Here is a 55,623-nt window from a genome sequence, read left to right on the forward strand (position 1 = left end):
TTGGTTGGAATGGTGGCCGGCTTCATACCGGAATGGTGGCCGGTGTTTGATCGGAATGGCGGCCGGCTTCACGTCGGAATCCGCAGCCATACCGAACATGCAAGGCGGTCACGCGCCGGGCTGCTGGTCGATGTGTTGGCGATGCCGACGACATGACCCGAGAGGCTGCAGCATGTTCCTGCGATCCGGCAGCGTTGCGCCGGCGATCTAGCGATGGTGGCCATGGTAGTTCTCCTTCGGTTGCATCGGGGCCATTCCCGTTTCATGTCGCCTTTGTAGACGACCGCCCGCTTTGTGCGGTCAACCCCCGTTGGGGGTACACTCGGCGAATATTCAGGAAAATTCGATTTCTGTTTTTGTCCGCGGACAGGCGAAGGGCCTGCCCGCTGTTTTCGGCAAATAGAATTTTCCAGAATTTTCGCCGAGATGACCGCAGCAGGACGGCCCTCTCCTTTGGCGCCATCGGGAATGGCCCCGATGCAACCGAAGGAGAACTACCATGGCCACCACGATCGCAAACCTCACCACCAAGTCCGACGGCTCGATGGAAGGCGTCTTTGCCACGCTCCGGGTCAATGCCCCGATCACCCTGATCCCGAACACCAACAAGTCGCGCGAGGACGCCCCCGACTACCGGATCGTCAACAAGCGCACGGGCTTCGAGATCGGAGCCGGCTGGCACCGCATCTCCCAGCGTTCGGGAGAGGAGTACCTCTCGGTCAAGCTGGAAGCCCCCGAGATCGGCGTCATCTTCGGCAATCTCGCTCCCGCCCCGGGTGGCGAGGAAAACAAGAAGGTCATCCTCTGGAACAACCCCCAGTGAGGCATCGGTGGCCGGCCCCGCAAGGGGCCGGCTCCCCACCGGCAAAAGGAGGTTGCAATGAGCCGCTACACCATCGCTGTCACTGGCACCGTCCCCGGACAGGTCCGCTCGGATCCAGACGCTGTCATCGGCTACGACCCACCGCTTCGGACCTACTTCCTGCAAGCGTTCCCCCACGAAGAAACCGACGAGCCCGCGCTCTGGCTTGGCACCCACGATCGCGCGTTCGAAGCGCTTGACGATCTTCGCCATGCAGCCATCTCACACGGCTACGACTTCATGCCGTTGTCGCCCAAACTGGCGGCAAAGCTGGTCGGCGACAAAGCGGCAGCCAGTGCGCTTCCGGACCGGGACGACTTCCTTGGTCAACTGCTGAAATACCTCAACCAATCCAAGTAGGCAAACATCTCAGGGCCCGCGACGAAGTATCGTCGCGGGCCCTTTTTTTCGCACATAGCAAAGAGCCACGAACATCACCTGTCGCAACAGGCGATAGCGGCTCCATACCGTCGGTCATTCCTTCGGCAGTTTGTGCTTATGAATGCGGATATAATCCTGCACAGCCTTTCGCAGCAGTTCGGTCATGCTGTGGCCGTTGCTGATCGCCAGCAGCTTGAAATGGCGCTGCTCCGCAGCCGTCAGGTAATACCCGCAGCGGATCATCTCCTCCTCGCGAATCTTCTTGCCGGCTATCGGATCCTTTTTCTGACCCTGCCGCAGCAGCTTGCGAAAGTCAGGGCTTGCACCCGATGCCGGCTCGGGCGTCTGCGACATCGCCGATCCGACATTCGGCTCCAGCTTCTGCGCCTCGATCTTCGGCGATGAAATGAACATGCTCGGCAGTGCCGGCGGCTGCGTGGAAATCGCCTTCATCATGCGGGCTTTCTTGTCGTGACCGGGTTTCGGTGCGGTTTCTTCACTCATGCCGCGTTCCTTGTGGCTTCGATGAAGGTTTGCAGAAGGTCGTCGAAGACCCCTTCGCTCTCCGCAATCGCCTTCGCATCAGGCACCCCATGGCTGTAAAGGGTCTGCCCGGTCTGAAGATCGCGGTAGGCAACACGATTGTGCAGGACGTGTTCTGCAATCGGCGTGCCGTTGGTCTGGATGATGGCGCGCAGTTCGGTCAGGGCTCGCGCCCTGCCATCGATGATGGTCTGCTTGGTCAGCACGAATATCGCAGGCAGCGGTTTACCCCGGCTCTCGACCGCCAGCGGGATGTAGTGGTCGGTGATCTGGATGGCGGCGGTGACATCGTCGAGGGCAAAATAGATCGGCACGACAACAATATCGGCCGCGAAGAGCCCGGCCATGAGGTTGTCATTTGTGGTGCCTTCCGTATCGATCAAGACGACGGAGCGCTCACCGTTGTGAGTGGCTGCGGCGTCAAGGATTTCCTGCGGAGTCATCGCGCTCACCAGTTGCAGCCTGTCAGGACGATTGCCAGCCTCACCCAGCATCTGGAACCAGCGGTTCATGTTCTGCCGCCGGTCGCCGTCGACAAGAGTGACCGAATAGCCCCGATGCAGCGCGACGGATGCGAGGGCGCGCAGCATCGTTGATTTGCCAGTGCCGCCCTTGGAGATCGCAGCGGAGATGATCATGGGGCGCCTCCTTCCGGCGTGGGCTCCTTGTGGCCATGTAAACATGGAAACAAGTCATCATGGACACATGCACCAATATTACAGTCCAAACATGGGTGGCATAGTCAACGGGGCAGACCGGTTTGGCAACCCAGGCGCGCATCGATAAGGGCTCGCTCAGGGTGCAGTCACTAACGCGGCGGTTGCCATCTTCATGCTGCCGGGCTGACCGGAGTGCGGACCGCCCTGATGTTTCCATGTTAACATGGAAACAAGTCTTCAACGCCACATCACAACAAATCACGATGGAGACATTGCGACGCTGCAGTCGGGCTATGCCGTCGACAACTGCGCTGGTGAGAAGACGCGCCCCCAAACATTTCTGCTTCTGCTTCTTATTGGCAGGATAGCCTATTTTGTGATACACACAAAATAGGCGGCGCGGCCCTGGCGGGCCTTAGCGCCCGCAAGCGGGCTTGAGAGATGGATGCAGACGCCCAGAAAGCCGCGGTGAAGAGTGCGTCACGACGCTATGGCGAGGTGACGCACATCCGGTTTTCGGCTGACGAGCTGGCCAGCCTCAAAGCCATTGCGGAGCGGGACGGCGTGGCCGTCAGCGAAGTCGTGCGGCGTCTTGTGCGGGCAGAGGCCGGGCATCTGCCTATCGCGTCAGAGGCGTTGCGGCCGGCGATCGTGGAGATGACTGATCAGCTGCGGCGCGTCGGCGTCAATTTCAATCAGGCCGTGCGCGCCATGAATGACGGCCGTGTTGCCCATGATGAGGATCTTGAGCAGGCGCTGATCGCCGTGGGTAACCTCGTGCGGCAGTTCCGCGAGGAACTTAAGGCGATGACCGTCGGGCCCCGCAAGGCGAGGGAGGCCAGGCCATGAGCGGTCGTCTTGCTGGCTACGCGGCCGAAATCGATCGCTATCTGCGGGGCGAGTCCGGCGGGAAGCATGAGGACCTGGACGAGGACAAATCTCTGACGGGCGCCCGACGCGAGGCCGGTGAATTCCAGGCGATGACGAGTTATGAGCGGACCGGTGGCGGCGGACGCCTCGGGCAAGGACAAGCCGGCTCGTCGGCAGGTGGCGGCAGGAACGCCCCTCGTTCTTCGCCGGGAGGATTGGGGGCGGCGGGGAGTTCCATGTCCAGCAGGGCACCGAAGTCCGCCGCGGCTATGAGCTCGCCCAAGGCTACTAGCGCGCCGATCATGGTCTATGGCGTCACGCTCGCCGGTTTCCGGCCGGAAGAGGAGGAGGAAGACTGGAAGCGGCGCGGCGGCGGCGGCGGCCGTGGTGCTGGTCGCTCTGGCGGTACAGGACGAGCGGCGCGGGCGGGCTATCAGGCGCGCGCCGTGGCGGCACGGGCAGGCTATGCGGCGGGTGCGCAGCCTGCCGTGTTTAAGGTCATGCCCAATCCTCCGTCGACCAGGGAAGCCGCCGCCCGGCTGCTCAATTACATCGGTAAGCGCGACGACGAAAAAGGCGAGAAACACGACATCGAGATTTTCGACGAGGATGGGCAGGTGCTTGCGACAGGTGCCGCACGAAAGGCGTTCCTGGAGACGTTTTGCGAAACGTTCGAACCGCCCTTGGAAAATACCAATTTTATCGAAGCTCGTTTCGACCTCGCCGGCGAGGTCACCGATGCCGCCTTGAGCGAGGCGCTGAACAAGGCCTTTGGTGCAAAACCGTTCATCTATGCGCAGGACGGACAGACGGTGCAGGTCTACGCACACACCGACGAGCGGGCAGCACCGCTTGCGAAAGTCCTGGCCGGCGGTCGGGAAAATTCGCGCAGCAAGGCGCCCGACAAGATCGAGGCGCGCTTGTCCGAAGCAATGGGCGCGGCGGGGCTGGTAGCCAAGGCAGAGGTAACGGCGGCCGTGAGCCGTGAACCTAAAGCGAAATATTTCCTGCAGAAGTTCATCCGCACCAACAGCCACGTCCGCCACGCAAATGGCGAGCCCGTGCCTGGGGTGAAGAGTTCCACCAAGGCTGCGGCTGCGGTGTACGAACAATGGCGCCCGCAGTTTTCGGGGCGTGAACGCCGCAATGCCTATCACCTGCTTTTCTCGGCAAGAGCCGGCACCGATGCCAACGCCGTCATGGCCGCGGCGCGCGGCGTGCTCGAGGAGCGAGCGCCAGGATACAAGTTCGTCCTGGCGCATCACAACGACACCAAGCACGTCCATATCCATGCAATGGTGCAGGCACGTTCAGCCGACGGCGAGCGCCTGAAATTCTACAAGCCGGATCTCGCAGCCTGGCGCGAGACCTTTGCGGAAAAAGCACGCGAGAACGGCATTGCGATGGTGGCGACGCGGCGCATGGACCATGCGATGACGCGTCCGTTCACGAAGGAGCATGCCGGGGCTTATAGCCGCGCCCAGAGCGATCCGCGCTATCAGGTCAGCGCCAGGACGATCGAGCGGGTGGAGGCCAAGCGGCAACGCCGTTTGGATGGACAATCCCTTGTCGTGAACGGCGATGCAATCGCTGCCGCATGGCAAAAGACTGTGACGACGATGCGGACCGCGGGCGTGGTCGGTCAGGCTCTCACGGCAGCGGAGTCGATCGGCAACAATTTTCTGCGGTTCCGTCGCGATCGGACAGGGGAGCCTGGTCCTGCCGCGGGTCGCGGAGCGGATCAATCGGGGCAGAAGTCTTTCCTGTCCCATCCCGGTATGAGAGAATTGAATGCACTGATAGGAGATTTGAACATGGCGCAAACCCCCTTGGAAATGCGGCGTCAGATGGCCCGCGTCAATCAGGCTCTCGACAACATGCGCGAGATGCTGCCGCCGGCGCATCAAGGACAGTTCGAACAATATCGTGAAGAGGTGAACGACAAGATGCACGACCGTCTGGCGCGGCTGCAATTCGAGCGGCAACAGCAGCGTCGTGGTGGTGGGGGTGGCGAGCCGATCCACGAGCGCGAGGCGCGAGCACGAGACCTTCCAACTCGGGACAATCCCCGCGAGCCGGAGCAGCCGCGCACAGGCACCGGGCAGGAGAAGGTGAGAGCCAAGCAGAAGGACGCCAACAAGCAGAAGGCTCAGCAGGCTGAAGAACAGGACCGCAAGACCCAGCGCTCAAATGATAACGATTACGAGCGCTGAGCACAGATCGCTTGCCGGCCGTTAAGGCGCGGGAGAGTGCAGGGACAATGTCGCCGAGACTCGTGCGTGCCTCGGTTTGCGGGCATGATATCGAAATCTGCTACCTGCCCCATCGCGGGTGTCAGATCTTGGTCCCGTTTCCGGCTCAAGGTCACCCGTTGGGAATCCAGCACCTGTGCTTTGTCGGGACAAGATAGTTGCTATTGGGGTTTGGCCGCCGCAGCCGCGAGCATCGCCTGTCCCACTTCAACAGCGCCTTGAGCAGTCAGTGTCTCCCCGGCGTTCTGGATATCGCGCAGCTCTTTGTTCTGACTGAGCTTGAATTTTCCAACCAGGCTGGTGATCTCGATCTCCAGGGCGACGATCGCCTTGGCCATCGTGTCAATGAAATCCTTCGGCGCGTCGCCCATCTTCCACGGGGCCGGCTGGTTGGCCTCGTGCATGTGAGTGAGCTTCGCGACGTTGCGGCGCACATAGCGCTCGTCGTCCCGAACAGTAATGCGACCATGGGCGTGGGCAACGAGATAGTTCCAGGTCGGCACCTGCTTATGGAATTCGTGTTTGCTGGGATACCAGTTCGGCGAGATGTAAGCGTCGGCCGCTCGGAAGACGACGAGGACTTCATCACCATTGGCAACCTCCGTCCAGACCGGGTTTTTACGGGCGACATGGCAATTGAGGACGCCCTTGTCGCCCTTTGAGCGGTCGAGCTCGAAGGGGATATGATTGGCGTCGAGGGAGCCGTTGCTGTGGTTGATCAGGATACCAAACGGGTGTTTTTCGATAAGATCAAAGAGGGCGTTCTGATCGGGCACGGCGAAATGCGGAGGAACGTACAAAGGGGGATCTCCTGCTTTAGGGCTGTTGTCAGTGGTCAGCGAGGTCTTGCGAGACAGCCAGGGGCGACTTCGCTGCCGGCGAAGAGGGTGCGGGGGCCCGCTGTCCGCCGCGTTCAAGAACCGCCATCGAGAAGTGGGCGGGCACGTCAGATGCCGCGGCATAGGAGTGAGGTTGATCTGTAACGAGGCGCGCGCTCTCGCCTGCATTTAGAATGATCTCGTGGCTGCCCACCGTGACCTTGAGCGAGCCCTGGGTAACCGAGACCAGTTCGCGCGTATCGGGACTGTGCGCATCCGCGGCAAACACATCACCCGGCATGAGGACCCAGCTCCAAAGTTCGAACATCGTGCGTCCCGAGGTCGATGTGTGAAGCTGTGCCCGGCTGCCTTTGGCGCTCGTCCAAAGCGTCCTAGACACGCTCCGTTCGATCGGGTGGTCGGGGGCCGTGGAAGGCGCCTCGTTTAGCAAATCGGCGACAGATAGTGAAAACGCTGCCGCCAAACGGCAAAGGATGCCGATACTCGGGTTTGCCTTACCCTGCTCAAGTGCGACAACCGTCCCTTTGGACAGGCCAGTCAGTTTGGCCAGTCGATCAAGGGTCAGGTTTTGGTCGCGCCTAAGATCCCGGATCCGGATCGCAATCGCCTGGCCAAGCTCCTGCTCGGTCTCTAAAGGTCCCGGGATGTCGGTCATTATATTGACTTGGCCTCTCGCATCGGCTACGGTCACTATAATGACCGGCGCAAAATTGCAACCGCGCCTTAAACAGGAATTGGCCAGTGCGCTTTGAAACGAAGGCAATCCACAGCGGTCGAGCTGTCGATCCATCCACGGGCGCGGTTTCAATACCGCTTCATACCAGCACGACCTTCGAGCGCGGTGCCGACGGTTCGTTTCCGTTTGGGTTCGAGTATACGCGTGATGCAAACCCGACACGTAATGCATTCGAGTCGGCGATGGCCGCGCTCGAGGGAGGATACGAAGGCATCGCCTTTGCGTCGGGTATGGCTGCAATCGCTGCGGTCTTTGAGAGCCATCCCTCGACGGGACGGATCGTGCTTCCTGATGATATGTATTTTGGCATCCGCTCGCTGATGGACGAAACCGATATCGGCCCTCGCTTCGACTTCGCCGCGGTCGATATGCGGGATCTGGATGCGGTGCGCGATGCGGTCACCTCAAAGCGGACTGGCCTCGTTTGGGTCGAGACGCCGTCTAACCCGATGATCCGCGTTGTCGACATTTCGGCCATCTGCAAAATCGCGCACGAGGCAGGTGCCTTGGCGGTGGTGGACAACACGTGGGCCACGCCCGTGCTTCAGCGCCCGCTTGAACTTGGGGCGGACGCGGTCATGCACTCGGCAACAAAGTACATTGGCGGCCACTCGGATCTGATGGCGGGCGTCGTTGTCGTGCCGCATTCATCGCCTCTCGGACGGCCGCTACGGATGGTCCAGAAACACAAGGGCAGCGTCGCGGCACCCTTCGACTGTTGGTTGGCACTGCGAGGGCTGCAGACCTTGCCGATCCGCATGCGCGCTCATTGCGAAGGCGCCGAGAAGGTTGTGGAGGCCCTGGCGTCCCATCCCCGCGTCGAGAAAGTGCTCTTTCCAGGCCTGCAAGATGATCCGGGACACGAGCTGGCTACGCGGCAGATGAGCGGTTACGGAGCGATGCTTTCCTTTGTCGTCGAAGGTGGAACCAATGCCGCGATGGCGGTGGCTGCCCGCCTCAACCTTGTTGTCCGTGCGACAAGCCTTGGAGGGACGCACTCCCTGATCGAGCATCGCGCATCCGTCGAGGGTGCGAAGTCCAAAGCGCCAGGCGGATTGCTGCGAATGTCCGTGGGGCTCGAGCACCCTCAGGACATCATTGACGACCTGATGCAGGCTCTCAGTGCGACGTCTGGGGGCGTAGTCCCCAAAATGAATCAGGCGTGAGAGACCGGCGAAAGATCCAAGATGCTCAACCATCTGAATCACCTGCTAATTGTCTATATGGCCTACGTCGTTGCAGCGGGGAGCCCGGGTCCCAGCACAATGCGGATCATGGGAACGGCAATGCAGCAAGGGCGCCAAGCAGCCCTTGCTTTGTCAGCCGGCGTCGTCACCGGATCGATTTTTTGGGGCATCATGGCGGCGACAGGCATCTCCGCGCTTTTGGCAAGCTACGCCCAGGCGCTCGTCATTCTAAAGATTCTCGGAGGCTGTTATCTGCTCTATTTAGCTTTCAAGGCAGGAAGGGGTGCTCTGACACCGGACCAGCATGATGCCACGCCTAGTACAGCACGCCGGCCGATCTCAGGGCTCGGTCTCTACAGGCGCGGTTTGCTGATGCACCTCAGCAATCCGAAATCGATTCTCGCCTGGATTGCACTGGTGACGCTAGGCCTTGGGCCGGACGCCTCGCCTACGGATGTCATCGTCATCCTTGCAGGATGTGCGGTGCTCAGCGTTACAATATTTTGCGGGGTATGCCGTCGTGTTTTCCACGCAGCCCATGGTCAGGATGTACCGTCGGGCGCGGCGAGGCATTGAAGTTGTTTTAGCCGCCGCCTTTGGTTTTGCAGGGCTGCGGCTCCTGCTTTGGCGAACCTGAAAGAATCTCCTGAACAACTGCCTCGCGACGAGGAGCGGGAGCGAGGGGTCAAGTCCCGGGGGCGGAGGTATCTCTGGCACCGCTTTACGTGGCGGCTGGCGCATCAAAAATGCGGCTGTCGCGGTTGGGCTGGAGGCTTGTTGTTAGCGATCGCCGTAGATCGGCTCGGCTAATCGACTAGATCAGGCAAAGCATCTTCGACGATGCTCAGATTTCGATCGAAAGTCTCGGTGTCGGATGCGTTGGCGCGCAGGGACCGCACCTTGTTCAGGATCGCCGCAACCGCCGCTTCTTTGTCGGGCGCTATGCGTGTTGTCACGGCTTTGGCGGCCAAAGCGGAAAAATCTATAACGGCATAAGCTGGTATGGCTGCAGCATCGGTTGCTTTCAGCCGTTCTCTTACGCTTGCGCGTCGGCCCGGCGGCGGAGTTATTCGGCCTGCTTTTGCGGCAAATGTCGCGCCGCGCCGCAGGCGGGTCTGCAAGAGGCCTGAGCGGTACGCGGGTGCTGTCGGCACAATCGTCGGGAGCGCAGGAGATGGCACCGCCGCAGAAGAGTCCAATGCAGAGTTTTTCGCGCGCGAAACGTCGGTCGAGGCGGGCAGGGGGCATGAACGCGCGTTTGACTAGCTGGCCGTCGGCGAAATAGAAATTGCGCGTGCCGAGAATCGGCAGTTCGCCGCGCGGCAATATGATGACCTTGTTCTTGTCGAGCGTGCGGATTTCATCCGGCCGCATGAGGGGCCGCCGCACTTCCTTGCGGTGGACCGAGCGCGTGTAATAAGTGTCGAACAACGTCGCCTTGGTGCGCGTGACGTCCTTTTGCACGTCCGACGTTTCGCCGAGCTGCTCGGAAACGTAGCGAAGATCGTCAGCGTCCTGCGCGCCGAAAAAGATCTGCACGCGAGCCGCGTTGATAAGCGTCTTGCGCCCTTCCTGGCGATAAATCTCGTCTACAGCCTTCAGCGACTGCACGAAAAACCACATCGAAACACCGTTGCCGCCGAGCACGCTCGCCATTTCGGTGACGTTCTCCAGCTTGCCGAGGTTCTGGAACTCGTCGAGCAGCACAAGTACCGGATGCTCGCCCGGCTGCGGCAGGCTTTCCGACATGAAGTTCATCATCTGCGTGATCAGGACGTTGAACAACGGTCCAAGCGAAGTGATCTGCTCGCGCCGCACGTCCAGATAAAGGGAAATCCGGTCCCGCTTGAGCCTGCGAATATCGAACGTGCTGCGCGAGGTGGCTCGCATCAGGCGCTCGTTGAGGAAGGGGGCCATGCCGGTGCGCACGCCGGCGTAGATTCCGGAGAACTGCCGCTCGGACATCTCGAAATAGGGCAGCAGGGTTTGCAATGTGAAATGCGAACATTCGCGGCGGCGTTCCTCGCGCAGCGAGCCGATGAATTCCAGGAGCGGCTGCTCGGCACCGTTCATGATCTCGAGGATTGTGGCAAAGGTCTTTTTCTGGTTTGGGATCGTCGGCGATTCCATGACGAAGGATGCTATGCCGGTAAAAAGGAGACGGGCGTCGTTCACCCAATAAGGGTCGGCATTTGAGGGCGGTCGCGGAAACAGCGCCGCAGCGATGTTGCGAAGGTCGATGTCGCGCTGCGCCGAATCCAGCGAGATGAAGTCCATCGGATTGTAGCATGCGGTATTGCCGTCCTGATCAGCCGGCGCAAAACGCACCACGCGGCTGATGGTTGAACGGTAACCGGCAGTCGCCGCATAGGTCTCGCCCCGCAGGTCGAGAACCACGAGCGAATGCGGCCAGGTCAAGGCGTTCGGGATGATGAGAGACGTGCCTTTACCGGAGCGCGGCGGTCCTATGACGAAACCGCCGACATCATCGCCATCAATCCACAATTTCTTGCCGCCGATCAGCTTGCGCTGGGTCAAGCGGATCTTGCCGGAGCGCTGATCGCGGCCGGGCGACAGAATTTCGGCCAGCCTGCCGCCGGCTCGACCGACGAAGACGCCGCCAACTTTCGTCAGGCCGGTTTTTGATACGTCGCTCATCGTCATGAAGCGAGAGTCGTTGCGCTTTTTCGGGCGCATGAGAAACAGGCCGACCAGCGGCGCAAGAAACCCTAATGCCCCTGCGGCGACGGCGTATTGTACCCGGCTAACATTCCCCGCTATCGTATCTGCCCAGGCCAGACGAACGACGGGCAAGGGATTGGCGTTCAACTGGTCGAACAGGACCCGGGAGCCAGTCCTGAACCAATCTGTCGCGGCATAGACGACGGTGAAGACCAGGGCGCCCAGGGCCATCGCCATGAGCACCATGAAAATTGCAGTTGCGACTTTCTGCATGGATGGGCCCCCGCTAGATTGTCTCCGCCTTGGTGAATTTGATCTCACTGATGCCGCGTCGTCCGCCTTCGGTGCGGACCATCTGGACGACCACCGGAATGACCTCCCGCAGGTAGTCGAGGATTTCGCTTCGTGAGAGGCCCGAGCTGCCCTGCATGACCATCAGCGCCAGCCGCTCATAGGCGGACCGGGCGGAATTGGCATGAACGGTGGTGAGCGAACCAGGATGGCCGGTGTTGATCGCCTGGAGAAACGCGAAGGTTTCAGAGCCGCGTAACTCGCCCAACAGCAGACGGTCGGGTCGCATTCGAAGCGAAGCCTCGAGCAGCTGTTGCGCGGAAACCTTGGCAAGGCCCTGGTCGCCCTTCGAGGCTATCAGGGTGATGTTGTTGGGAGCCGGCAGCCTCAGTTCGCGGGTGTCTTCGATGGTGATGATCCGTTCATGAGCCGGGATCTCCTTCAAGAGTGCATTCAAGAACGTCGTCTTGCCGGTCGACGTACCGCCTGAAACGACGATCGAGACGCGGTTGCGCACTGCATACTGCAGGAACTCCATCGGCGATGTGTCGTGCAGCATTTCGACAAGTCGCTTTTCCTCGGTTGACAGCGCCAGTCCACTGCCCATCGCCGTGTTCTCGAATGCGCCGAGATCCTTGTAGGCATCAAGGCTCATATCCATGATGACCTGCTTGCGGATCGAAATCGCCCCGCCCTCGGGAGCCGCGGGCGGCAAGACGCATTGGATGCGCTCACCCGAGGGTAGAGCAGCCGACAGGACCGGCTTCTCTTCGTTGATGACCTGATTTGTCGCCGAGGCGACGCCGGTCGAGATATGCCTAATCCAGCCGGGCGTGACCTCGCGCTTGACGACGTGCTCCATTGCTTTTGCGCCGAGGCGTTCGATGAACAATTCACCCGGCCTGTTGATTGCAATCTCGGAAACGGAATCTTCGTTCAAATAGGACCATATTGGCTCCAGATGAGCCCGCAGGACCGGGGCTCTCGCCCAAGGGTCGGGGAGGGGATGGACGGCATTCATTTCACCGGGCTCCCATAGCCGCGATAAAAATGATCCTTTGGCGTCGCGTAGAGAGGCGTCGGATCGATCGCCGTCTTCGGCGGCCCACCGGCCTTTAGGCGCACTACTTCCTCCTGAATGGGATCGGCGTACAAATCCGAGAAATCGAGATCTCGCCGCACCAGCACGACAATGGATGTACCCTGGTCGACGTAGACTGTCGGGCCAATGTTCTGCGTGTCGCGAAACGCCTCTTGCGCGAGTTGCTGCAGGGCGGTCGATGACTTGTCGAAGGCGATGCCGCGGGCGTCGCGCTGCGAGCCATTGCCGCCATAGGTCACGGTCGTGGTCTCACCGGTCACGGGATCGATCGTCGACACCTGGCGCTGTTGGCCATCTTGCCCGCTATCGCCAAGCGAGGACAGATATTCAGAGACGCCGCCGACGACCGAAAGCATGATGGCGTTGCCGTAGCGTTCAACCCAGTGCGTATCGACACGGCCGCCCATGCCGCCGCGGCCGAGCGCGTCGGCGCCGGGCGATTTGATATCGACGGAAATGCCGTCCGGGCGGATGACCCTGCTCCAGACGATCAAAACACGCTTTTGACCGCGCGCAAGCCCCGAGCGGTATTCTCCGGCCAGGCGCGAGCCCTTCGGAATGAGGATCCGCCTGCCGTCGAGCGAGAAGACATCCTCACGCACGACCGCGCGCACGGCGCCGGGAAGGTCCGTGTTGATCGCGGTTTCCAAATAGCCGCCAATGATCGTTCCTTCAGGGATCAACGCGTCGGTTCGTCGGAAGGCCCTGGCTTTGACGATGCCGGAAGAGCTTGCGTCAGACTGCGCCAGAAATGCCTTGTTGGGATCGCTGTCCGCGCCGGGCACCGGTACGATCTGACCGTCCGGCGCGATTTCGACTTGCGTCGCCTGGGCGCCGGCATCTGTCGAGCCGGTTTGATCATTCGTCACCATCTGATTCGACCGCAGGCGTTCCCACACCGCTTTTTCATGCTCGGCGGCCTCTGCCTTACGGCGAGCCTGGTCCTCAGCCGCTGCCTTGCGGCGGGCTTCTTCCGCCTCGGCCTTGCGGCGAGCTTCCTCGGCCGCCATTTGCGCCTCCAGCGCGCGCCGCTGCGCATCGAGATCCGCGCCCTCCTGCACGGTCTGATCAACATTATCGGCTTGTTGCGTGCCGTTCTGGTCGGCGGCCGGTGGCGGCACCACGATCTGGTCGATCGTGCCGTCGGCAGGTTGCGGCGGTTCGTTCAACGCCGGCGGGCGGAACTCGGGCGGGTTGAAGTTTTCCTCGCCATTGCTGCGAACATCGCGCGATACCGGCTCTTGAGGCCAGTTCAGCCATATCAGCGCGCCAACCAGCACCACGCCGAGGCCCACCAGGGCGATCCTGGTACCGACGCCCGCACCGCGGCGCGCGACCGTCGGGCTGCCGTCCAACTGGTTATAGTCGATCTGGGTCATCATCGCCTCCGCTGGATCCGAACAGGGTGGAACCGCCTGTCAGTTTCGTTGGACCGTAGACCCGCTCGACCGGATCGATTTCGTTGGGTCGCGTCCGGTTGTAGAGGCAAAGCGTCTTGCCATCGGCGCGCAAGGTGAATTGCCGCGCGACCTTGTCGATGACGGTGTATTTGCCCTGCGTGCGAACGTTGACCAGCGACTCATGGCGCTTGTCGTCGACAACGAAAATCGCCGGAATGTCACCCTTGAACTCCAGAAACACCTTGGTCCCGTCGTCGAATACGGTGCGCGGCTTCAGGCTGTCGTCGCCCTTGTAGGCATAGTCGTAGTTGAGGTCGGCATAGTTCAGGTCCTTCAAATCCGGATCGGCGGCGCTCTCTTTGGCCTGTGAGAGCAGGCGCGCGTTGATATCCTCGTCCGGGTATTTGAACCGGACCTGGAAGGATGCCCGGTCACGGCTATTGTCGGTTGCCTGCAGCAGCAAGGAATAGACGCGCCGGTTGGTAACCACGTTGACGTTGGTCCACGCATCGCGCTCCAGCGGCTTGACGAACAGAAATCGCGATCCGCGTTTGGGGATGATCGACCAGCCTTTCGTGTCGCCAGCGGAAACGGTTTCGATGACTTCTGTCGGACTGAGTTCGACCATCGTGGAAATCCCAAGAGCGGCGCGCACCGACGTCACGTCGTCGTTGTTGAAGGTGACATATCGGATGCGGCTGTCGCGTGCGGCCGCGCCGTGGATCGCACCGAGCAGAAGGGCGGCCGAAAGGACGAGGCCCGCGCGCCGTCTCATTGCAGGCTCCCCGCGGCCGGCGCGGATTCCTGGTCGCGGCGGTAGTCCGTAACCTGAAATCCCAACGGGTTGTCGAAACGCCATTCGTTCTTGAGCGGCGTTGAGGTGTAGCGGAACTTTATCACCGCCACCCAATTGTCGGCGGTGGACGAATTGTCCCGCCGCGTCGTCGTGGCAAAGCGCACCGAGGCTGTGTTGCGATTGAGCAGTGAAACGGACTTGATCTCGACCGAGACAGTGACATTGCGGCCAAAAATCTTGTCCAGCGATTGTGGATTTGCAGGCGTATAAAGCCACGTCAAATGCTTGGACGCCGCGTCGGTGGAGTAGAGCTGCGCCAGGTCGTAATTCTGTTTCAGCTCACGCGAATCGTAAGTTTCGCGGGCTCTGATGTATCGCACCAGATTGGCCGCCGTGACGGCCTCGTTCTGCGACAAATCTCCAGGCTTCAGCGCGCGCATGATCTCGAGGTAGCCCGTCGATTTGTCGACCTCGACAACATATGGTTCGAACTGCCGGAGCGGCAGTATCAGCACGAGCGCCAGCAGCGACAGCACCGCAACCAGTCCCGAAATGCCGCTGACGATCCAGGCCAATGTACGCGATCGGCGCATTGACCTGTGCGTGTCGTCTTCCCAGGTCGCGCCCGCTTTGTAATAGCGCTTGTCGACGAGCTCGCCGCTTTCAGTGACTTCTTCCAATGGAGTTGACACTTTACTCCTGCCTCGTTGCGCGACGCATCCTGATCCAGGGCCGCGATCGGTGATCGGTGAGTGTTCTAGGCCAGAGGCCTGGAGTTATCGCGCGCACCTTGCTGGATGGCGGACCGGGTTGCGGCATCCGCCCTGGCTGCTCGCGAAGATCGAAAACTGTTTGTCGCGAGCTGCCGGGCGCCCCGAGCGGCGCGGCCCGCCGCCCATCGTGCACCGGAGTAGCGCACGGCATTCCTGCCGAAGGTCCCATAGGAGTAACGAGCTCCCACGGCGCTGAGATACCCGCCGCCGTTCAGGATCGAAGCAATCGAGGGTATCTGCATGAGAACGTAGATCCCGATGATCGTCACCAGCACCAGTGGCAGCACCAACGACATCTTGCTGTCCATGGTTGCTCCACCGGACGTGGCGGTGTTCAGCGCCGCATTGACGAGCGAGAAGTAGAAGCCGAGAAATCCGTAGATCAGGATTTGCTGGATCATCAGGAAGGTGGTGAGCGAAAGGAAGCCTTCGCTCATGCGCGAGGACCAGCGGTAAAGCCAAAGAATGATCCATATCGGCGCCAAGGCCAGCGTGATGAACAACATTACCTTGGCGGCGATGAACGCGGCAATGGCAAGCGCTGCGAAGATGATGGCAGACAGCAGGACGAGCAGCGACAAGAGCGCACCAAAAATGTCATAGAAGGAACCGCTGTAGACCTGATTGGCGACGTCCTGGGCCCCTTGGTAGAGATTGTCGATCAGCGCTGGAATTGCCGCCTGGTCGCTAAGTTGATTGCCGGTGGCCCGCGACACGGCGCCGACGATCACCTTACCGACCTCGTCTGGAATGCTTTGCACGAGCTGATAGATAGTCGCGGAAAATGTGCCCCATCCGGTCAGCAGCAGATAGATGATGACGGCGCGACCGAGGCGATAGGCCGCTTCGATTGGCGAAATCGACTCTCGTCCGCTCAGGATCAAATAGCCCCACCACACGATATAAAGGGTCAGCATCAGGGTGAAGACGTTGCCCATCGCATTGCCCAACTGCATATAGACGGTGCGAACGAAGTCCTCGCCGATGTTGTCAATGCCACCGAGGATGCTTGCGGCAAGACCGTTCATGGATCCTCGTCAATGATGCTGGCGAAAGGCGTTGAATTGACCGGCTTCAGCGCGCCGCAGTCGTCGGCGTGGGCATACGCCAAAGGCCCGCACGGCGCTTTCAGTTCACGTTTTGCGCAACCGAAAAGCCCTGCGCTGAGCCCAACCACAAGGCATATGCGGACCACACGCCTCGACAAGTGCTAACCTCCGCTCTTGCCAAAGTCCGCGAACGGATTGACGTTGCGTGGCGTCATCATCTTCTGCACCTGGCTCTGGCGAAGAAGATCTCCCTTCAGCTTCTCATTCAGGGCCGCGACCGCACCGTTCTGGACGCCGATCAATTCGTTGACCGCGCGCGCGTTTTCCAGCTGCATTCGTGTGTTCTGGTCCACCGAACCCTTGACGTCCTGCGACTGCCCGATCTGCCCGCTCGCGGACTGCAGAGACTGTTGGCGCTGGGTAACGCCCTGCGAGGCCTGCGAGGTCAATGCGCTTAGCAGCGAGGCCACGTTGACGCTGCCGCCATAGGCTGTGTTGACGGCGCTTGTCTCCTTGTCGGCAATCTGCTGGAGCTGCTTCACCAGCTGCAGCCCGTTGATGACGGCGCCGGCGATTTTCTGAATTTCGGGCGACAGGCCACCAAACGAAAGCGCACCGCCATTCAGGATCGATCCGAACGACGGCGCCTGGGCAATCGACATGTTGCCGCCGAGGCCCATTTGTCCGATGCCAAGCGAACCGTCACGGCTGCCGCTGAGAGCCTGCAGGATCTCCTCGCTCTTTTTCAGGATATCCTTGTTGGAGTCCATGATGGAGTTGGTGTTGTCCGCGTTTTTACGGGCGACATCGAGATTGGCGCCATCAATGACGGCAATCTGTGCAAGGGCCGTGCTTGCCCAAAGCGCCAGACTGGCGGCAATCGCGAATTTCTTCATGTCAGCCTCCTATTGCTGTAGAGAATTGATCACGCTGGCAGCGCCGGCAGGATCACTGGTGATGATCATCGAGCGACTGTCGGCCGAGCTTGCCCCCGCGTTCTCCAGTGCGCATGGTAGCCACCGGCCGCGATCGATCCCCAACCGCTCCAATTCCGCGGGATCACAAGAGAACGGGTTTGGAGAGCCACTCTTCGGCTGTTGCACCAGCTTGGACGACTGCGATGCCTGAACGTTCTGCAACGATAGAAGTTGGGCCAGCAAGGCCGTAAAATCCCCCGCCTGGGCGAGGTACTGGTTGGTGACATCGGCATTGATCCCACGAGCGGACGAGTTCAGCTCCCAAGCGTCCTTGTATTCGGTCACTTGGCCAACACTGCCCGCCAGCGCGTCGATTGCAGCATTGTTGGCGCCCATCTGCGATGAGCTTGCATCGAGGCCGCCAGCCGCCTTCCTCACCGTGCCCATGGCCGCGTCTTGGGCCGTGGCGCCTGCGCCGTCGGCCGTTACGATCGAGAATGGCGGCGGCGCGGCGGCCGGAGCCTTGCCGCTCGACACATAGTCGTTGAAGTAGCTGTTCCAGCGGCCGACACCGCCGGCCCACTGGTTTTGCTCCCCAGCGTTCGATCCGTTGTAAAAGGAGGCGAGACAGCTGTAATTCGTCGCCCCGCATTGCTTGACGCCCATTCCGAGGTATTTGACACCGCCTTCGACATTCTGCTCGTTCACGTCGCGGTCCAGTCCCAGGGACTTGCCGGTGCCCTTGGTCAGCTGCATGACGCCTTTGACGCCGGTGTGGCTCCCGGCGCATGTGTCGAAGCGCGATTCCTGATAGGCGACGGAAAGCGCCAGGCCTTCGGGCACGCCGTACTTTTGCGCATAATAGCGGATTAGCTTTACGTTGCCGGCGTCGCGCTGCAACGCGTCCGCCGGCGACCGGCGAAACATCTGTGAGCGGTATTTGTTCGAATAGGTGCAGATGACGCTTTTCTTCCTGTCGGTTTCGTCCTTCTTGGCCTCATCCGACTTCGTGCTGTGCTGCTCGTCCTCTTGCCGCTTGTCGAGGTTCGGCCCGTCGATCACCGCGATCTGAGCGATAGCCACGCTCATGCTTTCCGCCGTCGCGAGAGCCACGGCCAGACAAGCGCTGCTAAGCCGCTTCGTCATGCTCGTTCTCCCATCCGCAGAAGTATGGCAGCCACATCTCCGGCTCGTCGCCGAAGGTTTCCCGGAGCCGTGCGCATTCCTTGCTGTTGGCTTCGCTCGAGGACAAGACCTTGATGAGATCGGGCATCGCCGACAAATCGAGTTTGGCGACGATCGAGTCGCTGTCGTGCTTGACGAGGAAGGTGCGTGTTTCCTTGGCGGTTCGGCGCACGAACTCGAATTCCTTCGCCGTCAACGAGAAGCGCTCGATGTAGGAGTCCTTGCTCGCCTTCGGGTTGGGGAAGAAAATGTTGGTCTTCGTTTGCTCGATCAGCGACGACGAGATTGAGGAATTGACGACGTCTTCCGCCGTCTGCGTGCCGAAGCCGACCACGCCGTTCCGGCGACGAATGGTCTTCAGCGTCTCATTGATGAAGGCAGCGAAAACCTCGTCATCCAACAGCTTCCAGCCTTCATCGAGGAAGAGCATGATCGGCGAGCCGTCGATGACGTCCTCAAGACGATGAAAGATATAGAGCAACGCCGCCGAGCGCAGCTTTCGGTCGCCTAGGATCTTCGTCATGTCGAACCCGACAACGGGCTTCGAGAAATCGATGAGATCGACGGGATTGTTGAAAAGCCAGCCCTTGTCCTTCGGATCGAGCCAGGGCTGTATCCGCGCGGCCAGATCGTTCATGCCGGGCATGAGCGAGCCGCGCAGCACTTCCGGCAGCAGGTCGAAGGTCCGCTGTTCGCGCGGGATCTTGTAGATCATGTCGACGGCGGCGTTGATCACGCGCATCTCCGCCACATCAAGCGCGCCGCCTTCCGGCGTTAGAATGTAGATGAGCAAATCTTGCAGGAAGGACCGGTTTTCTGCCGTGTCCTCGATCTGCAATGGCGCGAACCCGGTCGGCTGAGAAGGCTCCATCACCTCATATCGACCGCCGAGCGCCCGAACGAAAATTTCAGCGCCGCGCATATAATCGAAATACACACATCGCGGCCTTGGCATGATGCGCATGGCCTGCGCCATCAGGAACGACAGCACCACGGTCTTTCCCGAGCCCGTCGGTCCGAACACCGTGAAGTGTCCGACATCGTGAACGTGGAAATTGAAATAGTACGCCGTCTGGCTGGTCGTTTCGAGCAAAGCGATTGGCCGTTTCCAATGCAGCCGTTCACGTTGGCCGGACGGGAAATTGTGTCCTGAAAAAAGGCCCGCGAAATTTAGCGACGAGATCAACGCACGTCGCGCGATGTAGCTGAAATTTCCCGGCAACTGCGCCCAAAAGGCCAGTTCCGTGTTCAGTGTCTCGCGAACTGGCACGATCGACATGCGCGAAAGCTCAGCCGTGATGTCGGATAGCGCACGGTTGAGCCCGCTCATGTCCGGTGCCAAGGCCATGACGCTCATGTGATGTTGTCCGAAGACGACTTCGCCGCCGGCCAGCTTGTCGGCCCCGTCGTGGACGGACTCCTCGACCGTCGTGCCCGCCTCGTCTGAGCCCTCAACCTGGTTCGCGATGGTGTTGATCCTGCGCATCGCGGTTACACGGTCTTCGATCGCAAAACTCTGGGTCAGAACAAACTCATGTGGCAGGCGCAAGAGACCATCCAATGAGCCCGGAGCGGTGAACGGTGGGTATTCCTTGATCGACACCATGGCGCCGAGCTTGCCAGCGTCCGGTCCGCGAAGTTCCAGCGCGGACTTGCCAAAAAACAGCTGCCGCGTCGCCAGCACATCGCCAAGGCTCATGCGCGGCAAAGGCATTTCCAGGTCGACGCCGCCGGCGAGGATCTTGGCCAAAAATTCCGCGGGCTCGGAAAAGAAGCTGTCGCGGCGTTTCACGACGCCGAGAAGCCGCGCACCATAAGCCGTGAAATCCTTGACGACGCCGTCGAGAACGTCACGCAATTCGGCCATCGCCTCTTCGCGGGTCTCTTCGCCCGCCGTACTTATGCGAAACGCATTGAGCGCCTTGTCCACCCAGCCGACGCGGCCGACCATCGGTCGGCGTATGACCGCCAGATACGCCTCGTTGACGAAAAGGTTTTTCGCCGCAAGCTCATCCATGTAGCGGGCGTCGAGCTCGGCCACGAAAGGATTGTCAAAGTCGCCTTCGATCTCAGGTATCACGTGGCGGCGGATGATCGTCGTGTAGACCGCAAAGCGAGAGGTCGAGTGATTGCGGAACGTCGTGTTGCGGTTGAACATGCGGCTGTTCAACTCGGCCTGGTCCATCGTCTGGAACGGCAGGCCACTGAGCTGGATGACGCCGACAAGAAAGCCGCTCTTCGTTACGATCAGATTGTCATCGACATGGCGAAGGTAGGGGATGTGCATCGCCGCTGGCTTCTCGCGGCGGCGCTCACGGCCAAATTTCAGGTCGGCATCAAGGCTCATGGCGAATAGCTCCTCGCGCCCCAAAAAGTAAGGTTCGCCACCGCTCCGCGTTTGGAAACGCGCCGTTCAAAAATATGAAACATGTAGGGGTCGCGCTGGCACAGATATGCGCTAACCAGATGCACCACGCCGAACACGCCAAGGCCGAGCATGAAGCTGCTCGTGGCGATAAAACCGATCACCGCCAAGATGCCATTCAGTGCAAAAACTTCATAGCGCACGCCCCATTTCATCGGGGGGCGTGTCAGTGGCAGGCTGACCGGCTCGACATACACTTCCTCGTCGTCCATGTTTCAGCTGCCTCCCGCAGTCGCGCGAACCGCATCCACCAGCTGGGCAGCGCCGAAGATCAGAGCGATGCCAATGATGATGGAAAAAGCCATCATCCACGCCAGTCGGCCCGTCATGGCGAGGAAGCCAAGAAAACAGACCGCGATGATGGCGAATGAGCGCGCTATGTTGCCCTGCAGAACTCCGACGAACCACTCCAGCACGTTTTCGACAGGTGCCGCGGACTGGGCATACGCAGTGGCTGGCGCGAGAGCTATTCCGACCGCCGAGGCCAAGGCCAGTTTCAGGGCAAATTTGCCCGCTTTCCTGTATTCCACCCTTGGCTCCTTTCAGTTGCCGAAATCCATGACATGACCATCCTGCCAAGCGTCCTCGCTTGCTGGCGAAGCGGCCGCGAGCGTCTCGGTTTTGGCCAGGGCGGACTTCTTCACCACGCCGCCGAACTTCCAGCGGTTCAGTATTTTCACGATGTATTCCGCCGTCTCCGGATTCACCGGAATGCCCTGCGCCTTGTAGACGCTGTTGGGCCCGGCGTTGTATGCCGCCAGCATCAGCAGCGGATCCTGGAACTCGTCATAAAGTGACTTCAGATAGCGGAGGCCAGCGCGGACATTTGCCGCTGTATCGCAACGATCGCTGACCCCTAGATCGGCCGCCGTGCCCGGCATCAGCTGCATGATTCCCAGGGCTCCGGCCTTCGAGGGACCCTGACTGGCGCCGAGATCGCTTTCGGCCCATGCAACTGCCTCGGCCAGATTGGCGTCGAAGCCTTCCTCTTGCGCGATTGAACGCACAAGTCGGGACACGTCAGCCCGATTTCCGGTCTTGCACGCCCCCGGCCTATTCGCCTCGGCTGCGGCAATGGCTTGCGCCGGCGTTGCAAAGGCGACTGCCACGCGGTCTGATGCCAGGTCCCGGCCGTGCGCTTGCAACGGCATCGTGGCGCCAAACAGGGTGAGCAGAAGAGCGAATCGAGTGTTCATACTGTCGCCAAAATTTAACACTTTACTATGGCTACACGCAGCCCTAGTAAAGTGTCAACACGATATGCGCCGCAGGGACGAATTTCGATGAAACAGACGGCCCTTTGCATGGTTTTGCTGCTTCAGGGCACCGCGGCTTTTGCTGCCGGCGCCGACGCTCCGAGCGCCTTTGCGCGGCCGTCGGAGCACTACCTGCTCCAGTTTGCGAAGCCGGGCGAGAAGGTGTTCGTCTATGAACGCTACGATGCAAAAGGCGCGCTCTTTCAGCGCGATGCGGCCGCTCTCATCGGGCCAGTTAAAGTGCCGTCGGCGACCGAGCGCGTCGTCAACGGAGTGACATACCGGCTGCGCGGCCTTGCGGCCTGCCCCAAACCGAAGATTGCGTACAAGACGCAGCAATGGGACTGCACGAAGGCCGCGCAGGACTATGAAGAGGCGATCTACAACGATCGTGCATCTGTCGTGCTTTGCAAAACACTTGTGCTGCAAAGCAAGAAGGGTGAACCCGACGCCGTGTCGTGTTTCTCACTCGTGGGTGCGGGCAATGCAAACGACCCGTACAACGTCGCCTACGACGATGACGAAATGGTTTTTTTCGACATGGCGGCAATCGGACGTAACAAGGACGGCAAGTCGCTGCGCCCCGATCTCGAGCATTCCGCCGACCTCGGTGGACAGTTCCAGGAATGAAGCAGGCGAGCTTCGCAGTGCTGGCCGCATTTGGTTTGTGCGCTTCGGCCCAGGCCCAGGAGGCATCCGAGTCTGCCGTGCCAACGCCCTTCGCGGTATCGAAATCGGCTCAACTGCTGACCGGAGATACCTGGCGTGACGGAGATCACCTTTTCCGCCTCTATGGCGTCCAGTCATGTCTTCGAGGCACGTCAGCTGAAGAGCCAAACGGTAACAAAATCGATTGCGGGAACACCTCGCTGGCGCACCTGGCTGCCCTGTTCGATAGCGCCGCGGTTACATGCCAGCCAATCGGCTATGCCCTCGACAAGGCGGTTTTTGTCGTGTGCGGTGCGCAGCTCAATGGCGAAACGATCGACGTTGGCACAGCGCTCATAGCAACCGGATACGCGTTTGCCGCGACGACAGCAAAGGGCAAAGCCGTCGATCAGAACTACCTCGTCGCGGAAATCAACGCTAAGATGAAACGTGCGGGTTTGTGGGGCACGACGTTTCAGCATCCTGTGCAACTGCTGTTAAACAAGCGGTCGGAGAGACAGCATGAAACACGATGATGAAGCGCACAGATATTACTATCCCGTCGAAGGACGCGGCGACGGCGCCATTGGCGGAGCGGCTGCGTTCATCGCGATCATTTTGGTGCCGGCGGCCATCTACGCGGCCTGGAATACCGTGGCCTCATGGATTTCGACGATCTTTTCTTAGGGCTGCAGTTTCGTGAAGGAACCGAGCAACGCGCGCCAATCGTCGACATCAATCTCGCACCAGCCATGAGCCGTCAGCCGTTGGAAGTAAGCAGCCTTCATTTTCATTTCCGCGATAGTGGCTACTGGAGCAATGGCAGCACGCCTTCGCACAGCGGCCTCCTCCGCCATGACCGCGTCCAGCCTCTCACCCAGCACGATCGCGTCCGGCCCTTCGGCCCCCATCCATCGCTTGCCGATACATTCAAGCGCGGCAACGCTCTGACGATGTTCCGCAATCAGTTTTGCGACGTCTTCAGCCGCTTCCATCTGTCCATTGCTGCAGACCTGTTGAATAGGCATCGTCCTCGCCCTGGCGTACATCGGTCACATACTGGTAGCTCGGGAGGTGAGGAAAAATAGGGATGACATCATCCCTTTTTTGAAGCGACCAATTCTGAGAGACAGGGGCGGTGGGCGCCTGCGTAGAGGGATTGGCTTCCAATGTTTCGTGCCCTGGTGGTCGAAGACCAGACACTTATGCGTCTGGCACTGATGAACGAAGTGCAAGCAAGCTTCGAAGAATGCATTGTCCTGGGAGCGGAGACGCTGAACATCGCGGCTGCCGAGCTTCAAAACAATCATTTCGATCTTGTCGTGATCGATCCTGGCTTGCCCGGTTTTGATCCCACCTCACAGGGCGACCGCGTCGCTGTCGTCGACAAGATCATCGAGGCTTCACCCAGTGCGATCCATGTTGTCGTCACCGGTTCTGACAACCTTTGCGAGGCGGATGGCTTCCGGCAAATCGGCGCTGCCGCCTATCTCGGCAAGACCGGGCTTGCGCCCGGCGTGTTCAGGGACGTGCTGGACGATATTTCCACCAAGGGATTCTCGTTGCGCCTGTCGCGGGTTGTCATGACCAAACCCGATTATCGCTTTTCTGTTCTTACACCGCGCGAACAAGAGGCCATCGACATGATGGCGCATCGCGAACCCGGCGTGAAACGCAAGGAGATCTTTTCGCTCATGGCCGACCGGCTGGCCATTGATGCCGGCTCGGCCGAGAAATACTACAAGCAGGCTCGCGCCAAGCTCATGCGGCAAGGCCATCCGCTCCCACGAGGTCTGTGAGACAATTGCGCCCATGATCGTCCATGGAATCAAGGTTCCTGTCGCACCACAGGATGTTTCGCCGGTTATCTGGAGAGCGCTTCAAAGCCAGAGCTATGAGGCGAAGGAAGCGAAGGGGATCTTCAGGGCAGTCAAGGCGCGCGATCGCGTACTGGAGCTAGGGTCCGGTATCGGCATCATCACCGCACTGATCGCGAAAATCCCCGGCGTTCAGGTGTGGGCTTTTGAAGCGAATCCCGCAACAGCGGAACTAGCGAAGCGCGTGATAGCGGCCAACGATCTCGACAATGTCACATATTCGCAGGGTATCCTCACAGCAGGCCCGCCGCGGTCCTTCACCTTCTACGTTCGCCGCGACCTTTGGATGTCTTCCACGGACAAAGACCAAGGACCATATGAGCGCGAACTTTCGATCGTCTCGGCCGACGTCGATCGTTTCATCGCCGATCATCGAATAAACGCCCTCGTCATGGACATTGAAGGAGCTGAGAAAGAACTTCTGCAGGATGCCGAGCTGCCCGGCGTCGAACGCATCTTTCTTGAGCTGCACGACCACCTCTATGGCCTTGACGGCATCCGCAACATCACCCTTGCCCTAGCAGAAAAGGGATTTGCCTACGATCCGCGGGGCTCCCGAGGACCTTGCGTCCTCTTCGCTAAGAACGATGGCCCCCGCGAATACGAGGATGTGGAAGATGTTGCGTAGTGCTCTCGCCGTCATGTTTGCCGTAGCCCTTCCGCTCGCCAGCGCCGCCGAGGAAATTCCGCTCGATCCCAACGAAGTGTCGGTTCAAGACGCCAGCGGCAAGACTGTCGCCGTTTTTTCAGTAAAGCAGCTGCGGGCAGACTTTCCACAACAGACCTATGACACGCGTACGCCTTGGACGAGCGACAACGAGAAAATCGAATATCGTGGGCCGCTGCTTGCAAATGTGCTTGCCAAGGCCGGAGTCACCGCCGTGCAGGAGGTCAAAGTTGTCGCCTATGACAACTTCGTTTCCGACATTCATATGGACGAAATCCGGTCTTATAATCCGATCCTGGCGGTCGAGCGTCGTTGCAACGAGAACGACAAGGCCAGTTCACTCTGCCCACCGGGCCAGGATTTCCGCCCGATCAGCATGGTAGAGAAAGGCCCCATCTTCATCGTCTGGCCCTTCGACCAGCTGCCCGCCTCCTACGTTCCCGCAAGAAACTCGATCTGGGTGTTTTTCCCAGTCGTCCTGCGCGCCACGCAATGAAGTTCTTCAACGGCCGTTTGCTCACTGTTCTGCCCTATCTCGGTATGGCTGCAGCGCTTGGGCTGAGTGCGTGGACATTCATCCAATCGAACCGCTATCGTCAGGAGACGGATGCCATCCTCAATCAGACTTTCGAGATTCAGTGGCGCGCGGCACAGATTCGCGAGCGCCTTATACGGGTCTATGGGTATCTTCGCATTGCCGACGAGACGGGCAAGCTTGATGCCGACATCGATCGACAAATGGCGCTTGTGAGCGTCAACGTCGCGCAGTTGGAAAACCTGCCCTATCTGAATCGCTTTTTTCCCGACCATGACGCCGAACTCCTGGGCCGGATTCGCCTGACCCTCGAACAGAAAATTGCACCTCTAGTTTCAGCTCGCAAAAACTACACCCAAGCCATTGCCGACATGGCCAAGCTGGAACAGTCAATTTACGAGATTTCCAGCTCTACTGTTGATCACAGCGCCACCTTGCAGCAGACCGCCAGCATCGACATCGCCGCCTCGCGCAACTGGTTCATCTTCGCCATCGCACTTGGCCTGGGTGCTATTTTCTATCTCGTGATCCATCAACGCTATGCCTTGGCCAGCCGCCGCGATCAGCATATGCGCTCGTTCGCGTCGCTCTTTGCGCATACCACCCGATCGCGTGTTTCAGCCTTGAGACTGTTTCTTGAGCGTGCACAGCCAGACAAGCAGTGGAGCAGCGAAATGCTTGAGGCTGCGCGCAGTGCCGCGACCGAATTGGAATCAATCACTAACAGTGTGCTTCAGATCGCCTATGCGCCACAAGATTCCAGCACCGCGCCGCTCGGCCCATTGCTCGAGGATCTCGCGCAAGATCGCGGCAGTTTGGTGCAAGTCTCGGTCGACTCCAAAGCGCGTTTGCAACTTGTTCCGGCGACGCCGTCACGGTTGGTGGTCAATGAGTTGATAGAAAACGCTCTGGCCGCCCTATCCGGCGCCAGAAACGCACAAGTTCTCATCTCCGCGACAGTCAAGCGACACCCGTTCCTCCCACGCACTTATCTCGTGCTTGAAGTGGCCGACGAGGGCTCAGGCATGCCGCCCGCGATCGCTGCAAAAGCAACCACGCCCTTCTTTTCAACGCGAGCCGGGAACCACACTGGCCTTGGTCTGACCGCATGTTCCCAGATGGTCTCGACGCTGAACGGAAAGCTCATCATCAAAAGCGCTCATGGTATCGGCACAACCGTACAGGTCAGAATTCCCCTGGCTTCCGCCGCAGCCACTTTTTGGCAATCGTTCCGCAGGTACGGGCGAACAAAGGAACACTCGTGGGGCGGCTAGGGATCAGCTCTGCTCTATTTTGACGTGAATTGCGCGGTCTGCGCGAGCATCGCCAGAGCCTGCCGGTCATTCCGTAGTCTCCGCTAGAAGGATGATGACGCTGGATCAGCTCTCGAATGGGTGCCTACCCCTCCAGCTGATCAGAAACAGGTAGGTCTGCTGTTGGTGGGATCTTTTCGGAAAAGAGGAAGGTCGCTGGATCCAGTTTTAACGCCTTGGCGATCGCGGCAATCGTGTCCACGCTGATATTGCCGCTCGCGCGCTCCAGTTTCGTGAATGTCGCCTCCGCCACACCGATGAGTTCGGCCATCTCATAGCGGTGCAAAGTACGTCGTTGTCGCTCAGAATCGATGATGTGCGCCAGCCGCTTGCGGATCGTATTGTCGTCCAACCGATGCGCCCATTCCGGAACTTTCTTACCACCGGCCAGCAGTCCTGCAAAGGACACTTGCAAGCCGTTTGCCATGATCTGCAGCGTCGTCAATGTGACATTATTTTTCTGACGCACAGTCTGAATGTAGGTTCGATAGGCCAGCTTTTCGCCCTCGGGGGTCCGAAACAGTTCGGCCATGTGCATATGGGATAGGCCGCGTCTGGCTCTCTCCCGCTCAAGCGTCAGTGCAATGTTGGCGCGCAACGGGTTGTTGACCACGCCTCCGTCGTCTCGTTTCATAAATCGATGTAGTCGCACAAACCTGCCTTTTCGACCTGTCCTTTTTCGCGCGGATCATCCATAGTAAACTGTCAAATCTGCAGCGACGAAAAGGCTATGACCATACTCAAATTCCTACTGGGGGGTGCCGTCGCCATCGCGGGCGCCGCAGCTCTTCCATCCCAATCAAAAGCGTCGGAATGGGGCTGTCAGGTCCTCCTATGTCTTTCCGGCGATTGGCAAGGCACCCCCTCGTGCCACCCGCCAATTTACAAGTTGATTGCGGCGATGGAAGCCCCGGGTTTTAATTGGCCGACCTGTCCGCAAGCCAACTCCAGCGCGGCGAGATTTGAGAAGTATGAGGATTGTCCGTCTGGCTGGCAAGCAGTTGGCAGCTCCGAATCCGATCGGCCGGGCTTAGGTCAAGAACGGAACATCTGCCGCATCGCGGCCGATAGGCTCACGCTGCCGGTCACGTTCACGAATAGTCGCCTCGGCCAGAATCATGACAACGGATCTGGACAGGCCCAAATCGAAATCAACGGTAAGGTGGTGACGGCAAAAATCCAGACCGCGGGGAATGATCGAAGGCATGCCCTTGATAATGGCCCCACCTACTACAACATCTCTCGGCCGATGCGCGGAAAGCCGTGGTTCATCGAGTATGACGACGCGAACGGCATTCGCCAGAAAAGCTGGTTCGATCTCAACATGCCATAAGCCAGGCGATCCCGCAGGACGAGGCACTATGAGGGTCACAATTTAGGGAGGTTTGTAGTGTTCAAGGCGCTTCTCCTGTCCACTTTGATTTTGAACACAGGCGCAGTGTTGACGGCGGCTGGTCAGAGCGACAAGCCGCGATCAAGCGAGGACAATCCTATGTGGCCCGCTTCACTGAAATGGGACTGCAAGACCGCTGCCAAAATCGTGTGTGAGCGTGATGGCAGTTGTTCAGTGGCTGAGGACCACACTGGATTTGTGCTGAACTACGGCAGCAATGAAGCTGAGTTCCCGGCCAGCAATGTCAGGATCAAACGCCACTATCAACAGACCGTGCAGGCAAGCCCTTTGCAGCAGGAAGTTAAAGTCGAACTGGCCGACAATCGCGTTCTATGGCTGACGGCCGTGGATGCCAGCCGCACGTATTCGGAAGCGTGGGTCGGCGCACTGAGCGAGTTGAAGGGTGGCGCGGTACTGATGGAATCCGAGGGAGTCTATTGCATGCCGCACAAGTGAGTGCGCGTAGAGGGCCAGGCGAGCGAAGGCTGATGGTCTGCCGGGGGGGGGCGCCGACCCCCTGCGTTTCAGAAGAGTTCAAGGGGTTCCCGTCCAATTTCATCGGACGATGACGTGGTCTTAAGTAGCATCGATCTGTCAAGCCGAGACGTCGAGTAGGCGTTACTGCTGCAACTCTAATCGATTGTCTTTCAATGACCGCCGATAAGACCCGCGTATAGCGTCATGAATACTTTGTCGCTATCAAGAAATATTAACTTTTACTGATGAAAGTCGCATAAGATATCTTATGGAACTTCGATTTCGTTAAACTGAAGCACTACACAAATCTGAACGACGTGCCGTGATGTGGTGCGTGATGGCCCGCGGCCGGGCGCAATCCCGAAGCTGTACGCGAAAATCTCGTGGCGCCAACGATGCTGTCTATGGAATCGCGTCAAATCACCAGTACATACATCGGCTATTTGAGGTTCGCCTCAAGCTTTTCATCCCCAAAAGAATTGCCTCCCAGGTGCGGCTCGATATCCGAAGCTTGGCGATCCTATCCCACATCCGAGATACCTCCTCAGAACATGATCGATAATAGTGTTGCAGACGCGCCACCGCAATTGCTTGCCGCGATCACCTCCGAGAGCGCATCCGAGGATGCTCATTCCGACGACGTACATCGATAGGGCGTAGCGAGGATCGACCCGCCTCCGCCAATCGGACCGAGCGTACACCCGATCAGTGATCCTGAAACCGATCGCGGGCAGGAACTGCTGGAGAGAGCCATCCAATTCGTCAACTAACCCCAGACCGATGCTGGCAGCGCGTCGAGCGGTATCCTCAGATAACGCCGGCCATTTTCCTCGACCTGAGGCAGTTCCCCTCCGCGGATATTGACCTGCAGGGCATGCAATATGAGTTTTGGCATTGGCAATGTCCTGTCTCGGGCCTCTCGAAGCCTGATGAACGTACTCCGAGAATGACCGGCGACATGCGGGTTTTTCGCTTTCTGCTCCGCTACCGAACTCTCCCACAGAGCCTGGCGCCCTCCCGGCCTGTAGTCATGCCCGGTGAAGAGGCGCGTCCGGTCGGGTAGGCTCAAAACGTCCTGGATCGACTTCCATAGGTCAGCTGCGCTGCCACCTGGAAAATCTGCACGGGCGGAGCCGCTATCGGGCATGAAAAGTGTGTCGTGAATGAACGCTGCATCGCCGATGACATAGCTTATCGACGCCAAGGTGTGTCCTGGCGAGTGCATGACGCGCGCTTCCAGCTCGCCGATGTTGAAGGTCTCGCCGTCGCAAAACAGCCGATCTCATTGTGAGCCGTCACACGGGAGATCCGAGAAGTTATAGATCCGTTGCCAGATCCGCTGCACTTGCTTCACGCGCTCGCCGATCGCTGTCGGCACGCCGGTTTTCGCCTTGAGATAGCGCGCGGCCGAAAAGTGATCCGCATGCGGATGGGTGTCCAGGATCCACTCGAGCTTCAAATTGCGGCTGTTGATGTAGTCGAGGATCGCGTCCGCGTTTGTCGTTGCTGTCGAGCCAGACTTTTCGTCGAAATCGAGTACGGGGTCGATTATGGCGCATCTTCGTGAACTCGGGCATGCAACGACATATTGGATGCTGCCCGTCCGTGCATCACAGAACCCGGCGACTTCAGGCTGCTGCATGGGCAATGCCCTCGACTGCGGCTCGCGGGAAGAAGATCGCCCGGCCAGGATCGAGGTCGTAGTCATGCTCGAAGTCCGTTGCGTCGGACGCAATCTGCGCCACGGCATCGAGTATGAACTGCACCTTCTCGTCCGGCAGCAGAACGCTGAAATTCAGCCGGGTGAATCCCGGCTTTTTCATTTCGTCGCCGGAGAGAATGGCTTGCCTGATTTCCTCGGACTGTTCGTCGTCGATCGACAGCAGTCTGTGGACATACGGGCCGGCGCAGGCGCAGCCACCGCGCGCCTGGATCCCGAACCGGTCGCTTAGCATGCGCGTGATCAACTGCTGGTGGACGTAGCCGTCCTTTCCGTTTTTGACCCGGAAGGAAAAGATCGGAAGCCGCTCAGGATCCGATAGACCGAGGAGCTCCAGCCGCGGCAGGGCTTTCCATGCGCGAAAAGCACGACGCGCCAGCTCGCGATTGCGCGCTGTCATCGCGTCGAGTCCGATCGCATCTTTGACGATGAAGGCCAGCGCGGCTCGTATGTCGCCGATCACGTTCGGCGTGCCGGCTTCCTCGCGGGATTCCAGGCTGTCGCTGTAATCGTGTGTCTTCGGGGAGACAAACTTCACCGTCCCGCCACCTGGCCACGACGGCGTTTTCGTCGAAGGTCCGTCGCGTCGAACGATCAAGATGCCGGAGGCGCCGGGACCCCCGAGGAACTTGTGGGGCGAAACAACTATCGCGTCGATCTGGGCATCAGGGGCGGGCGACATGGAAATCGGCAGGTAAGGACCCGCCCCGGCATAGTCCCAGATCATCTTTGCGCCAGCGGCCTTCACGATCGCGGTGATGGCCGCGACATCGCTGGTGATGCCCGTGACGTTCGAGGCCGCGGACATCGAGCATATCGTCAGATCTGACGACCCCCCGCCAACCGCGTCCTTGAGCTGAGACAGGTCCGGCCCGCCAGACGGATGCTCAGCGATTTCCACGATTTCTGCCCCGCTCTCGCGCCAGGGCAGAATGTTGGAATGATGCTCATAGGGACCGATAATGATCCGAGCGCGCTTGCCCGCTGCCACGGCTTCAGCGACGCCGAATAGCTTGACGAGGCGGTTGATCCCCGACGTAGCGCCGGAGCCGGTGAAGATCACAGCATGCCGTTCGGTGGCCCCGCAGAATTGACCGATCAGGGCGCGCGCTTCCCGCCGCATGCGGGTCATGAAGCCTCCGCAATACGAGGCTTCCGTGTGGCTGTTGGCGTAGTACGGCAGGACCTCCTCAAGCACAAAGCGCTCGATCTGGCGGAGTGCGCGGCCTGACGCGACATAGTCGGCGTACACCAAGTCCTTTTGCCCGTATGGACCCACGATTTTCGCCGCCGATCCCACAAGCCCATCCCGGAGGTCGGCGGTCACGTCAGCCTTTTTCTTTAGCCCCTGGCGGAACTTCGACAGAGGGGTCTCGGTCTGCCTCGTGGTTGGGCGAGCTGCTTGCACGGTCATTCTCCCCGGCTCGGATATTGACTTAGATTGTAACCTGCTCCACGCTCGAAAAATTCACCTATTTCCTGCAATTTTTTGCTAGTGACGTGTCAAATGATCGAAGATCGGACGAAAATTGATGCATTTGATATGAAGATTTTGACAGCCATGCAGATCGATGCAAGCCTTTCGCAGCGAGATTTGGCGGAGAGGGTCGGCTTGTCCCAGAATGCGTGCTGGCGGCGGATCCAGCGCCTGCAGTCGCTAGGTCTTATCCGCGGGTCGCACAGCAATATCGATCTGCGAGCGCTGGGGCTCGACCTGACGGTTTTCGTAATGGTTCGCACCCGCCACCATTCCAAGGAGTGGAGTGAGGCGTTCCGTGCCCATGTCGAACGGTTGCCGGAGGTGATCGATTTCTATCGGATCGGAGGGGACTGGGACTATCTGATCAAGGTTGTGACACAAGGCATGTCCGGCTACGATGCGTTCTACCAGAAACTGATCACGAACTTCGACCTGGCTACGGTGACAGGCTTCTTCTCCATGGAAGCGATCATCAACAATCGTCCAGTGGATCTGACCAATCTGCGATAATCCGGCGCGCAATTGGACGCGCCGCTGGCCGTCGAGCAAGCCTTCGGCCGCAGGCCCCGCCAAGGTGTCTATTACAAGCCCACAGATCTGGCTGCGAGCTGGCCCCGCACGTCGGCTGTTTGCAGGCTCTCAACAGAGCCTTGAGTTCCTCCGCCTTGATGCGCGGGTTCCGACGACGCTTCGCTCAGGTCCGTACCCTAAGGGCTTGCTCCAGCCTGTCGGCAATCTGGGTGACGATATAGGCAATCACCATGTAGATCACGACGGCAATCACGAAGGCTTCGAGGTAGTAGTAGTTCAGCGCGGCGGTCAGCTGGGACTGGGCGAAGATATCGACAACCTCGATGGCGAATCCGAGAGAAAGCGCCTTCATGATGACCATCATCGAGGTTGTCAGGTCGGGAATTGCCGTGAGAGCCACCTGGGGAAACAGAATCCGCCGGAACAATTGGCCGTTCGTATAGCCAAGGGAATGGGCGGCGTCTGACTGACCGGTGTCAAAGGCGTTCAGGGCTCCTTTGATAATTTCCGATTGGAACGCAGCGATACAGCCTGTCACCGCAATAATAAGGATAACCGAGTTGGGTGTTTCGTGGGCGTTGAAGTTGATCCCGAGCAACGAGAGCAGGAACTGGAATGCCGGGGGCAGACCGAAATAGGCGAGGAAAATCACGATGACCATCGGAACGCCCTTGAAGACGATCTTGTAAGCCATGATGAGCTCTCGCAGCACCGGGACTCGTCTATATTCGACGAGTGCAAAAATGCTGCCGACGATCGTGGACAGGACGAAAATCGTGAACGCCATGGCAAGCGTTACGGGTACGGCGCCCAGAATTTCCTGGGTGTCCTGGAGCAAAATTTCGGTATCGAACATGGTTTAATACCCTTTAGGTCAGACGCTGGCGATGGCCGCGTTCTTGATCTGAGCTGTTGTCGTGGCCTCAGGCGCCTGCATCGGCGAGCGAAGCTCGAACAAGTGCACGATGAACCAGGCAATCAGGCACATCAGCGCATAGATGACGGCCAGGACGAGGTATGTTTCGAACTGGTACTGGTTATAGTCGCGCTCCATGATCAAATGCGCGGTCGCCATCACGTCGGCCGCCCCAATGTACATGACCAGCGCAACGTTATGGATCAGGTAGATGATGGAATTTCCATAGCCGGGCAATGCGAAGTGCACCGCTTGCGGGCCCACGATGCGGGTGATCTTCTGGCGAAAGGTATATCCGAGACTGTCGGCTGCATCATGCTGGCCGCGATCGACGGCCAGGTATGCGGGCCGCAGGACTTCCGACAGATAGCCGCCATGGTAAAAGCTCAGTCCGACCATCGCAGCGATCGTCGGCGAGAAGAAATCTGCGGAGCCGAACAGCGCCACCAATAGGGGGAGCCCGTAGAACGCGACGAACAACTGGAGGACGACGGGAACGCTGCGGGCATAGGACACGTAGAGGTCGGTGAGGTGGCTGACCACTGGTATCCTGCGAATCCGCAATGTTGTCGCAACGAGCGCCAAGCAAAAGCCGACCAACATGGCGGTAAACGTGATAGCGAGCGTCAGCGGCAATGCCGAGAGCAACTCGGGAATCATAGCAGAAACATCCACTTTGAAACGCTCCTTCTTGCAATTCAGCCTTGCCGCTGACGATATCTACTCAGATCGCATCACTTCATATACTTGACGATGCCTTCGCCAAACCACTTCTGCGATAGCTTTTCGATCGTGCCGTCGTCTTTCAACTCCTTGAGAACTTTGTTCACGTCATCGACCAGAACCTTGTTTTCATCTGACCTGTGAATAAGCATATAGGTATTGTTGCTGAAGACTGGTTCGGACGCCACGATGTCGAGCTTCTTTTCATCGATGACGGTCTGCTCACCAAGATTTGAAGGCAGGACCAGCGCGTCGAACTTGCCGTTCTGAACCTCATCCAAACGGTTTGGATACGGGATTCCGGCGCTCGACGCCGTCACGTCAAGCTTGTATTGCGGATTTTCTTTTTGCCAGTTCATGATGAACTTATAGGTTCCGCCGCCAGCCGTGGTCGGAACGATCCTCTTGCCGACCAGATCTTTCATTTCTTTGATGCCGCTGCCCTTTTTGCTGTAGATCTTCATCAGGCTCGCGCCCATGGGGTTTTCCGGAATGAAGAACTGCTTGGCGCGCTCGGGTGACTTGTAGTAACCACCGACCGCGATGTCGTATTTGCCTGTGGCCAGGCCGGTTTCCTGCGCGATATCAGAGACACCTTCCATTTCGAACTTGTATTGCGGCAGCTTTGCGTTGATCGCCCTCAGCAGATCGGGTTCATACCCTTGCGGCTCGACGCCGAGCGCGCCCCAAGCCAATGGCTTGGATTCGGCAGAGGTCGCGATCTTGATTGTCCGAACGGTCTGACCATAACTGATCCCTGCTGTCGCAAGGGCAATTGCGATGCCGCCGGCGACGGTCAGGGCATAACGACGCGAAAAACTGGATTTGATTACAGACATTTCTTGGGTTCCCTTCTTGTTGGATTATTGAAAAGCGAGTTCAGACTGCAGGAATTGAGCAAGTCGTGGGCTGGAAGGCGCATCGAAGATCTCAGCCGGACTGCCGTCGGCGGCAACCACGCCACGATCCATGAAGACGATCCGGTTCGAGATGTTCTTTGCGAATTGCATCTCGTGGGTCACAAGCAGCGAGGTGATGCCGGACGACGTAACGTCCTTGATCACCTTCAGGACTTCACCGACCAGTTCGGGGTCCAGCGATGATGTCGGTTCGTCGAAGAGCATCACGTCCGGCCGAACCGCCAGCGCACGTGCGATGCCTGTACGCTGGAGCTGGCCACCTGAGAGCTGGGACGGATAGCTGTCCCGCTTCGCTGAGAGGCCGACCCTTTCGAGCTCTCGCAGCGCGATTTCACGCGCCTCGTCCGTGGACTTGCGCTGCACGACGACCAGCGGATCCATGACGTTCTGGAGGACGGTCATGTTCTTGAAGACGTTGAATTGCTGAAAGACCATCGCTGTCCGGAGCCGGATCGCCTGGATGGCTGCCTTGTCGGCGCGCTGATAGTCCATCAGAATCTGGTCGAACGCGATGGTTCCAGATGCAGGCTTAACCAGGTAGTTGATGCATTTCAGCAGGGTGGTCTTGCCGGTGCCGCTTGGGCCGATGATTGACACAACGTCACCTCGCTTTACCGAGAGATTGACGCCGTTCAGGACCTGCGTGCTTCCGTAGGACAGCTTTATATCTTTGAGTTCAAGCATTCTGATTGGTGCCCTTCAGAGTGTGGGACGGAGTGTCTTGATCGCATGCGAAATCATCACCCGCTCTCCGCATGGCCGAGAACGTGCATGAGCCGGTTTGCCCAGCCGAAGATCGATATGGCGTGGATCAGGTCGATGATCTCGCGGTCATCCATGCCGACTGATCGAAGCCGGGCGATATCGTCTGCCGTCGCTTCCGGCGGTGCCGCCGACAGGCGGCGGGCAAAGCTGTAGATTGCCGCATCGCGGGGCCCGAGCGCTTCAGGTTTGTCGACATAAAGTGCGGTGACCACTTGGTCGCTCTTGGTCAGCTCTGCATGCCTGCGGGCGTGGACAACGGCACAGAATTTGCAGCCATTGACGATCGAGGCGCCCAACGCGCCAAGTTCGCGATCGGAACGGGCGAGCCCGCCTTCGACATACATGATCGCGTTGAACAGGACGGTGCGGGCAAGATAGCTCTCTGGGTCGTGGGCAAGGGTGCGCACATATTCCGAAACCTTCTTGGCCGATGGCGTGACCTTCATCGCTTCAAGCTGTTCCGGCGTGGCCTCGGACAGCTCGACCGGCGCGATGTACGGACGCCAATTCAATGGCTTCAGACGAACCGAGGAGATCATGTCGACCTCATCAGGCGCAAGCCGGTCGCCACTCGTGTCTGGAAGTTGATAAAAGCGATCAGCTCGGAGAGCGCGACGATCTGAGGATTGTTCAATCCGGCCTTCTCCAGGAGAGCGATATGGCTCGCTTCCGCCTTTTTCGGCGTCAGGGTGATCAGGTCAACATGACGGACGATGGTCGCCAGCGGTTCATTCAAATCCGTTTCCCCCTGGGCCAAGGCCAGAAGCTGCTCAGTCGGACCAAGCTGAGCCAGCTGCACATCATATTCGGCCACCAGGACCGGATCGGCGTTCAGGGCGGCCATGCGACGGGCCAGAGCAACTCGCAAAATCGGCGCCAATCCTTGGTCGTGGGCCGGGTGCAGTACGGAGATCCGACATTCCTCCGCCCCTTGCACGAATTCAGGCCGAAACCGACGCGCTCTGAAGAGCTCATCGTCCGGCGAAAGACCGGCGGCCTTGTCCATTGCGTCGATCACCACGCGGCCTCCTTCTGCAGCAAGGGTGTTGAATCGACCCATTCGTCGCCCAGAAGTTCGGGTGTGTCGTAGGCGATCAGATTGGCGAAGTGGGTTTCGACATCCTCGGCAAACAGCGATGCGGCAATGCCGCGGACGAGACGGTCGGCCCCGGCGCTGACGGCCGGGATGTCGCCGGAGACCTTGCCGTGGGTCAGCATGGCGGCGTCGTTGAAGCAGTGGATATGCGCCAGCATCGGGCAGGAGCCTGGGACGCGTTCGCGAAACTCGAAGGCCGGACCGAGATCCGGCGCGTCCGACATGCCTGCACGAGCCGGCCCCATATCCGGCCTATATCGGCCATCCGACCAGGTGCGGATATGTGGGGCGATCGCCGCAAATTCCGGGCGGCCGTTGAAGTCGTTTGAAAAGCCGGTCGCCGCGATCAGGAAGTCGTAGCGCATCGGCCCCTGCGTGGTTTCCACCAGCAGGGTCCCTGCCTCCTCCTTCACCGCAACTATGCCGCAGTCGAGAAGGAACCGAGCATTGGGGTGGCGAGACACGCGGAGTGTCGATGAACGCGGCGGCGGTGTCTGGGTCGAGGCCGTATAATCGAAGAATTTCCATTTCCAGGCGTCGGGCAACTGATGCATGCCGAGTACAACACCCGGACTGCCAATGCCGGTCAGCTTGTTGATGCGCGGCATTTCCTTGCGCCGGATCAACATGTCAACAGAGCCGGCTCCCGCCTCGAGTGCCGTTGCGGCATTGTCCATGGACGAGGCACCAGCGCCGATCACCGCCACACGCTTGCCTTTCAGCGCGTCGAAATCGATGTCGTCGGCAGAATGGGCCCAATAGGCGCGATCGATGCCGCTGAGGAAATCGGGCACGGCAAAACCGCCCAACCCGGACCGACCAGTGGCCAGAACGAGACGACGGGTGAGAACCCGGCCGGTTTCCGCGCCTTCGATATCGATCGCAATCAGATCTCCAACGGCTGCCAGTCCGGTCATGCGCACGCTGTTGCGCACCGGCAGGCCAAGAACCTTGCGGTACCAGACCAGGTAGTCCATCCACTGGCCCTTGGGGATTTTGTCCAGCGACCGCCAGGCCTCAATGCCCCATTGCGCCGTGAACCAGGCGCGGAACGTCAATTGCGGCAGGCCAAGCGATGGACCGTGCAGGGTTTTCGGCGACCGGAGCGTTTGCATGCGGGCAAACGTTACCCATGGTCCTTCGAGCCCGGCCGGAGCCGCATCATAGGCCACGACATTGGTTATCCCGGTCAGTAACAGCTTTGCCGTGGCAGCAAGTCCGCACATGCCGGCGCCGATCACCACGACATCGCGGACCGGCACGTCATCGTGCGAACGTGCGGGAACCCATGGCTTGGCGGGCAGTTCGAGAAAGTCGAGATCCTGCGCGAGCTGTGCTTCGAGCGCAGCAAGACCTGTCGGCGTTGGCGCGGCGGGGGTATGCTTCATATTCCTGTTCCGTGATTTGTGCCGGATGCAGGATCGTTCACCAATTGGCCAGCGAGGGTCGGATCCAGTTTTTTGAAGCCGACGATCGACCGTTCAGCCACCGCCTCGACCGCATCCATCAACGCCTGCGCGACTGGACGAAGGGGGCGTTTCTCGGCAGCCACAACGCCCCAATAGAAAAGAACGGTCACGTCGATCGGGCGAATGACGACCCCAGGCAGGGCCACGCCATAGGCGGTGAGGGGATCGATGACTGCCGCAGCGCCAGTCTGGCGCACGATCTGCAACGCGCCGTACGCGGTATTGGTCCGGATCACTGGCCCGGTATCGATGCCCCTGGCCGCCAATGCCTTGGAGACATGCAACTGGAAACGTAGGGGGTTGAGCAGTGTGGCGACGCGGCGACCGGCAAAGGCGGAAAGCGGTATCACGTCAAGTTCAGCCAGCGGATCGTCCTCCCGCACGGCCGCAACATCAGGCGCCGAATAGAGCCGCAGGACATCCAGACCGGGCGTATCGAGCGGCAGGCTCGAAAACCCGATCTCGGCACGTCCGCTGCGCACCTCCTGGGCGACGATCGAGGGGAGAAACTGCCCCAGATGCGTCTCGTCTGGAAGCTCGACACCTTTGAGTTCGGCCATGGCCGTCGGGATCAAGCCAGTACCGATCGCGGAGGTGGTAACAATCTGCAGGATTCGCCCTCGGCCGGCGGCAATCATCTTGGCCCGCGCGGCTAGCTCGGTGAAGGACATCAGCAAGCGCCGCGCCTCCTCCTCGAAGGCTACACCCTCCTCGGACAACTGCACCCGCCGACCAAGACGGTGCAGCAATTCGAAGCCGAGCTCTGCCTCGAGATCCTGAATGGTGCGTGTCACTGCAGGTTGGGAACGACCGAGCATGTCAGCCGCCTTGGTAATGCTGCCGCTGGCAGCAACCGCAAGGAAGCTCTGAAGGTCGCGGGTTTCCATGTTCTCTCTACATGCGCAATCCGTATGATTGACATACGTCTCATTCATTTTTGATATATGTCAAGCGGAAACGAATATTCGCTGAGACATGTTGCAATCGCGGGCTCAGGCCGGAATCCCATCGCCAGAAGCCGACGATGGCAGATGCGGCTCCGATTTGTGGAACCTCCTAGTGAGAAATGGAGGCTGCAATGCCCGCAACAGGAGGGAATTTATGCGCGTAAGCATTCTTGGCGCCGGAGCGATTGCTTACGGCCTTGCCGCCTATCTGGCCGAAGCGGGACATGACCCTATGCTTTGGTCGCCTTCCGGAGAACGCACCAAGGCGCTGGCCGCCGGTGGATTGCTGAAGGCTACCGGAGCTATCAAGGCAACGACTAAGGTGCGCATCGCCAAGGATTGCGAAGACGCCATTGCCGATGCCGACGTCGTCATAATCGCGTTGCCGGCTTACGGGCACAAGATGGTGATGGACGCTGCCACTCCTTATCTAAGGGACGGAACGCCGGTTATCATCAGCTCGCACAGTTCCTTTGGGGCACTGTATCTCTCCAAGCGGCTTGCGGACCGGAAGGTTAGCCTGCCGATCGTCGTCTGGGGTACCACGCTCGTGACCGGGCAACAGCGCGGGCCAGCCGAAATCGATGTTGCAACCGTTCGCCAGAAACTGGATGTCGCGACGCTGCCTTTCAGTGCTCAGGACCAAGGGTTCGAGCTTTGCACGAGCTTGTTCGGCGATCGTTTCGTCAAGCGCGACGGCATGCTTGCTATCGCGCTCAGCAACCTCAATCCGCAGAACCATCTCGGGATCGCTCTTCTTAATCTCACACGCATGGAGAAGGGAGAACAGTGGAGCCAGGCCGGAAACGTCACCCCGGCTGTCGGCCGCTTTATCGAGGCTCTGGACGCGGAACGATTGGCGATCGCCGCCCGTTTTGGAATTGCCGTGCGCACAGTTGAAGAGCATTTTTCATTGTCGTTTCACGTCCCCATGGCCACCGTTTCGGAAATGAACCAGGAGATGGATCGCCAAGGCCGCGGCGGCTTCGGCCCGTCAACCATCGAAAGCCGCTATATTCTCGAGGACGTTCCGTTCGGGCTGCTGCCGACCGTTTTGTTGGGGAAGATCAGCGGAAATTCAGCGATTCTCCATGAATCTGGAATTGCCATATTCTCGGCGGCTTACGGTCGCGATCTTAAGGGAGATAATGATATTCTTCCCGCGCTGGGCTTCGAGGGAATGGCAAAAGCGGACCTCGAAAACCTTTGCCGTAAGGGATTTTAACAAGTTTCCACAGTGGACTGGGACATAGGCCAAGTGCCCGAAAAACCACCGGGGCTGGTTGCCGGCGAGCACGACATGCAGGTTCCTCGGCGAGCGCCGGGAGATGTCTCCAGGAACTCAGCACGTGATCAAATGGTCCCGCCCGGCGGTGTGAGTGGGTCTGTAGCAGGGTCCGTCATCGAAACCCAGTGCGGCATGGTTCCATCAGTTGCCAGATGCCTGAACATTGCATCAACTGCGCAGGCGCTTCGCGCCTCCATCAAGATACCGGCCATGCAGGCGCCGACAGTCCGGAACAACGAGTGTCGTAGCCCGTTCAGGATAAGTGGTTCGTCCACAATCAGCTACGCGAGATAGACATGTTCCGATTTCTAACGTTGGCAGGGACCATCTTGGGTCTGACGATGTCGCCGGCGCAGGCCGCCAGTGATGCGGATCAGGCTGTCGAACAATTTCACCGTACCTGTCTGGCCGAGGGTCCCAATTTCGAGCGCATGATAGAGACCGCGCACGAACGCAGGTGGACACTTATTGCCGAAGCAGGCTTCGCCGAACTCGCGCCAATCGCTAATCCAACCTCAGTGGAGGCATGGCTGGTGGCCGAAGCGGAGGAAGGATTGCCAGCAGGAACCATCATCGGCACCACCAAGGCAACGATGAGCGGCAAACCGGTGCAGACGTGTACGCTGGCATTTCCCGATATCGATCAAGAGGCATTTCGGAAGAGTTTCTTCACCCGTACGGATGCCGAGAAGATTGCCGAAGATCGCGACACGGAGGAGTTCTCGCGTCTCTACATCCTCGTTGCCGGCGGACGTAAGCAATTTGTCCGGCTGGTGGTCCTGCCTTCAACGCCACCAGGAAACCCGCGCGTCGTTGCCAGTTCGATCATGGCCGACTGACATGTCATTCCTCCCGCCCCCGTGCTCCTCTGGAGGGCGAACACTGCGAAATGTCGCGAGCAGCAGAAGGTCGTAGATAATTTTCAGCCCACCGGCGATGATCAGGGGCCAGCCGAAGCTGGAGACGGCAAGGAGAGCCCCTGCGAGGACTGGACTGGCGGCCGCCGCGAGGCTGCGGGGGACGGCGGTGATGCTCGCCGCGGCAGCCCGCTCTTCGGGCGTCACCACGGCCATGACGTACGATGTGCGGGTCGGCACGTCCATCTGCGACAGCGCGCTTCTAATCAGCAGAAGAGCGATAGCCGGAGCGACGCTCGGCATGAACGGGATGAGCACCAGACAGAGGCTCGACGGAAGGTGCGTAAACACCATCGTGTTTATGAGTCCGATCTGCTGGGAAATTCGCACAGCGACCAAATAGGACGCAGCCGAAAGGACACCCGTCCAGAAGAAGATTGCGCCGGTCGCGGCGAGCGACAGGCCGAACCGTTGAAAGAGCCAGAGGGCCAACAACGATTGGACGACGAAGCCGCCTGCGAAAGCGTCGAGGCTGAAGAGCGCTGCGAGTGACAGAACGATGGAGCGAGACCTGCGCAATGGCTGTGCCGACACTTTGCCTGCATCAGGCGCGTCACTCGGCAGCCGCCGATAGAGGAGCACCGCCGCCAACCCAAGTGAGGCATAAAATAGAAAAGCTGCCTGGAGGGCCTGCTTCATTTCCAGGCCGATGGCGTCGCGGAGAAAGTCGGGCGCTCCTGCGGCCAGCGCTCCGACGGCGCCGGCGAGAGAGCCGATGAGGCTGTAGCGCGCAAAGAGCGCCGTGCGGTCGCGGTCGGTGACGCTCTGCGCAAGCTGCGCATGTTCGAGCGGTAGAAACACGCTGACGTCCCCTGAAGATGGGTTCAGCGTGCCGACGAACGCGATGAGAAGCAGCGGCCAGAAGTCGTGAACGACAGCGAAGACGACCCCCGTTGCTATCATCAGGACAGCCGCTGCGGTCAGCAGCGCTCGACGGGAGAAGCGATGCGCGACGATCCCAACAGCCAGAGTGAGGACGGCTGAGCCCGCGAGCGTCGCCGTCGACAGGGTTCCGATCTCGAAGGCGTCGAAGCCGAGCGTGGCCAGATAGGCGGGAAGCAGGATGCTGACCAGACCGTCACCGAACGCCCGCAGTCCCCTTGATATCAGCAGGTTCGCAGCAGTCGGCTCAGCACCGGCAGGAAGCAGCCTGAAGCGCCGCTTCGAAATAGCTTTGCGCAAACCGTGCGCGAGCCACTGTAACGTCAACGATGCCTCCTCACCACTGGTAAGCGGCGCTGGCTGCACGGGTTAGATCGCTCCCGTTGCCATCCCGTAGAGCAGCCCGAGGATCGAACAGCCGGCGAGCACCGGGAGCATACCGATCTTGAAACGGAACACCGCCAGCAGCGCACTCAATGTCAGGACGAGCGACGCGATGTTGACGGAAGCTGGGCACGGGCACATCGACCGTCATGCCGAACCCTTTGACCTCGCGCAGTGCTCCAAACAGAACGTGAAGCGCGAACCACACCGCCAGGTTCAGGATCACGCCCACCACGGCTGCCGTTATGGTCGCCAGCGCGGCGGACAAGGCCTTGTTGCTGCGCAACGTTTCCACGAACGGCGCACCGACAAATATCCAGAGGAAGCAAGGTGTGAAGGTGACCCAGGTGGTGAGCAGGCCGCCCAACGTTCCAGCGAGCAGCGGATTAAGCGATCCCGGCGCTCGATACGCGCCCATGAACCCGACGAACTGGGTCACCATGATCAAGGGGCCAGGCGTCGTCTCCGCCATGCCGAGGCCGTCCAGCATCTCGCCTGGCTTCAGCCAGCCATAGGTATCGACAGCCTGCTGCGCCACGTAAGCGAGGACGGCGTAGGCGCCTCCGAAGGTCACGACCGCCATCTTCGAGAAAAATACCGCGATATCGGCGAAGACATTGCCGGACCCGAACAGCACGAAAAGGCCGAGGACAGGTGCCAGCCATAGCACCAGAAACACGCCTCCGATCTTCAACGACCAGCTGACCGGCGGGCGAGCATGGGCAGGAATGCCTTCGCCGAGCGCCGATTCCGCGTCGGCGACCTGCTTGCCGCCGACCTTGCCATGGCCGTTGCCCGCCATGAACGCTGCCAGCCCGGCCCGCCCGCCGACGTACCCGATCACTCCGGCCGTCAGGACAATGAGCGGGAATGGGACATGGAACAGGAAGAGCCCGATGAAGGCGGCGGCGGCGAGGCCTATCATGACTTTGTTCTTGAGCGCCCGCTTGCCGACCCGGATAACCGCCTCGAGCACGATGGCGAGGACGGCGGCCTTCAGACCGAAGAAAAGCGCCTGCACCGCGCCGACATTGCCAAAGATTGCATAGATCCAGCTCAGCGCCATGATGGCGATCACGCCCGGCAATACGAACAGCGTGCCGGCCACGAGCCCGCCTCGGGTTTTATGCAGGAGCCACCCGATGTAGACGGCGAGCTGCTGGGCCTCCGGTCCTGGCAACAGCATGCAGTAGTTCAGCGCATGCAGGAACCGCGTCTCGCCGATCCAGCGCATCTCCTCAACGAGGATGCGATGCATTACCGCGATCTGGCCGGCCGGGCCACCAAAACTCAACGCCGCCACACGCGCCCAGACCCGCACTGCTTCGCCGAAGGGGATGCCATGCGAAGGGTCATCACCGAGCGCATTCGGATGGACGGCACGAACGCTGGTCATTGGTTCCCCTCACCCGCGCTTCTGGCGGAAATATCGATAGAGGTTGTCGAACACCGAAGCACCCTCGGCGATCCGTTGCTCGTCTTCCGCATTGGCCATGGCGATCCCAGCGATCAGGCTGGCGATGCCGGTGGTTTCCTCGCGACTGAACTTGCCGTCCTTGAGGTCGATGTCGTGAACAATCTCGGCGATGGCCTGCAGCGCCGGGTCGACTATGCCACTACGATTGAGCAGTACCTCGAAGCTGCAGCAGTCCCCTTCATGGGTGATTTCGCCTTCGAACATGTCGAAGCGCAATTCGCCCTCCTTTGGCACGTGTCCCTTGCCCGCCACGAAGCGGATCGTTGCATCGGCATCGATGAAGCGATGGATCAGCCAGCTGCAGGCGATGCGGTCGACATGCACGTCCCGCCGCGTGACCCAGGTCCGGCCCTTGACCTCACCCAGCTCGGCCGTCTTCTTCGGTTCCTTGGTCATGGCCTTGTCCTCTATAAGCTGAGCCTCGAGCTCGGCGATCAGTCCCTCGGCGGCGAGCCGCCCGCTGGCGCCGAAGAAGTCGATCGCCACGACTTCGGCAAGCCGCTTGCGCATTCGACCGAGTTGCGCGCGGGCATCCGCGCGCCGATCCTCGGTCTTGTCGGAGTCGATAGCCGCCGTTAGATCGCGCGCTGCCTTGGCGATCTCTGCATAGTCGATGTCCCGCGCGGCATCGAACAGCGCCCGAACCTGTGCGTCCGTCAGGCCGTCGATCAGACGCGCCTCACACACCATCGCCTCACCGCCACCGTCGATAATTTCCTTCAGGAGCCATTCGAAATCCTCCTGCGTTTCTGCATCGGCGGGCAGCGCATAGACTGTGCTTTTGACCGCAACTGCGCCGATACCCTGCAGCCGCCGCCAGATCTTTACCCGGAAATAGGCTGGTTTGGTCGGCAGCTGATGGATCAAGAGCAGCCAGCGCTGCTCGGTCCCAAGTTCCCCTTCGCTCATCAGCACACCGTATCACCGAGAAAGGCAAATGCAACACTTGTATCATATTATATTCAGGCGTAGCGTTGACGTCTCGCAGACTGTCTCGCTGATGCCTGACAGGAGGTGCCGAAATGACAGCCTCGGGTGGGGCTAGCCAGTCAGGATCATCCGCGACTCGGGCCGTCGGACGCACCGCAGCTACGCTCATGACTGCCGGCATGATCATCGGAACGGGTATTTTCGGTGCCCTTGGTGCGACCGCCGAGCGGGCCGGTCCCGCCCTTCTGCTGGCAATGATCCCAGGTGGGCTGGCTGCTTCGTACTGCTCTTTTTCATACCACCCCTGCACCTATAATTGGAATGGTGACGCTGGCGTTGGCGTTCGGCACTCGATTCATTGTGTGGCGCCAACGGAAATCTGGTTCGGTTAGTGCTCGATGAAACGAGGAGGTCTAAGATGCTCGATACCCAAGCTATTGAATCCCTTACCGGACTGAAGGGACAGACCACGGGTGACGTGCTCAAGTTATCGGTCCCGCGCAGTGAAGTGAGAATGACCCTGGACGGCTTTGAGATCATTCCGTTTATGGGCCTCACCTCCTGGGTTAGTTTTAAACAGGGGGCGCATCATGCCACGCTGATGGGTGACATCGTCGTGCTCGAAGATGAAATCCAGGACGCGATGGCCGCAGCGATCCAGGCGAACCTTTACGTAACAGCCCTACACAATCATTTCGTCCGCGAGCAGCCGCGCGTGATGTTTATGCATGTCGAGGGTACGGCTGATGAAACTGCGTTGGCGACAGGAGCGCATAGGATTTTTGAAGCAATAAAGATCGTGCGCCAGAAGCATCCTGTCGAACCCGCCATCAAGAAAGTGAATAGTAGCTTGGACGCGCCGCCGCTTGAGGCGATTGTCGAGCACAAGGGCGAGAGCAAGGACGGCGTGCTCAAGTTTGTCCTGGCGCGCCCATCCGTGCCCGTCGTCTGCACACGCTGTGGTGAGCTCAATATTGATGCCGCAATGGGCTACAACACATGGGCAGCCTTTCAGGGCACGGACGAGCGCGCCGCGGTCTGCGGCGACTTTGCGATGCTGGAAAATGAAGTCCGTTCGGTCATCCGTGAACTGCAAGCTGGAGCGATTGGAGTAATGGCGGTGCACAATCACATGTTCTTTGAAGACCCGCGGATCATCTTCTTGCACTACTGGGGCATCGGCAATGCTCAGGCGTTGGCGCAGAGCTTGAGGCGGGCGCTCAACACGCAGCAATAGTCTGTCGCTGTCGCCACAGGAGTCATGCGACCGCCGCGCGCTCGCGATATAATGGCAGCGGAAATGTATCGAAAGCCAAGAACTTCGGCGCAGCGCGCTCGGGTTGGCGGCGCGACGGCGGTGGGAAGGTCGGCCTGGGTGGCGGTTCCGTCGAAGTTGCCATATTCGTCGATGCTGGCAGGGCCGAACGGCACATCTCTTCGGGACAGCCGTTGGCATCGATCCAGGCCGATGTCACGGCGGACCCCAAACATGGATGTGCGGCGGGGTGGGCCAAGATCGAAAACCTATCTCCGGATCAGCGGCCAAACGCCGAGCAGGATAACCGCCAGCGCTGCGCCGATGTCCAGAACGTGTCCCGTCTTGGCCCGCAAGATTTCGGTGCGCGCCATCAGATCTTCACCCGGAGAGGCCGGCTTGCTCGGCAGCTGATGGATAAGGAGCAGCCAGGCTGTTCCATTCACTGATAAGTGAACCGTATCACGGGTAAGATAAATGTAACACTTGTATCATTCCTTAACCAGGCGTAGCGTTGGCGGTCTCGCAGCAGTAGGCCGCTGAGTGGCGCCAACCAAAAGGGAGACAAGGCCATGAAATGGGTTACCCGCGAACGTCCGGTGATCGACCGTATTGCTTGTCCCTGGCTGATCGCCCGCTTCATCGACACGGAGCCAGAATTCCTGTTCGTGCCGCCGGATCGGGTGATCCCAGTTGCCCAGGAGACGGGCGCTACACCCTATGACGTGCCCGGTGTCGAGTTCACGCATGTGGGTGACGGCTGCAGCTTCGATACCTTCGTCTCGAAATACGGCCTCGAGCGCGATCCGGCGATCGTGACGATCGCCTCGATCGTGCGCGGCGCCGACACCGATCGGCACGATCTCATGCCACAGTCGGCGGGACTGCTTGCGATCTCCATGGGGCTCCGGGACGTCACGCCGGACGACCATGAGGTGCTGAGGCACGGCTTCGTCATCTACGATGCCCTTTATGCCTGGGCCTCGCGCCGCAAAGCGGAGACGCACAGCTGGCCGCCGGCCATGAAGCCTACGGCGGCGGCCTGAAAGATGATTACCCTCGAAAGAAACAGCCCGGGAACTGCTACGGTTGGTCGGCGGCTGATGGCCGCCATCGCCTTTGGCTTCAGCCTGATTGCTGTGAATGCCGCGGACGCGGCGGACACGTTCCGGCACCTCAAGGGCAAGGAGATCAAGGCCAAGTTCGCCGGCATGGATTTCACGGACGACGTTCATTGGGCGGATGCGTTCGGCCGCGACGGACGGATCGTGCGCTACGACATGGGCAAGAAGAACGCCGGCAAGTGGCGCGTCGAGAAGGGGCAGCTCTGCATTTCCGTTGAAGGCGAAGAGACCTGCTATCAGGTATGGATCTCAGATACCGCAGTACAGCTTCGTGACCCGGATGGGACGTTCTTCCTGGAGGGCGTGCTGCAGAAGCCCTCTGCACGCGACTAGCGTCTCGGATTGAAAGTCATTGGGCATATTGGGGCAGACCACAAGGAGAAATCCATGCGTGCAAAACTCATCACCGGCGCAATGCTGATAGCGATGTCGGCGCTTCTCCAACCGGCGTCAGCGGCACCCGATTGGCAAACTGTCGCGCAGACACTTGGCAAATCCGGATCGGAAATGCCTGGCGGCGTTTATAGAGTTGGCTTGCCACGAACCGACCTGAAGGTATCGCTCGACGGCATATCCCTGAAGCCAGGCTTTGCGCTCGGAGGCTGGATCGCCTTCGATCCCATGGGAAATCAGGCAATAGTCATGGGCGACATCGTTCTGACGCAGGACGAGGTGAACCCGGTCATGAAGAAGCTTGAAGAAGGCGGCATCGAGATCACCGCGGTGCACAACCACCTGCTGCGCGCGCAGCCGATGACGCTCTACATGCACCTCTTCGGCCAAGGTGATCCCGTAGCACTCGCCACAGCGCTTCATGCCGGCTTGGCTCTGACGAAGACGCCGATGGCTGCATCCGCCGGTTCGCAGGCGGCGGCCGCTTCGAAGATCGAGTTCGACACGGCGGGTGTCGACCAAGCTATTGGCTACAAAGGCAAGGCCAACGGCGCGGTCTACCAGTTCACTATACCGCGCGCAGAACCGGTCGAAGAAAATGGCATGGATGTGCCGGCCGCCCTGGGCTCCGCCATAGCGATCAACTTCCAGTCGACTGGCGGCGGCAAAACGGCGATCACAGGTGACTTTGTGCTGACTGCCAAGGAGGTCAATCCGGTTATCAGGGCGTTGCAAGGCAACGGCATCGAGATCACGGCATTGCATAGCCACATGCTCGATGAGCAGCCGCGGCTCTTCTTCATGCATTTCTGGGCGAACGACGATGTGCAGAAGCTGGCGAAAGGCCTGCGCGCAGCCCTCGACGAGGTCGCCGTCAAAAAGAGCTAGATTGGGCGTCCGCGCGCGCGTCCAACGGCGGAGTTCGGCCGGGCAATGCCCAATCGCACGCCGGGAGGGAATCAGCCGATGTTGATGCGAAGCCGGATGCCTGACAAGGCGCAAATCGCGACACCGCCAGCGAGCGGAGTCGCCCTTCGGGTCGACGCCTTGACAAAGCGCTACGGCCCGCAAACAGCGTTGGCGGACGTTGCCTTCACGGTCGAAGCCGGCGAAGTTCTCGGTCTCATCGGACCGAACGGAGCCGGCAAAACCACGTTGCTCGAAGCAGTTGCCGGCGTTCTTCCCGCCGACTCGGGGACGATTTTCTGGCACGGCGCCCCTCTGCCACCCGCATTGCGCCGGAGATCGATCTTCTACCTCCCCGACGGCCTCCGGCCGTGGCGCGACCAGTATGTCGAACGGGTGCTCGCGTTCTTCGCCGGTGTTTACCGGACATCGGACCTCGACGTCGCGGACACAGTTAGGGCGGTCGGACTTGCACCGGTGCTGAACAAGCGGGTGCTTGCATTGTCCAAAGGGTATGCCCGTCGACTGATGTTGGCGCTTGCCCTGATTACGCCGCATCCACTGCTGCTGATGGACGAGCCCTTCGACGGCTTCGACTTGCGACAGACCCGCGAGATCATGGACGTGCTGCGCAAGGTTGCGGCGCAGGGGCGCAGCCTCGTCCTCGCCATACACCAGCTGCTCGATGCCGACCGCATATGCGACCGTTTCGTCTTGCTCGCAGAAGGCCACGTGCGCGGCGTCGGGACCTTGGGCGACTTGCGGGAGCGTGCGGGGATCCTCTCCGGTGGGTTGGAGGAGGTTTTCCTTGCGCTCACCTGAGGCAGCGGTACCGCTCGACGCTCCCTTCGGCCCCTTGCTGGCCAAGGAGCTGCGGGAAATGGCGAGCGGCCGGCCGCTCTGGACAATGCTGCTGATGCTCTGCCCTCTCGTCGGCTTCAGCTTCTTTCAGGCCGTGTCGCTCTACGGCGAAACGAGCGCTACTGCCCTCACCTCGCCTGGGCTCGCGAGCGCACTATCCCCGCTGGACGGCGTACTGGTTCCGACGTTCGGCGGCTTCTACGTCGCCGTTACGCTGCTGTTTCCCTTTGTTGCCATACGCGTGCTCGGCAACGAAAAGGAGTCCGGCGCCTTGCGGCTCCTGATCCAGCTGCCCTATCGACCGCCGACTTTGATTGGCGCCAAGCTGGTCGCCGTCTTCGCAGCTTGGCTCATTGCCAGTATCCCTGCGCTCTCTGCGCTCGCGATTTGGGAGTTCATGGGCGGACATCTGTTCGTCGCCGAGACCCTGAATCTTGTTCTCGGACATCTCCTCTACGGCCTGTTGGTCGGCGCCATCGCGTTATTCGCAGCTGCGCTTACCGAGAGCGCGGCAACCGCGGCGATTGTCACACTCGGCTTCACACTCGGATCGTGGGTCATCGACTTCGCGGCGGCCAGCCAACCCGACCTCCTTGGCTGGTCGTCGCGGCTGTCGCTCACGCAAACGCTGCACACCTTTGAGCTCGGATTGTTGTCGCTCAGTCTGGTCGTCGGGGTGCTTGCGGCGATTCTTGGATTTGCCGCACTCGCTGCCATCTGGCTCCCCATGGGTGCTACCGTGCGCATCAAGCTTGTCCGTTCGCTCATCTGCCTCGTGGCGACCTGTCTTGTGATGGTCGCGGCTACCCAGATCAGATGGTCGGCCGATGCGACCGAGGACCGACGGAACTCTTTCTCGCTTGCCGACCAACAGGCCCTGGCGCAACTCAGCGATCAGTTGACCGTCACCGTTCACCTGGCGCCCGAAGACCCCCGGTACGCCGATTTGCGAACAAGCGTCCTAGCGAAGCTCGAGCGGGTCATTCCACGGATTGTCATCCGTTTTGCAGGCGACCAGCAGAGTGTTGTCGGCAGCGCAAGCGATGAGTCGTATGGCGAAGTCGAGTACAGCTATGGCGGCCGGTCGGCCGTCAGTCGATCGACCGGCACCGAGGAGGTACTGCCGCTCCTTTATGGGCTCGCAAATGTACCCCTGCCCGTGCCGGCGACCGGGGCCGGCGATTATCCCGGCTATCCGCTCGTCGCGGCTCCGTGGATCGCGCTTCCCTGGTTCGTCGGCGGCCTGCCGCTGCTCGTCTGGGTTGCTTGGTGGCGGAGCCGCCGCGCACCGGCCATCAAATACACTTCAAGCCAGAAGGAGATCAGCCGTGAACATCTTACATAGCCTCAAGACAATTGCCGCGGCAGGTGTCGGCTTGGTGGCCTTGCTGCTGCCGGCTTCGGCGGGCTCGCCGGACATCGTCAATTTTTCGGACGAGGAAGTTGGCACAGATTCGAAGGCGATGCCCGGCGTGGTAGGCATTTGGCGGATCGAAACGGAAGGCGACAACAAGGTGTTGGCCGTCGACGGGCGCCAATGGAAGGAGGGACAGACTTCCGCTGGTCTCGCAGACAAGGCGCGGGCCCTCTATGGGGAGCGGTACGCCGAGTTCCTCGACCGCGTCCAGGCCTATGCATACTTCCCCTATGCTGTTCTTGAGGGCGTGCCGGATTTCCGCGATGGAGAGATCGCCGTCCGTTTCGAGGGCATCAGCGGCCGCATCGACCAGGGTGCAGGGATATTGTTCAACCTTAAGCCCAATGGCGACTATCTCACGATTCGCGCCAACCCTCTGGAGAACAACCTTGTGTTGTGGAAGTTCGAAAAGGGGAAACGCTCGTCGGTGACCTGGGTCAAGAACACCCCAACCTCAACCCATGAATGGCACGACCTGAAGGTGCGCATCGCCGGCACCAAGGTCGAAGGCTATGTCGACGGCAAGCTCTACCTGCAGGACACGCTGCCTGAGCCGGTGACCGGGCGTGTTGGCTTGTGGTCGAAGGCCGACAGTCACGTGTATTTTGATGACTTCACCGTAACTCCGGCTGGTTAGGCGGTACGCTTTCAACCAGCTTTCAAAGGTATCGGCGGTACGGTGCGCCGGAGTGCGGTCTTCCGGGCGCCCGCGTTTGGCCCGGTAACGGGTGATTATTTCCATTGCACACGAGACTCAAAAGGCGGGCCGGGTTTTTGCGAACCGATGCGTTCGGAACGATCGAAGGCCCGCTTCGTTCTGATCCGATGGACTGGATTAGACTAGGCCTCCTGGCGTTGGCGGGGTTCCTCACCTGGGCGCTGAACACCCTCTCGGCCGGAGGCGGAGGTCTATTGCTGATCCCCGCCGTGACTTTCATCACAGCGAGCGCGGCGGTTGCGCCGGTCATCACCTTGACCGAGCTCATCGGCAATCCCATCCGCGCCCTGGCGTTTCGGCGCAACATCGATTGGAGCCTGGTCCGTTGGTACCTGCCCGGCGCCATCGCCGGCGCCGCGGCGGGCTCCTGGCTCTTCGCCAACAGTCGGGCGGAATGGCTCCAGATACTCATAGGGATCTATCTGATCAGTGCTGTCTGGGAATTTCGCGGCGGCGCGCGCGAGCGGAGCTATCGAGCCCGCCGCTGGTGGTTCCTCCCGGCCGGCCTGATCGTCGCGCTGTTGTCGGCGCTGATGGGCACGGTGGGACCCGTCCTGAATTCGCTCTATCTGAACTACGGTTCGGAGAAGGAGACGTTGGTCGCCACGAAATCCGTGAACTCGTTTGTGACCGATGTCGTCAAGGTCGCGGTATTCACCGGACTCGGGACGCTCGGTGGTCAGGCGGCCATATACGGCGCAGCCGCGGGTTTGGGCGCCGCGCTTGCCAATCTGCTGGCCAAGCCCTGGCTCGAACGCCTGAGTGGAAGACAGTTCCGCGGCCTTGTGGTCGCGCTCATGGCTGTCAGTGGAGCGCTGATGATCTGGAACCAGCACAGCTTGGTTGTGCAGGCCTGGCGCGCGGCCACAGGAATGTCTTAACAATGTCCATGTTGGCTGGAGCCCTTCGCGCGCTGTACCGTAGCTTGGTTGGCCGGTCCCGCGACGCGCAGAGGCTGGCAAAAGGCCTGCGCGCAGCCCTCGACAAGGTCGCCGTCAAAAAGAGCTAGGCTTCCCGACCGCCTGTATCAGACGTGGCTCTTGGGCTGGCTCCTTCGAACCAGTCGGGCCTAACCCGCTCAGGTTGGAGAAGCTTCGCGAGGTCAGATGACGCTCAGCGTCACGGCGGCAAGAACAAGATAACGGCCGACCTTGGCGGCAGTGACCAGCAAAAAAAGCTCGCGCAGGACACCGGCAATGACAGTCAGCCTCGCGAAACGCGTTGGGGGCAGAAACGCCATCTTTCAGATAACCGGGCGGCGGCCGCTATCGGCCAGATGACAGGCTGCCACGCCGCCATGCGGCACCGATCGCAGCATCGGTTCCTCGACCCGGCAGACATCGATCGCCACCGGACAGCGCGTGTTGAACCGGCACCCCGGAGGCGGCGCGCTGGGACTTGGCGGATCGCCGGCGAGAATGATCCGGCGGCGCCCGGCTTCGATGCGAGGATCGGGAGAAGGAACAGCCGACAGCAGCGCTTGGCTGTAGGGATGGGCCGGCTCGCGAAACAGCGGGCGGGTCAGGCCGGCTTCCGAGATGCGGCCGAGATACATCACCGTCACGTTCGAGCAGACCTCGCGCACGATCGCCAGATCATGCGCGACAATGACAATGGTCAGGCCAAGCTGTTTCTGCAACGACGTGAACAGGTTGACGATCTGCGCCCGGATCGAAACGTCGAGCGCGCTAAGTGGCTCATCGCAGACCAGTATGGACGGCTTCAGCGCGAGCGCGCGCGCAATCGAAACGCGCTGGCGCTGGCCGCCGGAAAGCGAGCGTGGAAGCCGATCGAGCACCGTCTCAGGCAGCGCAACCAGGTCCAGAAGCTCGGCGATGCGGCGCCGGCGCTCGACTGATGAACCGAAGCGATGAATCTGCAGCGGCTCCTCCAGTGTCTGGTAGACGGACTGGCGGCGGCTCATCGACCCCAACGGATCCTGGAAGACGAACTGGACTTCGCGGCTGAACGACTTCCTGTCCGATTTCAGCCATTCGGTGCGATCCCTTCCCCCGATCAGGACGGTGCCTTCGCTCTCCTTCTGCAAACCGACGATGGTGCGCGCCAGCGTAGTCTTGCCGCAGCCGGACTCGCCGACGATGCCGTGGAACGCGCCGCGCGCGACCGTCAGGTTTATGCCATCGACCGCCCGCACCGCGCCGACACCCGAACGGTTGGCGAAATGGACCTTTAGTCCCCTGACCTCGATCGCCGCGACATCAGACATGGACGGCGATCCCCTCTCGTTTCAGCACGACCGGGCAAGCCACACGGTGCGGGCTCGTCGACGCGGATATCGTCTGCAGCGGCGGCCGGTGCTGCCGGCAACCGGCTTCGACCAGTTCGCAGCGCTCGGCAAACCGGCAACCCGGTTCCAGCCTGATCTGGTTTGGCGGCAGGCCAGGTATCTCGCGGGTCGCCGCGCGTTCGTCGGCGCGAAAATCCGGCACCGATGCGAGCAGCCCGCGCGTATAGGGATGGACTGGCCGGGTCAGCACATCCATCGCCGTCCCCTCCTCCGCCACCTGGCCGGCGTAAAGCACGATGACGCGATCGGCGACGGAAGCGACCACGCCGATATCGTGCGTGATCAGCACGACCGCGATGCGATCCTCGCGCTGGATCTGACGGATGAGCTCCAGGATTTGCGCCTGGACCGTGGCGTCCAGCGCCGTGGTCGGCTCGTCTGCGATCAGCACGCGCGGCCGGGCCGCCAGCGCCAGCGCGATCATCGCGCGTTGCAGCATGCCGCCCGACATTTCGTGCGGATAGCGGTTATAGCGATCCTCGGGGTCCGGGATGCCGGAGCGCGCCAGAAGCGAGACCGCTTCCTTGCGCGCTGCCTCATGCGACAGGCCAGCGAAACGGCGCGCCTGGCGTGCCAGCTGCGGGCCGATTTTCAGCATCGGGTTCAACGCGCTCATCGGGTCCTGGAAAATCACGCCGAAATAGCGCCCGCGCAGGTCCGACAATTGCCGGGAACCGATGCTGAGCAGTTCGCTTCCGTCGGCTCGCGCCGACCCTTTCATGTCCACGGTCACGCCCTCGGGCAGCAGGCCGAGCGGACCGAGCGTCATTACGGTCTTTCCCGAACCGCTTTCGCCGACGACCGCGACCGTTTCTCCGGGACAGACGTTGAACGACACCCCGTCGACCGCCCGCACAGAAACGGTGGTGGCGTAGAGGTCGATGACCAAATCTTCGATCGAATAGATTGGCTGAGCGTCGCTCATGCTGAAGTCGTTCCCGTTTCGACGGCGTTACGCTCGGCTTCTTCGCGAGCGCGCGCCCTTCGGCGTCTGCGCAACGTCGCGCCGCGAACCGGCCGCGGCACCTTTTGCAATGCGAAGGCTTCGCCCAGAAGGTTAAAGCTGACCACGACCAGCGTC

57 protein-coding genes and 4 pseudogenes (1 of these 61 only partly in view) are annotated in these 55,623 nt (G+C 60.2%); 26 read left to right on the forward strand and 35 right to left on the reverse strand.

Annotation, left to right across the window (positions count from 1 at the left end; genetic code table 11):
• Positions 1–499 precede the first annotated feature (499 nt).
• Both NKI16_RS30185 and NKI16_RS30190 read left to right on the forward strand, forming a co-directional pair.
• A complete protein-coding gene (locus NKI16_RS30185; RefSeq protein WP_006339490.1) occupies positions 500–823 on the forward strand; it encodes a DUF736 domain-containing protein in 324 nt (107 codons plus the stop codon).
• A 57-nt stretch (positions 824–880) separates the two neighbouring features.
• Positions 881–1,222 carry a hypothetical protein gene (locus NKI16_RS30190; RefSeq protein WP_352827240.1) on the forward strand — a complete coding sequence of 114 codons (342 nt, stop codon included), beginning with the start codon at positions 881–883 and terminating at the stop codon, positions 1,220–1,222.
• Positions 1,223–1,336: 114 nt separating this feature from the next.
• On the opposite strand, the gene NKI16_RS30195 is transcribed toward NKI16_RS30190, so the two are convergent.
• Together NKI16_RS30195 and NKI16_RS30200 are read right to left on the reverse strand one after the other, a co-directional pair.
• Positions 1,337–1,747 (reverse strand): hypothetical protein, encoded by a 411-nt coding sequence (locus NKI16_RS30195; protein WP_352827237.1) that lies wholly within the window; start codon positions 1,745–1,747, stop codon positions 1,337–1,339.
• Positions 1,744–2,424, reverse strand: a complete 681-nt coding sequence (locus NKI16_RS30200) for a nucleotide-binding protein (protein ID WP_352904706.1) — start codon at positions 2,422–2,424, stop codon at positions 1,744–1,746. The genes NKI16_RS30195 and NKI16_RS30200 overlap by 4 nt, the downstream gene beginning before the upstream one ends.
• A 462-nt stretch (positions 2,425–2,886) precedes the next feature.
• Between NKI16_RS30200 and NKI16_RS30205 the strand changes: the two genes are divergently transcribed.
• Together NKI16_RS30205 and NKI16_RS30210 are read left to right on the forward strand one after the other, a co-directional pair.
• Positions 2,887–3,294 (forward strand): hypothetical protein, encoded by a 408-nt coding sequence (locus tag NKI16_RS30205; RefSeq protein ID WP_352904707.1) that lies wholly within the window; start codon positions 2,887–2,889, stop codon positions 3,292–3,294.
• Positions 3,291–5,528 (forward strand): relaxase/mobilization nuclease domain-containing protein, encoded by a 2,238-nt coding sequence (locus tag NKI16_RS30210; RefSeq protein ID WP_352924264.1) that lies wholly within the window; start codon positions 3,291–3,293, stop codon positions 5,526–5,528. The genes NKI16_RS30205 and NKI16_RS30210 overlap by 4 nt, the downstream gene beginning before the upstream one ends.
• 200 nt (positions 5,529–5,728) lie before the next feature.
• Here NKI16_RS30210 and NKI16_RS30215 read toward each other — a convergent pair whose 3' ends face one another.
• Positions 5,729–6,367 carry an FMN-binding negative transcriptional regulator gene (locus NKI16_RS30215; RefSeq protein WP_352827229.1) on the reverse strand — a complete coding sequence of 213 codons (639 nt, stop codon included), beginning with the start codon at positions 6,365–6,367 and terminating at the stop codon, positions 5,729–5,731.
• Between the two features lie 28 nt (positions 6,368–6,395).
• A complete protein-coding gene (locus NKI16_RS30220; protein ID WP_352623346.1) occupies positions 6,396–7,061 on the reverse strand; it encodes a helix-turn-helix domain-containing protein in 666 nt (221 codons plus the stop codon).
• An 86-nt stretch (positions 7,062–7,147) separates the two neighbouring features.
• Here NKI16_RS30220 and NKI16_RS30225 point away from each other — a divergent pair, with 86 nt between their 5' ends.
• Positions 7,148–8,308, forward strand: coding sequence for a trans-sulfuration enzyme family protein (locus tag NKI16_RS30225; RefSeq protein ID WP_352924266.1), 1,161 nt, complete (start codon positions 7,148–7,150; stop codon positions 8,306–8,308).
• 21 nt (positions 8,309–8,329) lie between these two features.
• A pseudogene (locus NKI16_RS30230) lies at positions 8,330–8,966 on the forward strand (LysE family translocator).
• A gap of 182 nt (positions 8,967–9,148) precedes the next feature.
• Here the strand turns inward: NKI16_RS30230 and NKI16_RS30235 are convergent.
• The 12 genes from NKI16_RS30235 to NKI16_RS30290 form a co-directional block, all read right to left on the reverse strand.
• Positions 9,149–11,284: a type IV secretory system conjugative DNA transfer family protein gene (locus tag NKI16_RS30235; protein ID WP_352924268.1), complete on the reverse strand. Its 2,136-nt coding sequence runs from the start codon at positions 11,282–11,284 to the stop codon at positions 9,149–9,151.
• A gap of 13 nt (positions 11,285–11,297) precedes the next feature.
• Complete coding sequence (gene virB11, locus NKI16_RS30240; RefSeq protein WP_502897036.1) at positions 11,298–12,323, reverse strand: P-type DNA transfer ATPase VirB11; 1,026 nt, start codon at positions 12,321–12,323, stop codon at positions 11,298–11,300.
• Positions 12,320–13,783: a type IV secretion system protein VirB10 gene (virB10, locus tag NKI16_RS30245; RefSeq protein WP_352904711.1), complete on the reverse strand. Its 1,464-nt coding sequence runs from the start codon at positions 13,781–13,783 to the stop codon at positions 12,320–12,322. Before virB10 ends, virB11 begins: the two co-directional genes overlap by 4 nt.
• On the reverse strand, positions 13,764–14,579 hold the full coding sequence (locus NKI16_RS30250) for a TrbG/VirB9 family P-type conjugative transfer protein (protein ID WP_352904712.1): 816 nt from the start codon (positions 14,577–14,579) through the stop codon (positions 13,764–13,766). The genes virB10 and NKI16_RS30250 overlap by 20 nt, the downstream gene beginning before the upstream one ends.
• On the reverse strand, positions 14,576–15,292 hold the full coding sequence (locus tag NKI16_RS30255; RefSeq protein WP_352827209.1) for a VirB8 family type IV secretion system protein: 717 nt from the start codon (positions 15,290–15,292) through the stop codon (positions 14,576–14,578). The genes NKI16_RS30250 and NKI16_RS30255 overlap by 4 nt, the downstream gene beginning before the upstream one ends.
• 65 nt (positions 15,293–15,357) lie before the next feature.
• Positions 15,358–16,401, reverse strand: a complete 1,044-nt coding sequence (locus NKI16_RS30260; protein ID WP_352924271.1) for a TrbL/VirB6 family protein — start codon at positions 16,399–16,401, stop codon at positions 15,358–15,360.
• 182 nt (positions 16,402–16,583) lie between these two features.
• On the reverse strand, positions 16,584–17,318 hold the full coding sequence (locus tag NKI16_RS30265; protein ID WP_352827204.1) for a type IV secretion system protein: 735 nt from the start codon (positions 17,316–17,318) through the stop codon (positions 16,584–16,586).
• A gap of 9 nt (positions 17,319–17,327) precedes the next feature.
• Positions 17,328–18,485: a transglycosylase SLT domain-containing protein gene (locus NKI16_RS30270; RefSeq protein WP_352924273.1), complete on the reverse strand. Its 1,158-nt coding sequence runs from the start codon at positions 18,483–18,485 to the stop codon at positions 17,328–17,330.
• The gene (locus NKI16_RS30275; RefSeq protein WP_352827199.1) at positions 18,469–20,871 is read right to left on the reverse strand and encodes a VirB4 family type IV secretion/conjugal transfer ATPase; all 2,403 of its coding nucleotides are present in this window, start codon (positions 20,869–20,871) and stop codon (positions 18,469–18,471) included. The genes NKI16_RS30270 and NKI16_RS30275 overlap by 17 nt, the downstream gene beginning before the upstream one ends.
• Positions 20,868–21,161 (reverse strand): VirB3 family type IV secretion system protein, encoded by a 294-nt coding sequence (locus tag NKI16_RS30280; protein ID WP_023720449.1) that lies wholly within the window; start codon positions 21,159–21,161, stop codon positions 20,868–20,870. The genes NKI16_RS30275 and NKI16_RS30280 overlap by 4 nt, the downstream gene beginning before the upstream one ends.
• A gap of 3 nt (positions 21,162–21,164) precedes the next feature.
• A complete protein-coding gene (locus tag NKI16_RS30285) occupies positions 21,165–21,479 on the reverse strand; it encodes a TrbC/VirB2 family type IV secretion system protein (RefSeq protein WP_023720448.1) in 315 nt (104 codons plus the stop codon).
• Positions 21,480–21,491: 12 nt separating this feature from the next.
• Positions 21,492–22,100, reverse strand: a complete 609-nt coding sequence (locus NKI16_RS30290; RefSeq protein WP_352924275.1) for a lytic transglycosylase domain-containing protein — start codon at positions 22,098–22,100, stop codon at positions 21,492–21,494.
• A gap of 132 nt (positions 22,101–22,232) precedes the next feature.
• Here NKI16_RS30290 and NKI16_RS30295 point away from each other — a divergent pair, with 132 nt between their 5' ends.
• From NKI16_RS30295 to NKI16_RS30305, 3 genes are read left to right on the forward strand one after another with little or no spacing between them, the layout of a single operon-like run.
• Complete coding sequence (locus NKI16_RS30295; protein ID WP_352924276.1) at positions 22,233–22,835, forward strand: hypothetical protein; 603 nt, start codon at positions 22,233–22,235, stop codon at positions 22,833–22,835.
• Positions 22,832–23,389 carry a thermonuclease family protein gene (locus tag NKI16_RS30300; protein WP_352924278.1) on the forward strand — a complete coding sequence of 186 codons (558 nt, stop codon included), beginning with the start codon at positions 22,832–22,834 and terminating at the stop codon, positions 23,387–23,389. The genes NKI16_RS30295 and NKI16_RS30300 overlap by 4 nt, the downstream gene beginning before the upstream one ends.
• Positions 23,376–23,540, forward strand: a complete 165-nt coding sequence (locus tag NKI16_RS30305) for a hypothetical protein (RefSeq protein WP_352442836.1) — start codon at positions 23,376–23,378, stop codon at positions 23,538–23,540. Before NKI16_RS30300 ends, NKI16_RS30305 begins: the two co-directional genes overlap by 14 nt.
• Here NKI16_RS30305 and NKI16_RS30310 read toward each other — a convergent pair.
• Positions 23,537–23,881 carry a hypothetical protein gene (locus NKI16_RS30310; protein WP_031195334.1) on the reverse strand — a complete coding sequence of 115 codons (345 nt, stop codon included), beginning with the start codon at positions 23,879–23,881 and terminating at the stop codon, positions 23,537–23,539. The genes NKI16_RS30305 and NKI16_RS30310 overlap by 4 nt on opposite strands.
• Positions 23,882–24,022: 141 nt before the next feature.
• On the opposite strand from NKI16_RS30310, the gene NKI16_RS30315 reads away from it, so the two are divergent.
• From NKI16_RS30315 to NKI16_RS30330, 4 genes are read left to right on the forward strand one after another with little or no spacing between them, the layout of a single operon-like run.
• Positions 24,023–24,652 carry a response regulator gene (locus tag NKI16_RS30315; RefSeq protein WP_352924280.1) on the forward strand — a complete coding sequence of 210 codons (630 nt, stop codon included), beginning with the start codon at positions 24,023–24,025 and terminating at the stop codon, positions 24,650–24,652.
• Between the two features lie 13 nt (positions 24,653–24,665).
• A complete protein-coding gene (locus NKI16_RS30320) occupies positions 24,666–25,358 on the forward strand; it encodes an FkbM family methyltransferase (RefSeq protein WP_502897639.1) in 693 nt (230 codons plus the stop codon).
• Positions 25,339–25,893 carry a putative pterin-binding protein gene (locus NKI16_RS30325; RefSeq protein WP_352924282.1) on the forward strand — a complete coding sequence of 185 codons (555 nt, stop codon included), beginning with the start codon at positions 25,339–25,341 and terminating at the stop codon, positions 25,891–25,893. The genes NKI16_RS30320 and NKI16_RS30325 overlap by 20 nt, the downstream gene beginning before the upstream one ends.
• Positions 25,890–27,206 (forward strand): sensor histidine kinase, encoded by a 1,317-nt coding sequence (locus tag NKI16_RS30330; RefSeq protein ID WP_352924284.1) that lies wholly within the window; start codon positions 25,890–25,892, stop codon positions 27,204–27,206. Before NKI16_RS30325 ends, NKI16_RS30330 begins: the two co-directional genes overlap by 4 nt.
• Before the next feature lie 124 nt (positions 27,207–27,330).
• On the opposite strand, the gene NKI16_RS30335 is transcribed toward NKI16_RS30330, so the two are convergent.
• On the reverse strand, positions 27,331–27,858 hold the full coding sequence (locus NKI16_RS30335; protein ID WP_352924286.1) for a helix-turn-helix domain-containing protein: 528 nt from the start codon (positions 27,856–27,858) through the stop codon (positions 27,331–27,333).
• A gap of 117 nt (positions 27,859–27,975) precedes the next feature.
• Between NKI16_RS30335 and NKI16_RS30340 the strand changes: the two genes are divergently transcribed.
• Positions 27,976–28,578, forward strand: coding sequence for a hypothetical protein (locus NKI16_RS30340; RefSeq protein WP_352817827.1), 603 nt, complete (start codon positions 27,976–27,978; stop codon positions 28,576–28,578).
• Between the two features lie 57 nt (positions 28,579–28,635).
• Entirely contained in the window at positions 28,636–29,094 is a 459-nt protein-coding gene (locus NKI16_RS30345; RefSeq protein WP_352817829.1) for a hypothetical protein, read from the forward strand.
• A gap of 787 nt (positions 29,095–29,881) precedes the next feature.
• Here NKI16_RS30345 and NKI16_RS30350 read toward each other — a convergent pair.
• Both NKI16_RS30350 and NKI16_RS30355 read right to left on the reverse strand, forming a co-directional pair.
• A pseudogene (locus NKI16_RS30350) lies at positions 29,882–30,757 on the reverse strand (MBL fold metallo-hydrolase).
• Positions 30,744–32,249, reverse strand: a complete 1,506-nt coding sequence (locus tag NKI16_RS30355) for an aminotransferase class V-fold PLP-dependent enzyme (protein WP_352924289.1) — start codon at positions 32,247–32,249, stop codon at positions 30,744–30,746. Before NKI16_RS30355 ends, NKI16_RS30350 begins: the two are co-directional and overlap by 14 nt.
• Positions 32,250–32,342: 93 nt before the next feature.
• Between NKI16_RS30355 and NKI16_RS30360 the strand changes: the two genes are divergently transcribed.
• Positions 32,343–32,825: an Lrp/AsnC family transcriptional regulator gene (locus NKI16_RS30360; RefSeq protein WP_352817830.1), complete on the forward strand. Its 483-nt coding sequence runs from the start codon at positions 32,343–32,345 to the stop codon at positions 32,823–32,825.
• 184 nt (positions 32,826–33,009) lie between these two features.
• Here the strand turns inward: NKI16_RS30360 and NKI16_RS30365 are convergent, their stop codons facing one another.
• Genes NKI16_RS30365 through NKI16_RS30400 form a run of 8 tightly spaced genes read right to left on the reverse strand, consistent with a single transcriptional unit; the run spans position 33,010 to position 39,622 of the window.
• Positions 33,010–33,702 carry an amino acid ABC transporter permease gene (locus NKI16_RS30365; protein ID WP_352817832.1) on the reverse strand — a complete coding sequence of 231 codons (693 nt, stop codon included), beginning with the start codon at positions 33,700–33,702 and terminating at the stop codon, positions 33,010–33,012.
• Between the two features lie 18 nt (positions 33,703–33,720).
• A complete protein-coding gene (locus tag NKI16_RS30370; RefSeq protein ID WP_031194726.1) occupies positions 33,721–34,437 on the reverse strand; it encodes an amino acid ABC transporter permease in 717 nt (238 codons plus the stop codon).
• A 59-nt stretch (positions 34,438–34,496) separates the two neighbouring features.
• Positions 34,497–35,324 (reverse strand): transporter substrate-binding domain-containing protein, encoded by an 828-nt coding sequence (locus NKI16_RS30375; protein ID WP_352817834.1) that lies wholly within the window; start codon positions 35,322–35,324, stop codon positions 34,497–34,499.
• Between the two features lie 24 nt (positions 35,325–35,348).
• A complete protein-coding gene (locus NKI16_RS30380; RefSeq protein WP_352508388.1) occupies positions 35,349–36,089 on the reverse strand; it encodes an amino acid ABC transporter ATP-binding protein in 741 nt (246 codons plus the stop codon).
• Positions 36,090–36,145: 56 nt separating this feature from the next.
• Entirely contained in the window at positions 36,146–36,709 is a 564-nt protein-coding gene (locus tag NKI16_RS30385) for a peroxidase-related enzyme (protein WP_352924292.1), read from the reverse strand.
• Positions 36,706–37,191: a CMD domain-containing protein gene (locus NKI16_RS30390; protein WP_352817842.1), complete on the reverse strand. Its 486-nt coding sequence runs from the start codon at positions 37,189–37,191 to the stop codon at positions 36,706–36,708. The genes NKI16_RS30385 and NKI16_RS30390 overlap by 4 nt, the downstream gene beginning before the upstream one ends.
• Positions 37,185–38,654 carry an NAD(P)-binding domain-containing protein gene (locus NKI16_RS30395; RefSeq protein WP_352924294.1) on the reverse strand — a complete coding sequence of 490 codons (1,470 nt, stop codon included), beginning with the start codon at positions 38,652–38,654 and terminating at the stop codon, positions 37,185–37,187. The genes NKI16_RS30390 and NKI16_RS30395 overlap by 7 nt, the downstream gene beginning before the upstream one ends.
• Positions 38,651–39,622 carry a LysR family transcriptional regulator gene (locus tag NKI16_RS30400; RefSeq protein WP_352817848.1) on the reverse strand — a complete coding sequence of 324 codons (972 nt, stop codon included), beginning with the start codon at positions 39,620–39,622 and terminating at the stop codon, positions 38,651–38,653. The genes NKI16_RS30395 and NKI16_RS30400 overlap by 4 nt, the downstream gene beginning before the upstream one ends.
• 214 nt (positions 39,623–39,836) lie before the next feature.
• Here NKI16_RS30400 and NKI16_RS30405 point away from each other — a divergent pair, with 214 nt between their 5' ends.
• Both NKI16_RS30405 and NKI16_RS30410 read left to right on the forward strand, forming a co-directional pair.
• The gene (locus NKI16_RS30405) at positions 39,837–40,907 is read left to right on the forward strand and encodes an NAD/NADP octopine/nopaline dehydrogenase family protein (RefSeq protein WP_352508384.1); all 1,071 of its coding nucleotides are present in this window, start codon (positions 39,837–39,839) and stop codon (positions 40,905–40,907) included.
• Positions 40,908–41,266: 359 nt separating this feature from the next.
• Positions 41,267–41,809, forward strand: a complete 543-nt coding sequence (locus NKI16_RS30410; RefSeq protein ID WP_352495713.1) for a hypothetical protein — start codon at positions 41,267–41,269, stop codon at positions 41,807–41,809.
• Here the strand turns inward: NKI16_RS30410 and NKI16_RS30415 are convergent.
• The 3 genes and pseudogenes from NKI16_RS30415 to NKI16_RS30425 all read right to left on the reverse strand — a co-directional run bounded on the left by NKI16_RS30415 (position 41,756) and on the right by NKI16_RS30425 (position 45,539).
• A complete protein-coding gene (locus tag NKI16_RS30415) occupies positions 41,756–43,036 on the reverse strand; it encodes an MFS transporter (protein ID WP_352694358.1) in 1,281 nt (426 codons plus the stop codon). The two genes, NKI16_RS30410 and NKI16_RS30415, sit on opposite strands and share 54 nt — an antisense overlap.
• A gap of 102 nt (positions 43,037–43,138) precedes the next feature.
• Positions 43,139–44,549, reverse strand: a pseudogene (gene chrA / locus NKI16_RS30420) (chromate efflux transporter).
• Positions 44,550–44,558: 9 nt separating this feature from the next.
• Positions 44,559–45,539 (reverse strand): chromate resistance protein ChrB domain-containing protein, encoded by a 981-nt coding sequence (locus tag NKI16_RS30425; RefSeq protein ID WP_352725362.1) that lies wholly within the window; start codon positions 45,537–45,539, stop codon positions 44,559–44,561.
• 439 nt (positions 45,540–45,978) lie between these two features.
• On the opposite strand from NKI16_RS30425, the gene NKI16_RS30430 reads away from it, so the two are divergent.
• From NKI16_RS30430 to NKI16_RS30465, 8 genes are all read left to right on the forward strand, one after another.
• Positions 45,979–46,797 carry a DUF1259 domain-containing protein gene (locus NKI16_RS30430; protein WP_352797715.1) on the forward strand — a complete coding sequence of 273 codons (819 nt, stop codon included), beginning with the start codon at positions 45,979–45,981 and terminating at the stop codon, positions 46,795–46,797.
• Positions 46,798–47,387: 590 nt separating this feature from the next.
• Complete coding sequence (locus NKI16_RS30435; RefSeq protein ID WP_352517436.1) at positions 47,388–47,861, forward strand: chromate resistance protein ChrB domain-containing protein; 474 nt, start codon at positions 47,388–47,390, stop codon at positions 47,859–47,861.
• Between the two features lie 57 nt (positions 47,862–47,918).
• The gene (locus NKI16_RS30440; protein ID WP_023802351.1) at positions 47,919–48,272 is read left to right on the forward strand and encodes a hypothetical protein; all 354 of its coding nucleotides are present in this window, start codon (positions 47,919–47,921) and stop codon (positions 48,270–48,272) included.
• Positions 48,273–48,326: 54 nt separating this feature from the next.
• Complete coding sequence (locus NKI16_RS30445; RefSeq protein WP_352924297.1) at positions 48,327–49,220, forward strand: DUF1259 domain-containing protein; 894 nt, start codon at positions 48,327–48,329, stop codon at positions 49,218–49,220.
• A 45-nt stretch (positions 49,221–49,265) separates the two neighbouring features.
• Positions 49,266–50,060 (forward strand): ABC transporter ATP-binding protein, encoded by a 795-nt coding sequence (locus NKI16_RS30450; RefSeq protein WP_352517438.1) that lies wholly within the window; start codon positions 49,266–49,268, stop codon positions 50,058–50,060.
• Positions 50,047–51,444, forward strand: a complete 1,398-nt coding sequence (locus tag NKI16_RS30455) for an ABC transporter permease subunit (RefSeq protein ID WP_352517439.1) — start codon at positions 50,047–50,049, stop codon at positions 51,442–51,444. Before NKI16_RS30450 ends, NKI16_RS30455 begins: the two co-directional genes overlap by 14 nt.
• 34 nt (positions 51,445–51,478) lie before the next feature.
• Complete coding sequence (locus NKI16_RS30460) at positions 51,479–52,153, forward strand: LamG domain-containing protein (RefSeq protein ID WP_352577924.1); 675 nt, start codon at positions 51,479–51,481, stop codon at positions 52,151–52,153.
• A 188-nt stretch (positions 52,154–52,341) separates the two neighbouring features.
• On the forward strand, positions 52,342–53,115 hold the full coding sequence (locus NKI16_RS30465) for a sulfite exporter TauE/SafE family protein (RefSeq protein WP_352577950.1): 774 nt from the start codon (positions 52,342–52,344) through the stop codon (positions 53,113–53,115).
• 221 nt (positions 53,116–53,336) lie between these two features.
• On the opposite strand, the pseudogene NKI16_RS30470 reads toward NKI16_RS30465, so the two are convergent.
• From NKI16_RS30470 to NKI16_RS30485, 4 genes and pseudogenes are all read right to left on the reverse strand, one after another.
• Positions 53,337–53,441: pseudogene (locus NKI16_RS30470) on the reverse strand (YqaA family protein); the annotation flags it as partial.
• 36 nt (positions 53,442–53,477) lie between these two features.
• The gene (locus NKI16_RS30475; protein ID WP_352577925.1) at positions 53,478–54,461 is read right to left on the reverse strand and encodes an oligopeptide/dipeptide ABC transporter ATP-binding protein; all 984 of its coding nucleotides are present in this window, start codon (positions 54,459–54,461) and stop codon (positions 53,478–53,480) included.
• Positions 54,454–55,467: an ABC transporter ATP-binding protein gene (locus NKI16_RS30480; protein WP_352924300.1), complete on the reverse strand. Its 1,014-nt coding sequence runs from the start codon at positions 55,465–55,467 to the stop codon at positions 54,454–54,456. The genes NKI16_RS30475 and NKI16_RS30480 overlap by 8 nt, the downstream gene beginning before the upstream one ends.
• Positions 55,464–55,623, reverse strand: partial view of an ABC transporter permease gene (locus tag NKI16_RS30485; RefSeq protein WP_352817867.1) — the 3' end only. It continues 752 nt past the right edge of the window; the window shows 160 of its 912 coding nt (coding positions 753–912); its start codon lies beyond the right edge, outside the window; the stop codon is at positions 55,464–55,466. The genes NKI16_RS30480 and NKI16_RS30485 overlap by 4 nt, the downstream gene beginning before the upstream one ends.

Origin of the sequence: Mesorhizobium sp. M0698 (assembly GCF_040320455.1) — a bacterium.
Taxonomy (GTDB): domain Bacteria; phylum Pseudomonadota; class Alphaproteobacteria; order Rhizobiales; family Rhizobiaceae; genus Mesorhizobium.

Bases quoted from the DNA above. Each gene is read 5' to 3' on its own strand.
- NKI16_RS30185 (WP_006339490.1), top strand. From the start codon at position 500: ATGGCCACCACGATCGCAAACCTCACCACCAAGTCCGACGGCTCGATG.
- NKI16_RS30190 (WP_352827240.1), top strand. From the start codon at position 881: ATGAGCCGCTACACCATCGCTGTCACTGGCACCGTCCCCGGACAGGTC.
- NKI16_RS30195 (WP_352827237.1), bottom strand. From the start codon at position 1,747: ATGAGTGAAGAAACCGCACCGAAACCCGGTCACGACAAGAAAGCCCGC.
- NKI16_RS30200 (WP_352904706.1), bottom strand. From the start codon at position 2,424: ATGATCATCTCCGCTGCGATCTCCAAGGGCGGCACTGGCAAATCAACG.
- NKI16_RS30205 (WP_352904707.1), top strand. From the start codon at position 2,887: ATGGATGCAGACGCCCAGAAAGCCGCGGTGAAGAGTGCGTCACGACGC.
- NKI16_RS30210 (WP_352924264.1), top strand. From the start codon at position 3,291: ATGAGCGGTCGTCTTGCTGGCTACGCGGCCGAAATCGATCGCTATCTG.
- NKI16_RS30220 (WP_352623346.1), bottom strand. From the start codon at position 7,061: ATGACCGACATCCCGGGACCTTTAGAGACCGAGCAGGAGCTTGGCCAG.
- NKI16_RS30235 (WP_352924268.1), bottom strand. From the start codon at position 11,284: ATGCAGAAAGTCGCAACTGCAATTTTCATGGTGCTCATGGCGATGGCC.
- virB11 (WP_502897036.1), bottom strand. From the start codon at position 12,323: ATGAATGCCGTCCATCCCCTCCCCGACCCTTGGGCGAGAGCCCCGGTC.
- virB10 (WP_352904711.1), bottom strand. From the start codon at position 13,783: ATGACCCAGATCGACTATAACCAGTTGGACGGCAGCCCGACGGTCGCG.
- NKI16_RS30250 (WP_352904712.1), bottom strand. From the start codon at position 14,579: ATGAGACGGCGCGCGGGCCTCGTCCTTTCGGCCGCCCTTCTGCTCGGT.
- NKI16_RS30260 (WP_352924271.1), bottom strand. From the start codon at position 16,401: ATGAACGGTCTTGCCGCAAGCATCCTCGGTGGCATTGACAACATCGGC.
- NKI16_RS30265 (WP_352827204.1), bottom strand. From the start codon at position 17,318: ATGAAGAAATTCGCGATTGCCGCCAGTCTGGCGCTTTGGGCAAGCACG.
- NKI16_RS30270 (WP_352924273.1), bottom strand. From the start codon at position 18,485: ATGACGAAGCGGCTTAGCAGCGCTTGTCTGGCCGTGGCTCTCGCGACG.
- NKI16_RS30275 (WP_352827199.1), bottom strand. From the start codon at position 20,871: ATGAGCCTTGATGCCGACCTGAAATTTGGCCGTGAGCGCCGCCGCGAG.
- NKI16_RS30280 (WP_023720449.1), bottom strand. From the start codon at position 21,161: ATGGACGACGAGGAAGTGTATGTCGAGCCGGTCAGCCTGCCACTGACA.
- NKI16_RS30290 (WP_352924275.1), bottom strand. From the start codon at position 22,100: ATGCCGTTGCAAGCGCACGGCCGGGACCTGGCATCAGACCGCGTGGCA.
- NKI16_RS30295 (WP_352924276.1), top strand. From the start codon at position 22,233: ATGAAACAGACGGCCCTTTGCATGGTTTTGCTGCTTCAGGGCACCGCG.
- NKI16_RS30300 (WP_352924278.1), top strand. From the start codon at position 22,832: ATGAAGCAGGCGAGCTTCGCAGTGCTGGCCGCATTTGGTTTGTGCGCT.
- NKI16_RS30305 (WP_352442836.1), top strand. From the start codon at position 23,376: ATGAAACACGATGATGAAGCGCACAGATATTACTATCCCGTCGAAGGA.
- NKI16_RS30310 (WP_031195334.1), bottom strand. From the start codon at position 23,881: ATGCCTATTCAACAGGTCTGCAGCAATGGACAGATGGAAGCGGCTGAA.
- NKI16_RS30315 (WP_352924280.1), top strand. From the start codon at position 24,023: ATGTTTCGTGCCCTGGTGGTCGAAGACCAGACACTTATGCGTCTGGCA.
- NKI16_RS30320 (WP_502897639.1), top strand. From the start codon at position 24,666: ATGATCGTCCATGGAATCAAGGTTCCTGTCGCACCACAGGATGTTTCG.
- NKI16_RS30325 (WP_352924282.1), top strand. From the start codon at position 25,339: ATGTGGAAGATGTTGCGTAGTGCTCTCGCCGTCATGTTTGCCGTAGCC.
- NKI16_RS30330 (WP_352924284.1), top strand. From the start codon at position 25,890: ATGAAGTTCTTCAACGGCCGTTTGCTCACTGTTCTGCCCTATCTCGGT.
- NKI16_RS30340 (WP_352817827.1), top strand. From the start codon at position 27,976: ATGACCATACTCAAATTCCTACTGGGGGGTGCCGTCGCCATCGCGGGC.
- NKI16_RS30355 (WP_352924289.1), bottom strand. From the start codon at position 32,249: ATGACCGTGCAAGCAGCTCGCCCAACCACGAGGCAGACCGAGACCCCT.
- NKI16_RS30360 (WP_352817830.1), top strand. From the start codon at position 32,343: ATGATCGAAGATCGGACGAAAATTGATGCATTTGATATGAAGATTTTG.
- NKI16_RS30365 (WP_352817832.1), bottom strand. From the start codon at position 33,702: ATGTTCGATACCGAAATTTTGCTCCAGGACACCCAGGAAATTCTGGGC.
- NKI16_RS30375 (WP_352817834.1), bottom strand. From the start codon at position 35,324: ATGTCTGTAATCAAATCCAGTTTTTCGCGTCGTTATGCCCTGACCGTC.
- NKI16_RS30380 (WP_352508388.1), bottom strand. From the start codon at position 36,089: ATGCTTGAACTCAAAGATATAAAGCTGTCCTACGGAAGCACGCAGGTC.
- NKI16_RS30385 (WP_352924292.1), bottom strand. From the start codon at position 36,709: ATGATCTCCTCGGTTCGTCTGAAGCCATTGAATTGGCGTCCGTACATC.
- NKI16_RS30395 (WP_352924294.1), bottom strand. From the start codon at position 38,654: ATGAAGCATACCCCCGCCGCGCCAACGCCGACAGGTCTTGCTGCGCTC.
- NKI16_RS30400 (WP_352817848.1), bottom strand. From the start codon at position 39,622: ATGGAAACCCGCGACCTTCAGAGCTTCCTTGCGGTTGCTGCCAGCGGC.
- NKI16_RS30405 (WP_352508384.1), top strand. From the start codon at position 39,837: ATGCGCGTAAGCATTCTTGGCGCCGGAGCGATTGCTTACGGCCTTGCC.
- NKI16_RS30410 (WP_352495713.1), top strand. From the start codon at position 41,267: ATGTTCCGATTTCTAACGTTGGCAGGGACCATCTTGGGTCTGACGATG.
- NKI16_RS30425 (WP_352725362.1), bottom strand. From the start codon at position 45,539: ATGAGCGAAGGGGAACTTGGGACCGAGCAGCGCTGGCTGCTCTTGATC.
- NKI16_RS30430 (WP_352797715.1), top strand. From the start codon at position 45,979: ATGCTCGATACCCAAGCTATTGAATCCCTTACCGGACTGAAGGGACAG.
- NKI16_RS30435 (WP_352517436.1), top strand. From the start codon at position 47,388: ATGAAATGGGTTACCCGCGAACGTCCGGTGATCGACCGTATTGCTTGT.
- NKI16_RS30440 (WP_023802351.1), top strand. From the start codon at position 47,919: ATGGCCGCCATCGCCTTTGGCTTCAGCCTGATTGCTGTGAATGCCGCG.
- NKI16_RS30445 (WP_352924297.1), top strand. From the start codon at position 48,327: ATGCGTGCAAAACTCATCACCGGCGCAATGCTGATAGCGATGTCGGCG.
- NKI16_RS30450 (WP_352517438.1), top strand. From the start codon at position 49,266: ATGCCCAATCGCACGCCGGGAGGGAATCAGCCGATGTTGATGCGAAGC.
- NKI16_RS30465 (WP_352577950.1), top strand. From the start codon at position 52,342: ATGGACTGGATTAGACTAGGCCTCCTGGCGTTGGCGGGGTTCCTCACC.
- NKI16_RS30475 (WP_352577925.1), bottom strand. From the start codon at position 54,461: ATGTCTGATGTCGCGGCGATCGAGGTCAGGGGACTAAAGGTCCATTTC.
- NKI16_RS30480 (WP_352924300.1), bottom strand. From the start codon at position 55,467: ATGAGCGACGCTCAGCCAATCTATTCGATCGAAGATTTGGTCATCGAC.